Below are 47,918 nucleotides of genomic sequence, written 5' to 3' on the forward strand. Positions count from 1 at the left end.
ACCGTGCCGAAGACCATGAGGTCTTCGCCCACCAGCGCGGCGGCTTTGCCGAACAGGAAATGGTCGAGCCCCGACTGGGCTGCATTGCCGCTCTTTTGTATCACCGTCAACATTACGATGCCGACGCCAAAGAATACCGAGAGCACCAGGCCGATGGCCGTGTCTTCTTTAATGCGCGTGCGACGGGTGATGAATTCCACCGATACCAGCGAGAGCCAGCCCGTGATGAACGCGCCGACGATAAGGTAGGCGGGGTTCTTCGTGCCGGAGAGTATAAAGCCGAGGCAGATACCGGGCAGCACGGCGTGCGCGATGGCATCGCCCACGAGCGACTTTTTATGCAGGAAGGTAAAGGTTCCCACGATCGCGGAGCTGGCCGTGAGCAGGATGGAACCGATCACCACAAAGCGGATGTTGGGATCGGCCAGCGAAAGGAAGTCGATCAATGAATTCATAGCGCCGGTTTTGAAATGCCTTCGCGGTTCGGGAAGTGCTCGCGGCGGATCAGGTCGCCGACATCGCTGAGCAGCGTGAGCTTGCCGCCATAGGTTTCCTGCAGGTTCTGCTGCGTGAAGGTCGTCTCGGTAGGACCACACGCCACCAGGCGCGTGTTCAGCATAATGACCCAGTCGAAATACCGTGTAACGGACTGCAGGTCGTGGTGCACGACGATGACGGTTTTCTGCGCCTCTGTCATGGCTTGAAGCAGGCCGATGATGGCTTTCTCGGTGGCGGCGTCCACGCCGGCAAAGGGCTCGTCCATGAAGTATATATCGGCCTGTTGCGCCAGGGCGCGGGCCAGGAAGGTACGTTGCTGCTGGCCGCCGGAGAGCTGGGAGATCTGGCGGTTGGCATAGGCTTCCATGCCTACCTTGCGGAGGCAGTCGAGGGCGACATCACGGTCGGCCTGGCGCACGCGGCGGAAGAGGCCGAGCTTGCCGTAGCGGCCCATGAGCACCACGTCCATGACAGAGGCGGGAAAGTCCCAGTCGACGGATTCGCGTTGGGGTACGTAGCTGATGCGGCCGCGCACGTTGTCGATGGGCTGATCGTAGAGTCGCACGTAGCCGCTGCTGAGGGGCAGCAGGCCCATGACGGTTTTGATGAGCGTAGACTTGCCGGCGCCGTTGGGGCCGATGATGCCGATGAGCTTGCCGGCCGGGAGCTTCAGGTCGATGTTCCACAGCACCGGCTTGCGGTCAAACGCTACGGTCAGGTCGTGTACCTCCAACGCCGGAGTGGTTGTTATGTCAGGTTGCATGATGCGTATTTAGTTCAAGGCTTGTACAATAGTGTTGACGTTGGCGTGGATCATGCCGATGTAGGTACCGGCCGGTGTGCCGGCGGCGCCCATGGCATCGGAGTATAGATTGCCGCCGATCACCACCGGCCAACCTTTTTGACGGCAGCCTTCCAGGACGGCTTCAATGGACCTGGACGACACCGATGTTTCCACGAACAGGGCTTTGATCTTGTGCGATACGATAAAGTTGACAAGGTCGGTCACGTCTTTTACCCCGAACTCGGACATGGTCGAGATACCTTGCAGACCCCGTACCTGTACGTGGTAGGCATCGCCGAAGTATCCAAAGGCGTCGTGCGCCGTAATGAGCACACGCTGGGCCTCGGGCAAGGCGGCCAACGTAGCCTGCACGGCGGCGTGCAGGGAGTCCAGGCGCGCCGCATAGCGGTCGCCGTTGGTTTTATAGTAAGCCGCGTGCGCGGTGTCCTTTGCCTGCAGGGTGTGCGAGACCTGGAGCACGGCTTGTTTCCAGAGGTGCACATTAAACCAGATATGCGGGTCGTGGCTGCCCTGAAAGCCGGGCACCGTGCGCAACTGGTTTTCGGGGATACCATCCGCGACGGCGGTCACGGGCTTGATGCGGTTGAGCTTGCGCAATACTTCCACCATCTTGCCCTCCAGGTGCAGACCGTTGTAAAACACCAGGTCGGCGTCGGAGAGTTTTTGTACATCGCCTTGTGTGGCTTTATACAGGTGGGGGTCTACGCCCGGCCCCATCAGGGCAACGACGTCAGCATATTGGCCCGCGACGTGTTGCACGGCATCGTGGATCATGCCGGTAGTGGTCACGATCAGCAGCTTTTCATGCGGCCTTTTGGGCTTTTCGGTACAACTGCTTGCCAGCAGGATCGCTGCCAGCAGCCAGGTCAGGGGACGTATACTATAATAAGACGATGGGCTCATTCTGTTACCAGTAAGTTTTGCGACGCCTCGCGTGATATAAATACTTTCTTTTTGCCGTCGATCATGATCTCCAGTGAACCGTCAAACTCGATCTTTTCCAGGATCGCGACCGTCGCGCCGATGTATACTCCGATCTTGCTGAGGTATTGCAGAAAGGAGGGCGAGCCGTTGCGTACGGCGCGGATGGTGATCTTCTTTTTACCGCTGCAGTCCGACAGGGGGATCTGTCGCACCTCCACGAACTTGCCCGTCTTGTCGGGGATAGGGTGGCCGTGCGGGTCTACCGTAGGGAACTCCAGGAACTCGTCCAGCTTCTCGATGAGCAAAGCGGACTGTATATGTTCCAGTTGTTCGGCTACATCGTGTACTTCGTCCCACGAAAAGTGCAGCTTTTGCACGAGGAAAGTTTCCCACAGGCGGTGCTTGCGCACGACCATGAGGGCTTCCGCCTTTCCCTGGCGGGTGATCTTGACACCGTAGTACTTCTCGTAGGAGATCATATTTTTAGCCGAAAGCTTTTTGATCATATCCGTTACCGAGGCTGCGCGGGTGTTCATGGTTTCGGCTATTTCGCTGGTCAGCACGGCCTTGGTGCCGCTGCCGGACAGGTGGTAGATGGCTTTGAGGTAATTTTCTTCAGTATAGCTCAGCATGGCTATCAGGTTAACGTACCTGTAAAAATAAAAGTTTAGGGTTATCTAAAAAATTTTTTAGAACATATCTTGGTAAAAGGCGGTTCAGGCGGGCTGGAAGGCCGAAAAAATATTTTCCAAAGAAGCGTGACCTTCCGTGAACGGCCGCATTCTGAGTGCGAATTGAATCTAAACCAAATTCATTTGCTTATGGAAACGAAAGGGAAAGCCAATGACCCCAAGAGCTGGGATGACCTGGTATTTGAAAACCGGAACGTAGATTACGGTGCCTATACCGTACGTAAGTCTTATAATGGAAACCTGACCTCGGGATTTTTCCTCAGCGTATCGTTTGGCGGTTTGTTATTTGTCGTGCCGATAATCACCAGTATGTTCGATGACGGTAGCGACAAACGCGGGCCCGGCCCGGTGGATCCGAAAGTAAATGACACGCTTGTCTTTGTGAATGTCACTCCTCCTGAATTTAAACCACCGCAACCGCCCGCACCGCCCACGCCCCCCGTTACACCGCCAGTCGATCCGCCGGTGGCCAATATAACGCCGGTGGTATCAACCACTGCGCCGATGGAAACGACAATTCCAACCGTCGACGACGTGCTGCAGAACCCGCCTGCCCCGCCCGAGGGCGTTGATGGTGGTGTGGCCGGCGGAGTGGAGGGTGGTCAGGGCACGGTGCCTGTAGATGCCGTTCCGTCAGCCGGTGTAAATCCCAACGAGATCGTTCTGGTGCCGCAAGTGCAGGCATCATATACCGGCGGTATGGAAGCCATGTATAACTTTATCCGCCGCAAGATAAACTATCCCGCCAGCGCTCGCCGGATGGGATTAGAAGGTACCGTATATGTCAGCTTTGTGATCGGCCGCGATGGGAAAGTAACAAAGGTAGAGGTCGTCAGAGGCCTCAGCCCTGACTGTGATAAGGAAGCCGCCCGCGTCATCGCGCTGTTGCCGGGCTGGAATCCGGGCCGTCAGAACGACGTGCCGGTCATGGTGCGCATGACCTTACCCATCAAATTTGCGCTAAATAAATAATGTGTATATATCAAATACTTGTTGTGGTGAGCGGTATATAGTTTAAAGTTTAAGGTTGTCTTTGGCCGGTGATTGCATGCAGTCGCCGGCCTTTTTTATAGCTCGCGTACGAACGTATTGATCACGGCTAGAAGCTTTTCGCCTTCGTGTTCCCAGAAGACATCGTCCGGCACGGTGGTATAGAATGTTTTTTCACGCAGCTGTTGCAGGGCGTGCGCGGCGTTAAAAGATGCCGGTTGAAAGGTTACCGCGGCATCGAACCGTGCAGCATAGTCTGCCCACGGCGCATACTCGATGAGCAGGATCGGCAGGTGATACCCCAGGTACTCGTATAGCTTTGTGGGAAACGAGTGCTCGGTGGCGGGATTGGGAGGATAGGCGATGATGCCCGCGTCGGCCTGCAGGATCTCGCGTTCGATGGCGGGGTGCGGCACCAGGTGGTCGCCGCCATGCAATATAATGTAGGGCATCGTGGCCAGGCGCGCCTGCAGACGGTGCCGTTCGGCCACCAGCGCACAATAGCCGATGATGGTGCCGCGTACGGCCGGATCGTGGCGGTGGAGCGCTTCCAGCAGGTCGAGGAATGTGAAGAGGCCGGTGATCTCCGACAGGGTACCGGTGAACAGGAACTGGCGTGCAGGGGTTTGCCGGGGCGCGGGAGCTACCGCCGGGGGCCGGCGTAATTTATTTTCGATGATGGTCCTCCGGCCCCGGCCAAACGATAGCTCCTGTGCATAGCCCTTTTCGGCCAGGAGGAAATGATGTATGAACCCGGCGCCGATATGCTCGCATACGCGCACATAGCCCGCCACGAGCGGGCGCAGGATGCGCGGGAAGGCGGCAGTATATAAAATGTTGCGGTAGTAGTTTTCCCGCACGTCATATATCAGGCGGCACCGCGTTAAAAGCCGCGCCAGCACGGCCATGAAGATCAGCTCGTGTGTGCAGAACACAAACACGACGGGCCGCAACGCGACCACGCGGGCCAGGATACGCCAGGGCGCCAGCATACGGCCCAGGCTGATGCGGCGGAAGGGACGGAGCGGGTGCACAAGCACATCGTTCCGGAGGGGAGCGGGAGCGCTGCCCGGATAGCCTACGACGTGCACTTCGTAAGCGGCCGACAGGCTGCCGCCCATTTTCTCAAACATGCGCGTATCGTCCACCGGTTTCAGCACCGAGGCGAGGACTATTCTCCTTTTTTTCATTTCTTGCACGTGGATTTAAAACTAAGAAAATGGAACTGAAAGAACTCATTGAAAAAACCTGGGAAGACCGGTCGCTGCTGCAGTCACTGGAAAGCCAGGAGGCTATCCGGTCAGTAGTAGAAAAGTTGGACAAAGGCAAGCTGCGTGTGGCCGAGCCGACAGAAGACGGCAACTGGCAGGTCAATGAGTGGATCAAAAAGGCCGTGATCCTGTACTTCCCCATCCAGCAGATGAAAACCATCGAGGCCGGCCCGTTTGAATTCCACGACAAGATCGATATGAAGCGCAACTTCAAAGATCTGGGCGTGCGAGTGGTGCCGCATGCCATTGCACGGCACGGCTCGTACCTGGCCAAGGGCGTGATCATGATGCCGTCGTATGTCAACATCGGCGCCTATGTAGACGAGTGCACCATGGTCGACACCTGGGCAACGGTAGGGAGCTGCGCACAGATCGGCAAGAACGTACACCTGAGCGGCGGTGTCGGGATCGGCGGCGTGCTGGAGCCTGTACAGGCGGCGCCCGTGATCATCGAAGACAACGCCTTTATCGGCTCACGTTGCATCGTCGTGGAAGGCGTGCGTGTAGGCAAGGAGGCGGTGCTGGGGGCCAACGTGGTGCTGACGTCCAGCTCGAAGATCATCGACGTGACCGGCGCCGAGCCCGTAGAATATAAAAGCTATGTGCCCGAGCGCTCCGTGGTCATCCCGGGTTCGTATACCAAAAAATTCCCGGCAGGCGAGTTCCAGGTGCCGTGCGCGCTCATCATCGGCAAGCGCAAGGAGAGCACCGACAAGAAAACGTCGCTGAATGACGCGTTGCGGGACAATAATGTGGCCGTTTAAGCGTCTTTTTGGACAGAAGGTGTGCTTTCGTAATATTTTCGTAATAACGTTGGCACATCCTTTGAATTTCATAAAACGTTTATTTGTCAATCATGCGCCTTGCGTAAATTTGGATAACGCGATTATGAAAAAGTTGGGTCTCTGGATCACCGCCATAGCTGTCATCTTTGCCTTCACACAAGAAAGCAAAGAGCAGTATTCTGTTGTCAAAAACGAGAGCTTCATGCGGGGTGAAGTCATTCGTTTCAAAATGACGTACGGCATATTCACGGTGGGAAAAGGCAGTGCGACCATTGCCCCTACCTACTATAAAATGAATGACCGCAACTGCTTTAAAGTGGACGTGACCGGCAAGACGGTGGGCATGGTGGATTGGGTAGCGGACGTGGATGACCGGTGGGGAGCGTACATCGATACTGCGGCACTTATTCCCCATCAGTTCTACCGCCGCATCCGCGAAGGACGTTACAAAAAAGATGAATGGACGAATTTCGATCATGAAAAACGCAAGATCGAGGTCAAGACCATCAATAATAAAACCGGCCAATTTAAAGAGCCCAAATACTACGACGCCCCTGCCCAGGTGCGCGATATGATCGCCGGTTTTCTGTACCTGCGCGTACAGGATTTTTCGAAGCTCAAGGTAAAAGATACTGTGCTGATCACCGGGTTCTTCGAGGATGAGTTTTACAAAATGAAAATTGTCTACCAGGGCAAGGAAACCGTCAAGATCAAGGTGGGCAAGGTACGGGCGCTCAAGTTTAAGCCCCTGATGCCCAAAAACGAGGTCTTTGATGGTGAAAACTCCATTACTGCCTGGTTTTCAGACGATAAGAACCGCATTCCCCTCAAGATCGACGCCAAGATGTTCATTGGCAGCGCGGGGGTGGAGCTGACGGAATACTCCGGGCTCAAAAATCCCCTGAACATTGTCAAGTAACGGCCGGCGCGCCGTGCAACCTTTTTGAAATTGGCGCATCTTTGTCGTGTACTGCGCAAAAATTTCATTGGAGGCGACCACGATACACCTGCATGCCGATCTGATTGCCCGCTGCCGCGTGGGCGACCGGGACGCGCATTACCAGCTGTATAAGCTGTATGCCAAAGCCATGTACAACGTGGGCTACCGTATCATCGGCGACCGCGACGAGGCCGACGACGTCTTACAGGAAGCCTTTATCAGCGCCTTTCGCAGCTTGGACCACTACCGGGGCGAGTCTACCTTTGGCGCGTGGCTGAAACGCATAGTCGTAAACAAGGCCATCAACGCCCTGCATAAGCGCCGGTACGAAGCCATGCCCGACGACGACCGCTGGGATGTGCCCGAAGAGGCCGCGGAAGAATATGCCGACCCGCTGACGGTTGAGCGTGTAAAAACCGCCATCCACCAGCTCCCCGACGGCTACCGGTCTGTGCTGTCGCTATATTTGCTGGAAGGCTACGACCACCAGGAGATCGCCGAGATCATGAACATCTCGGAGTCCACCTCGAAGTCGCAGCTCAACCGCGCCAAGAGCAAGCTCAAAGAACTACTCGCTAAACCACCACGCTCATGATCGAAGATTTCATCCGCCAAAACCGGGAGGCGTTCGACGACCAGGAACCATCTCCCCGCAACTGGAAAAAGATCGAAGCCACGTGGCCCGCACAACGGCCGGGATGGTGGCAGTCGGTAACGCTGTGGCGCGCCGCGGCGATGCTGTTTATGGCGCTGTCGGCGTACCTGCTGTTACCGAAGGAATGGAAGCCGCACGCTCCGCCCGAACGTGTGGCGCTAAACGAATTCAAGGATGTGGAGGCGTATTATGTGAAGGAGATTTCCAATAAGGTCGCGTTGATCGATGCGTTTCAGCGAAATGAAGGGGTGGATGGGTTTACGCAGGACTTTCAGCAGTTGGAGGCGATGTATATGGTGCTGAAAGAGGAAATGCAGAAAAGGCCGAGTGACCAGGTGAAGGATGCGCTGGTGCTGAATCTTTTGGTGCGGATCGATCTGCTGAACCAGCAATTGCATATGCTGGAGAAGGAGCGGCCCGGGAAGAAGCCGGATGCAGAGATATGACGGCGCATGCTGGCGCAGGTTCCGCATCTATGCGCCCGGCGCTAAACTTTCGCCAACAAACGCTTCGAACCAGCCCTGAAAGGGCGTGATATAATAGCCCAGGCTAGAGCGTCAGCGAGGGCCTGGGTTGACAGACAACATAGACGGCAGAAGCCCTGAAGGGGCGTAACAATTTCGAGGCACGCACATGCTCGAATTGTTGCGCCCCTTCAGGGCTACGTTTTTTGTTTGTATTATAACCCAGGCCTCAGCCTGGGCTATTATATCACGCCCTTTCAGGGCTACGTTTTGTTTCTGTTATGATCGCAGGCCTTCAGTCTGGCTATTGTATCGCGCCCCTTTAAGGATGTCTCTTCGTTTAATAGGCGGATTCTGTGGCTAGCTCGAAGGGCTCTTTCGCAGAGTCTATAACCTTACCCTCCTCACATTTCAGCACACGCGCCGGGAAGCGCTTGATCAGACCGTAGCTGTGCGTGGCCATTAGTATGGCTGTGCCGCTTTTGTTGATCTGCTGGAAGATCTTCATGATGCCCTGGGATACTTCTGGGTCGAGGTTACCGGTGGGCTCGTCGGCCAGCAGGATCATGGGTTCGTTGAGGAGCGCCCGGGCGATCACCACGCGCTGTTGCTCGCCGCCGGAGAGCTGGTGGGGCATCTTCTTTTCGATCGAGCCTAAGCCTACGTGTATGAGCACTTCGTTGAGGCGGGCCTTCATCCGGGTGGTGTCGGTCCAGCCCGTGGCCTTCATGACGAACATGAGGTTCTCGGCTACGGTGCGGTCGTTGAGAAGCTGGAAGTCCTGGAAGATGATGCCGAGCTTGCGGCGGAGCAGGGGGACCTGGCTGCTTTTTATACCGCGGATGTTGAAGCCGGCGGTAATGATCTCTCCGTGTTTCAGCGGCAGGTCGGCGTACAGGGTCTTCAGCAGCGACGACTTACCCGAGCCGGTGCGGCCCACGAGGTATACAAACTCGCTCTTCTGGATCTCAAAGTTGAGGTCGGCCAATACCGCGCGGTCATCCTGGAAAATGCTGGCGTTTTGAACGTGTACGACGGGATCATTTGAAAACATAGGCAAAAAATTTAGCCGGCAGGTCAGCTACAAAGATAAGCGACATACCGGCTAAAGAAAATCGTGCCCGGACGGATTATCCGTTTACTTTCTTGTGGTCCGCCAGGAATTTCGCCAGACCGCTGTCGGTCAGGGGATGGTTCAGCAGGCTGGTGATCACGTTGAGGGGGCAGGTCACGACGTCGGCTCCGATCTCGGCGCACTGGATCAGGTGCATGGTGTGACGCACGGAGGCGGCCAGGATCTCGGTGTCGTAGGCATAGTTATCATAGATCAGGCGGATCTGCGAGATGAGCTCCAGACCGTCTTGTGAGATATCGTCGAGGCGGCCGATGAACGGCGATACATAGCTCGCACCGGCTTTGGCGGCCAGCAGGGCCTGACCGGCAGAGAATACCAGGGTACAGTTGGTGCGGATGCCTTCGGCGGTGAATTTCTTAATGGCTTTAACGCCTTCTTTGATCATCGGCACTTTCACCACGATCTTGTCGTCGATCTTGGCCAGCTCGCGGCCTTCTTTCAGGATGCCGTCCAGGTCCGTGGAAATTACCTCAGCGCTTACGTTGTTGTCAACGATATCGCAGATGGCTTTGTAGTGTGCACGGATGTTGTCGGCGCCTTTGATGTTCTCCTTGGCCATCAGCGAAGGATTGGTCGTTACGCCGTCGAGTACGCCGAGGTCATATGCTTCTTTGATCTCGTTCAGGTTACCAGTGTCGATGAAGAATTTCATAAGTAAGTTATGTTCAGTTATTAACGATGTATACGCGAAGGCGTAAAGCCGGAAGTGATTTTATGGCGGAGAACAAAAAAAAGGGCAAACCGAACATCGCACCGCTACAACCGCCTACCCTTGCTACCTTCCGGTCCTGGGGGAGTTCAGCAGGAGCGGGGCGTGCCGGCTTGCCGGGGGGCAAAGGTAGAAGATATTTTGAATTTACCATTTCAACGATGCAAAATCGCAGTTTCTTTTTTGCCGCTCAGTTTCGCAGCTGCAGTCGCCCGCGCGACACGGCCGTCCAATTGCAGAGCTGATATAACAATCGCGCACCGACGTTGGCATCCCAGTCGTCATCTTTCCCCGGGCTTACTTCGTTGAGGTCGAAGCCGATAATCTTTCGGCCCGAGCGGACCAGCCGTTGTACGAGATATACCGCTTCCTGGAATTCCAGCCCGCCGGCGACGGGTGTACCGGTGTGCGGACACAGCTTTGGATCGAGGCCGTCGATGTCGAAGCTGATGTATACATGCTCGGGCAGCTCGCGGATGATGGCCTCGCACTGTGCATCCCATGTCGTGCCCCGGTAGCGTTGCGCCTTTAAGTCCTCGTCAAAGAATGTCACGATGCGGCTCTTCGGCCGGCGGATCATCTGCAGCTCCTCGTTGCACAGATCGCGTATGCCTACCTGCACCAAACGGCTCACCGACGTCAGCTTCATGGCGTTATACATGATCGAGGCATGCGAGTAGGTAAAGCCTTCGTATGCTTTGCGCAGGTCGGCGTGGGCGTCGATCTGCAAGATGCCGAAGTGTGGATAATGATCGGCCAGCGCGCGGATAAAGCCCAGGGGGGTGCTGTGGTCGCCCCCCAGCAGGCCTACCATCTTGCCCTCTTTCAGGTAGCGCAGCACGGTGGCCTTTACATAGATGTTGAGGCTCTCGCAGGCTTCGTTGATGCGGGGTAGGAGGGGATCGACGCCTTCGGGCTCGCCGCCGCGTTCCAGGCGACGGAGGTGCTGCTCGGCCAGGTGACGGACGCGGTCGCTCTCCGTGCGGATGCCCTCGGGAATGGGCAACAGGCTGATGCCCAGTTGCCAGGCGTTGGGAATGTCTTTGACCAGCACGTCCAGCTGCGAGGAGGCATCCAGGATGGCCTGGGGGCCCTGGGCGGTGCCGGTGTGGTAAGACACGGTCACTTCCCAGGGAATGGGGACGATGATCAGCTCGGCAGTTTGCGGCGTGAACGGCAGTCCGAACAGCTGTCCCGGAATACCCGGTCCATTCGGGTCGAACGTGCGTGGATTAAATTTCATGCGACGACGGCGTACCGGGGCTGGGATCTTATTGGAAGGTGTCGACCATTTCGGGGGTCAGATAATTTTCCAACGAGCCGTTGCCCTGGCTGATGTCGCGCCAGGAGAGGAGATTGAAGCGGATTACGGCCAGCCCGGCCGGCACCATGTCGCCGATCTCCGAACCGGTCAGGAACTCGGCCAGGTAGGAAATTGTTGGATTGTGTCCCACGCACATAACGTGGTGCTGGTCGTCTTCCAGCCCGGCCACAAACGCGAAAAAAGTGCGTGTGGAGGCCTCGTAGAGCTCTTCCTGGGGAATGACCTTGTCAGTATCGACCTTCAGGGCATCGGCGATGAGCCCGGCGGTGGCATGCGCCCGGTCGGCGGTGCTGCACAAAATGCTGTCCAGCGGCGTCTGCTGCTGGTGCAGGTACCGGCCGATCAGCAGGGCCTGTTTGACCCCCGTGGAGCTCAACGTGCGTTCCAGGTCGTTTTGACCGGGATGTTTTTCGGCGGTGTGCGCATGGCGTAATAAATACAAATAGCGGGGCATAGATGATCTTTTCTGGTCTGCTAATAACGTTGCCAGGCGTCAATATTAACATGCTAAATTTGATTTTTTAAAAATTTCCTGATATTTGACCTGTTTGAAACGTTCAACTACATGTCCAAAAACCTCGTAATAGTAGAGTCTCCGGCCAAGGCAAAAACCATAGAAGGCTACCTGGGAAAGGATTTTAAGGTGGCTTCCTCCATGGGCCACGTGCGCGATTTGCCCAAAGGAGGCGACGCAATCGATGTGGAAAATGGCTTTTTACCGACTTATGAAATAAGCCCGGACAAGAAAGACGTCATCCAAAAACTAAAAAAACTCGCCGAGGACGCCGAAATGGTGTACCTCGCAAGCGATGAAGACCGTGAAGGGGAAGCCATTTCCTGGCACTTGAAAGAGGTGCTCGACCTGACCGACGCCAAAACGCGCCGGATCGTCTTCACGGAGATCACCAAAAAAGCCATACTGAATGCCCTGGAATCACCCCGGGGTATCGATATCGACCTGGTCAACGCCCAGCAGGCCCGCCGCGTGCTCGACCGCCTCGTAGGCTACGAGCTGTCGCCGATCCTCTGGAAAAAGGTTGCTACGGGTCTTTCTGCCGGCCGCGTGCAAAGTGTGGCGGTTCGTCTGATCGTTGAACGCGAGCGCGAAATCACCAACTTCAAAGCGAAATCTTCCTATCGCGTCACGGCCGAGTTTAAGCTCGATAAAGGCAAAACGCTGGTAGCCGAGCTGTCGGAGCGATTTGACACAGAAGAGGAGGCCCTCAAGTTCCTCGAGTCTTGTGTAGGTGCTAAATACGCCATCAAAGACCTCCAGACCAAGCCCTCCAGGCGCACGCCCGCGCCGCCGTTCACCACCTCGACCCTGCAGCAGGAAGCTTCGCGCAAGCTGGGCTTCTCGGTGATCCAGACCATGATGGTGGCACAGAAGCTCTACGAAGCCGGTAAGATCAGCTATATGCGTACCGACTCGGTAAACCTGTCGGACGAAGCCCGTTCCGGTGCGATGCGCCAGATCGAGTCGGCCTACGGTAAAGAATATGTGCAACCGCGCCAGTTCAAGACCAAATCGTCGTCTGCCCAGGAAGCCCACGAAGCGATCCGGCCGACCGACTTCTCGGTCATGGACCCCGGCATGGACCGCAACGGTTTGCGTCTGTACGAGCTGATCTGGAAGCGCGCGATCGCTTCACAGATGGCCGACGCGGAATTGGAAAAGACAACGGCCACGATCAGCATCTCGACCAATCCACGCACCCTGGCCGCCACCGGCGAGGTCGTGAAGTTCGACGGCTTCCTGAAAGTATACATGGAATCCGGCGACGATGAGGATGGCGAGGAAGAGAACAGCAAAGTATTGCCGCCGCTGACGATCGGCCAGATCCTGGACCTGAACGAAATGATGGCCAAGCAGACCTTCACCCGCCACGCACCCCGCTATACGGAAGCGAGCCTGGTGAAGAAGCTGGAAGAACTCGGCATCGGCCGTCCGTCGACGTACGCGCCGACCATCACCACGGTACAAAAACGCGGCTATGTCGTAAAAGAAGTACGCGAAGGCGTAGAGCGCAAATACAACGTCTTTACGCTGAAAGCGGATAAGATCAATAAGGAAGTAGAATCGGAGATCACGGGAGCGGAAAAGAACAAGCTGTTCCCTACCAATACGGCCATGGTCGTGACCGATTTCCTCGTAGAGCACTTTCCGGACGTGACCGACTTCTCGTTCACCTCCGACATCGAGCAGGAGTTCGACGAGATCGCCAGCGGCAAGCTGGACTGGAAAAAGATGATCGATACCTTCTACCAGCCTTTCCACAAGAAAGTGACGATCACCGAAAAGGTAGAGCGTTCGTCTGTCGGCAAGGCCCGCGAGCTGGGCGTCGACCCGAAGACCGGTAAGAATGTCTATGCCAAGCTGGGCAAGTTCGGCGCCTACGTGCAGATCGGCGAGAACCCCGACGACAACGGCGGCGAGAAACCCAAGTTTGCCAGCCTTCGCCCCGGCCAATTCATTGAAAACGTGACGCTGGAAGACGCGATGGAGCTCTTCAAGATGCCGCGCGAGCTCGGTAACTTCGAAGAATTACCGGTGGTGGTGAACATCGGCCGTTTCGGCCCGTACGTGCTGCACGACAAGAAATTTGTCTCGATCCCGAAGGACTACGATCCGTACAGCATCGACCTCGAAAAGTCGATCGAACTGATCGAGAACAAACGCGTGGCGGATGCCAATAAGACCATCAAGCTCTTCGACGAGAATCCGGATATTCAGGTCCTGAACGGTCGCTTTGGCCCGTACATCAAAGCCGGCAAGAAGAACGTGAAGATTCCGAAAGGGAAGGAACCGAAAGATCTGACACTGGAAGAGTGTTTGACCCTGGCAGCGGCAGCGCCCGAGAAGAAGGGACGGTTTGGCCGCGCTGTCAAGACGGCGGCCACGCCTGCGAAGACGGCAGCGCCTACGAAGGCTGTCAAGACGGCGAAAAAGGCAGCAGCCAAGAAGACGGCAACCAAGACTGCCGGGAAGACGACAAAAAAGAAGAAATAGGAGTCATTTGGACTGCTGCAGGAATGCTATGAAAAGCCCGGGTTTCCGGGCTTTTTTAGTTTCAGTTGCTGACAGGTCTGAGTCCCGCTCGCTCACACTTGCCAGATACATGCCCCCGGATCGATTCCGATACGGAGATGTTTTGAAATGGGTTTATAATAGTCCTATAAGGCTATTACAATGCTATTTCAATACTATGTCAATGCTATTTCAATACTATGATATATCCGAAGTTGCCCGCACGAAGGATACCGGAATCCCATAATTCAGGAAAAATCCCCGCTGGATCCCCCCATCGGGGCATAGGTTATTCCCCGGCAGGTGCTCACTTTTGCGTACCTTTAACGGATGAAGAAGATCGTTGTATTGACGGGTGCGGGCATTAGTGCCGAAAGTGGTATCCCCACCTTTCGCGATTCGAACGGCTTGTGGGAAGGGCACCGGGTGGAGGATGTGGCCTCGCCGGAGGGATGGCATCGCGATCCGGCCCGGGTGCTGGACTTTTATAACCAGCGTCGCAAAAAGGCACGCGAAGTGCAGCCCAACCGCGGGCACGTGATCCTGGCCGAGCTGGAGGACTATTTTGACGTGACCGTCGTGACACAGAACGTAGACGACCTGCACGAGCGTGCGGGGTCGACCCGGGTGATACACCTGCACGGCAGCTTGTTCGAGTCGCGGAGCACAAAGAATGAACGCCTGGTGTATCCGATCGAGGGTTGGGAGCTGAAACTCGGCGACCTGTGTGAGCAAGGCGCACAATTGCGGCCGAACATTGTGTGGTTTGGCGAGATGGTGCCGCTCATCGAAGTGGCCGCTCACCATGCGTCGGGCGCCGATGCGTTTTTAGTCGTGGGAACATCGATGGCGGTGTACCCGGCGGCGGGGCTGATCAGCTACGTGCCGTACGATGCGTTGAAATATGTTGTGGACCTGAAAATACCCGATGTGGGCGCGTTGCCCTACCTTAAAACGATCCAGGACAAGGCCAGTACGGGCATGGAGCAGGTGAAGAAAGAGCTGTTGGAGTGGATCGCCTAAACATCCATACGATTTTCGCTAACTTCGAAAGTTAATAGTGCTTTGATCATGAGAAAAGTCGCCTGCCTGCAGGTCATCATCATCCTGGTGACCATTACCCAGACCTTTGGCCAAAAAGTAAAATACAAAGACATCTTCGGACTGCTCGGCACCAAGCAATACGAGGCCGCCGAACCGTTTCTGAAAAAATACCTAATCGAGAACCAGGACAATCCCAATGCCTTTTTATTCATGGGCATGATCTACCAGGAAAAATCCGTCAAGGACGACCTGCTCAAGCAAACGCCCCGCGTCATAGCCTCGATGGACTCGGCCATCTATTTCTACAACAAGGCCTATCAGACCATGACCGAAAAGGAGATCAAGCGCAACGACGAATATTACCAGATGTACAACCGTCGCGACCTGCGCACAGGCGAGTTCGGTGTAAAGCTGTCGGATGTACAGTTCGACCTCGAGAAACGCATGGAAGGGCTGCGTGAGCGCATCGACAAGGTTAAGATGGTGCGGCATTACTTCGCGCTGTCAGACTCGCTCTATAAGAAGTGTAATACGCTGTACAAGGCGGTACAGGGGGCCTATCCCGGCCAACGTGAGCTATACCTGCGCGGCGACCAGCCGTTGACGTCGATGCTGAAAGCGCTGGCGATCCGCTTCGACTCGTCCACAAAAGCGTTCGAGCACTATAAGAGCAGCCTCGTGACGCTGGGCAAAACATCGTATAACCAGATCATGGCGCTGAACGAGATCACCGACCTGAAGAAGGACGGCGCGTCGCTGGCCAGCTTCTACCAGGACAACCTGCAGGTGTGGGACTACGGCCGCTTTGCCGACAATACCGTGCAGGTGATCGAGAAAGAGATCATGCCGATGCGGGAGCACCTGCTGTCGTACGATGCCGAGATCAACAAGCTGCATGAGAAGCTCGCGAAAGACACGGTATCAGTGCGCAGCGACCTGACGGCCCTGATCGATAAACTTCTGCTGGAGCAGCTCAAGAAGTTTGATGCCAATCCGCTGCCGATGGAAGTGTTCAGCCTCAAGACGGCCGACCTGGAGTATCGGTCGGTACGCATCGAGCACCGCAAGCAAACCGATACCACCAACGTCCACCTGCAACTGGAGCGCGCCCGGAAAGAAGTGAAGCTGGTAAGCCGTCTCGACAGCATCGCTGCCAAGCTGGATTCGGAGGATATCGATCGTAAGGCAGAAGATTATAACGACTTTGTCACAAAGGCGTATCAGACGCCGGCGGCGTTGAAAGCATACGTGAAGGATCGAAAAGATTTTGCCGATCGTGAAGCGCGCCGGGCCCGTGCGGCGTTGGCGCGTCGGCAAGAATCGCTGCGGTGGTTGGTGAATGGTGTCGATTCGATTCCGCTGTATGTGGGAGTAATGCGTTCGAAGTTCAAACCGGTGGCGATCGTGGAGGAGAAATACACGGCCGGGCTGGTGTACAAAGATTCGTTGAATGCCGAGGGATATTTTTATACCATCACACCGGCACGTGTGCCGGATGTGAAAGTGACGTTCCCGGTAGACAAACCGAACTTTAAATTGTCACGTCTGCCGCAGGTCAGGATGGTGACGTATTCCGATGCCGCGGGGCAGTTGTACTTCATCCTGGTGTACGCCGAGCGCGCTACGAAGGATAACAAATATCCCGCTACACTGGCCAAGATATACCGCTCGGACGGACTGGCGTGGAGCCACTCCTATACGTTGCCTTTTATACCCAAAGAGTTGGTGTTCAAACAAGAGAACGGCGAAGTGCAGCTCAAGGCAGATGCCCTGCAAAGCATGATCGACAAAAATGGCAAGATGCTGAAATAGTTAGCGGCTATAAAGAAAGGAAAGTATAAGGTCGGGAGTAAAAGGGTAGGCGTATTAAGCGCCGCCTACCAGTTTTTTCCAGTCAGAGAAACGCATATCGACGCGGATCTTCATCTTTTCGTAGTTTTCCCAGCTATCGGTTACGTGATAGATAGAGGGCAGTGTGCGGACCAGGATCTGGTCGTAGTCGTTGCGATACAGACCGCCACCGTAGTAATAGTACGTGAACATATTGCCTTCGCGGCTGAAGAGCTCATAGCCCAGGTAACCATCCCAGATCTCACTTAAGATCGTACAGGAAATTTCTCTTCGTTTGAATCGGAAGATCTGATTTGATGCTTCATCCTCGAAATACTCCGAGTAAAGATCTGAGTCGATTATCCAGCCCAGGTACATGCCGATGTGGACGTACGCCTGCTCGATGGGAAGCGAGTCAGGGAAATTTCCAAGGAAGTGACTCTTGGCATTGTCGTAGATGGTCTTCTGGATATCGGCTTTCTTTTCCATATAAATTTGGTTCTGATTTAGGCTCTTAACAAGTTTAACGCCGATTAGGCTCTGAAACAACTAATACCGGTACTTTATCTTCTAGTGAAAGAACTTGTAACCGATAAAAATTGCCGCCACGACACCTGCAAGATCGGCCAATAAGCCAACCGCAAGGGTGTAGCGTATTTTCCGAATATTAACGGATCCGTAGTAGAGTGCAATGACATAAAATGTGGTTTCCATACATCCGCGGAAAATAGAAGCAAGATTACCGACAAAAGTGTCGACACCGTACTGTCTGACTACGTCCGCCCACACCGCCCTTGCGCCACCGCCACTCAGCGGACGAATAAACGCCACCGGCAAGGCATCTACAAAATCCGTATTGAGCCCGAAAAACGCGACCATGTACTTCACACCATCGGTTAAATAGGTTAATGTACCCGACGCGCGAAACACACCAACGCCTACCATAATTGCTACCAGGAAGGGAATGATCTTGATCGCCATTTGAAATCCTTCTTTCGCGCCATCAATAAATGTGTCAAATAGGTTAATCTTCTTACGCACACCGAGGATCATAAAAAGGGAAATAACCGACATGATAATGATACCGGTTACCAGATCGGAGACACGGAGCAGCTCTTCCTGCGGTAAACGAGACGCATACCACACGGCGGTGCCGATCACCGTTATAAGTCCGGCCATATAGGCGGCGACCACACGGTCGAAGCGTATGCGCTGCCGGATGCTGAGATAGGTAAATGCCACCATGGTAGAACAGAACGTTGCAAGCAAGGCAGGAATAAAAATGCTGGTCGGGTTCACGGATTTCTGAGCAACGCGGTCGGCAATGATCGCCAGGGGTATAACGGTTAAGCCCGATATGTTCAACGCGATGAACATGATCTGCGCATTGGAGGCCGTCTCTTTATCGGGATTAAGCTCTTGCAGCTCATGCATAGCTTTTATGCCGAGAGGCGTGGCCGCGTTATCCAGACCGAGTATGGTCGCACTGAAGTTCATAATGATGGCGCCGGTCGCCGGATGGTCGCGGGGTACTTCGGGGAACAAACGCGAGAAGAAGGGGCCCACCAGCCGGGCAAAGATGGTAATGATGCCGCCACGCTCGCCGATCTTCATCAGACCCAGCCAAAGCGACATCACGCCGACAATGCCGAGAGAAAGATTTACAGCACTCATGGCGGTATCAAATGTCGACTTCAACATTTCCGGGAACACCGTCATATCGCCGGCAAAGACCAGCTTGACGAGTGCCATTACAAAGGAAATGAGAAAGAATGCGATCCAGATGTAATTCAGCGCCATAGGAAAAGATGTAAACAGAAAAGGTACTGCATGTTATTAAAAAAATACCACTACACAAACCTGCCGGCAGGGCAGGTCTACTTGTCTACCGGAGGTGTTCCAACTAATGGGCGGAAGGCTTGCCCGCCATAGCGCCTCGCGACGGCGGGAGGAGGTTGAGGATATGACAGCCCGCCAGTGCGGCGGTCTCTGTGCGCAGGCGGCTCTTGCCTAAGCTCACTTTGCGAAAGCCTGCGGCAAGCGCTTGTGTCAGCTCGGCTTGTGAGAAGTCGCCTTCGGGCCCTATCAGCAAGAGATAGGAGGGAGCGGCGGGCATGTCGATGAGATGGTCGGGATTGTCCTGGTCCACGTAGGCGATAAACCGGCCGTGCGTGTCGGTCTGACCGATCACGGTTTGAAACGGCACGAGACCGTCGATCACCGGCAGGGTCGCCTTCAGGGATTGTTTCATGGCACTGATGGCCACTTTCTCCAGGCGGTCTTTCTTGAGGTACGTGCGCTCCGTGTGCTCGCACTCCATGAGGGTGATGCGGCTTACGCCGATCTCCACGGCCTTCTCCACAAACCACTCGATGCGGTCTGCATTCTTGGTGGGCGACACGGCGATGTGGATGAACGCCGTGGGTGGCGCCGCGGCAACCTGTTGCTCGATGCGGAAAACACACTGCCGGTCGTTGGCCTGTGTGATGATGGCGTCATAAAAGAAACCTTTGCCGTCGGTGATGCGCAGGGCATCGCCCGCCTGGCGGCGGAGCACCTTCACGCAGTGCCGCGACTCGTCGGCATCGAGGTGAAGGACACCTTCGGTCAGTAAAGGTTGATAAAAGAGATTCACGCTCAGGCGTATTGTTGCACGAGGCGCTCGACCAGCTGTACGTAGTCTTGCATGGCCGTGTCGGCGCTCTTGCCTTTTATCTCGGCCCAGGCGTCGTACTTGGCAATGGCTTTAAAGTCAAAGCCGCCCGGACGATCGCCGGCTACATCGCCCTCGGTGGCTTGTTTGTATAAGGCATAGAGCTGCAGCAGCTCTTCGTTGGAGGGACGTTTGGTCAGGGATTGTGAGCGGCCCACGGCGGCTTCAAATTGTTCTTTCAGGGACGACATAGTGTGATGGGGTTGATCGTTAAACGGCGGTCCTGCCTATCGGCAGGCAGGCTGAAAATGTTGATTCGTTACCCGACAGGGGCTGCTGAGAGCTCACCCGCCAGGTAACGAATCGTTATGCTGTAGCAAAAGGGTTATCCACGGGTTCCTACGGGCACATACGCACGCTGCGTAGCGCCGGTGTAGATCTGACGCGGACGGCCGATCGGCTCTTTATTCTCACGCATTTCTTTCCACTGTGCGATCCAGCCGGGCAGGCGGCCCATGGCGAACATCACCGTGAACAGGTCTGTCGGCAGCCCGAGTGCGCGGTAGATGATGCCGGAGTAGAAGTCTACGTTCGGGTACAGCTTGCGCTCGACGAAGTACGGATCTTTGAGGGCCGCTTCTTCCAGCTTCTGGGCGATCTCCAGCACCGGGTCGTTGATACCCAGTTTGCCCAGTACGTCGTCGGCAGCTTTCTTGATGATCTTCGCGCGCGGGTCGAAGTTCTTATACACACGGTGCCCGAAGCCCATCAGGCGGAACGGGTCGTTTTTGTCTTTGGCTTTGTTGATCCACTTCTCGGTGTCGCCGCCGTCTTTCTTGATCTGTTCCAGCATGACGATCACTTCCTGGTTGGCACCGCCGTGCAACGGTCCCCACAAGGCGTTGATACCGGCCGACAGCGAAGAGTAGATGCTGGCTTTCGAAGAGCCTACGATGCGCACGGTAGAGGTAGAGCAGTTTTGCTCATGGTCGGCGTGCAGGATCAGCAGTTTGTCCAAGGCAGAGGCCACGACCGGGTCTACTTCATATTGCTCGGCCGGAAGGGCGAACATCATCTTGAGGAAGCGGGAGCAGTAGTCGAGGGAATTGTCCGGATAGTTCACCGGGTGCCCCACGGCATTCTTATACGCCCAGGCGGCGAAGGTCGGCATTTTGGCCATGGACCGTACGATGCTGAGATACACGCCGTCGACGGCGCGATTCGGATCGAGCGACTCGGGGTAGAAGGCTGTCTGCGAGCAAAACAACGATGCCAGTACGCCCATGGGATGGGCGGTGGACGGAAAGCCGTCCAGGATCTTCTTCACATCTTCGTGCACCAGGGTGTGGGTCTTGATATCGTGCGAGAAGGTGTTGTATTGTTGCTGCGTCGGCAGCTCACCAAAGATCAACAGGTAGGCTACTTCCAGGAAATTCGATTTCTCTGCCAGCTCTTCGATCGAATAACCACGGTAACGCAGAATGCCTTTGTCGCCATCCAGGAAGGTGATGGCGCTCTTGGTCGCTCCCGTATTTTTGTAACCTAAGTCAAGCGTCACCGCGCCTGTCTTTTCGAGCAGCTCGGCGATGTCGATGCCCACTTCATTTTCCGTCCCTACCACCAGGGGCAACGTGTATGACTTTCCGTCAATAATTAGTTCAGCAGTTTTTGACATGTTTTTAATGATTGTTACAGCGGTTTTAAATATACAGGCTAGATTTTTGCAAGCGAAAGGAATGCATTAAAAAAAGCGTTTTTTCTAATTATTACCCAGGATCAGGGGCAGTCCGTCCTTGGATGACCCAACGATCACCACCTTGCTGTTAGGCGATTTCGACAGCTCCAGGGTAGCTTCAATCCCTCTCATTTTCAAGAGTTTATCAGACAAGCTGCTGTTCACGATATTGTTGGCGCGCGCCTCGCCCTCGGCAGCGATACGCTTCCGCTCGGCCTCGCTCTTCTCTTTGTCCAGCCGGAACTGGTAGGCCAGTGCTTCCTGTTGCTGCTGCAGCTTGCTTTCGATGGCCACACGGATCTGGTCTGGCAGTTGGATGGACCGGATAAGTAAGGCCACCATGGTGACGTTGTTGGCATGGAGTATCTTTTCGGACTCCTCTTTTATAGTAGCTTCCACCTCAGCGCGTTTGGTTGAGTAGATCTCTTCCGCGGTAAACCGGCCCATGACCTGGCGTACGGCAGACCGTACTTCGGGTATGACCAGTACGTTGATATAGTCGAGGTTAAACTTCTCATAGATGTGTCCTACCATTTCCGGGATCGGTTTAAACCGGACGGAGATGTCTACGTGGATCGACAGCCCGCTTTTGTCGAGCACATCCATGTTCTCGTCCTGCGACGTCTCCTGAACGTTGTAGATGAACACATCGTTCCAGGGAGCCTTCATGTGAAAACCGGGTTGGATGACGTTGTCTTTGTCGAGTCCGTCCCCGAATTTGTAGAACACCACGGCCCGTTGGGTGGCGTTGACGGTAAAGAACAGGCTTGAAGAGATTCCCAGGAGTACGAAAAAGGCAATCACCCCCACGATGATCAGGGGTAGAATTCGACGATTGTTCATGGTATAGGTATAGGTTTGTGGCTGGCTGGTAAGTGCGCGTCCGGGTGGGTGGCAGTGATCAAAGCTACGAATAAAAACGTTCGTGAGGCCGAAACTTTTCCGTTTTCGCCATAGTAAACCACGATTTTATCTCCTATCTTGAAAAGGTTGAGCAGATTTTACGTTTTATCCCGCCGTTGTTTCATCCCCTTGTATAGCTTGCACCCTGAAAGTTTGCTTTGGCCTACGGAATGAATGCGAGTTGCTTTGCTTATGGTGAGCTTACGGATCTACGGAAGATGGTGCGCAGGGTAGGGTACTGTTGTCTCTTGTGGCTTGTCTGCACGACAGCCAACGCGCAAACGGCTCGCATCGAGGGCCTTGTCCGTGAATTTACACAGGCGACCGACGGCCGCGACAAGTGCGACATCCTCCATCAGCTTACCGCCGAAACCTGGGACTACAACTTCGAGACCGCCCTGGAGTACGCCAAGGACGCGCACAACTTCGCCCGCCGGATCTCCTACGGCCGAGGCATAACCCTTGCCCTAACAGACATCGGCACGTACTATTACTTTACCGGCAACTACAAGCTCTCGATGAGCTACTACCGGCGGGCATTGACGGCCTCGCCCGACAATCTGACGCAGCCCACGTACCTGGCCGAGACCTATACCCGCATGGCCAACCTGCACCGGATCTATGCCAACTTCGATTCGTGCGAGGTGTACTTTCGCAAGGCCGAAGGCTGCCTGGAAGAACGGGCCATAACGCCGGCCCACGGTGTGCTCTACCACAACCGTGGTTTGGTGCGGTACGAGCAGTCGCGGTTTGAAGAAGCACGGCAGTATTTCCGCCAGGCCCTGGAGGTGCGGCTCGCCCTGGGCGACAGCATGGCCTGCGGCGAGTCGTGGAAGACCATCGGCGTGACCCACACGGCTATGCATTCGTTTGATTCCGCATCCTACTATTTCAACAAGATCCGCACGCTGGCGCTTCGTCACAACAACCCCGAGCTGCTGATGTTCTATAACCTGCACCAGGGCGAGGTGTTCTTCGGACAAGGTGATTTTCTGCAGGCCATGCGCCTGTTCAACGCTGCGCTGGACACGCTCAACCATCATCCCTTTAAACGCTACCAGGCCATCGTGCTCAAGAATATCGGCCGCATCTTCGAGACCCAGGGCGACTACCAGAATGCGCTCGACTTTTTTTACCGGTCGCTCAAGATCGACGAGTCGGCGGAGCACCGCCAGGAGGCCGCCCGCACCTATATCCAGATGGGCTGGGTACACGCCGAGCAAAGCGACATCCCCAAGGCCTACATGCGCGCCAACGGCGCCCGCAAGATCTTCCGCGCTATCGGCGACCAGGCGGGCCTCGCGCAGTTCTATACGTTGCGCGGTTACATCGGCCGCCGCGAAGGACGCCTAACCGAAGCGTTACACGACTATGACTCGGCGCTGGCCATCCTGGTGCGGGTAAACTTGCCGGTGTTGGAGGGCACCGTCTACGACCACAAGGCGCAGATCCTGCTGCAACAAGGCGATTACGTGGAGGCCATACGGTACGAGACCCAGGTCTATACGCTGGCCTATAAATACAAGGACTACGCCGGCCTGGCCTGGCACTATAACACCATGTCCAAGATCATGCTGGCCCAAAAGGAATATGGTCAGGCCGAGCATTTTGCGCTGGCGGCGCTGGCCCAGCTAAAGACCGTGGGCTCGGCCGACCTGATGCGCGAAGTATACAGCAACCTGTCGGCGATGTACCGGGGCAGCGGGCGCTATGAAAAGGCGATGGAGTTTTACGAGGCGTATATCCGCATCAGCGACAGCCTCTATACCGGTGCCGTCGCCACGCGCCAGGCGGAGCTCAATGCGCTGTACCAGCTGGAAAAGAACGAGCAGGAGATCGGGATGCTGAATCAGCAAAACAATATGCAGCAGTCGTTGCTGGCCGCGCAGAAAAGCCGGCTGCGTTTTCAGAACACGGTGCTGATCCTGGCGGTGGTCGCCTGTGTGCTCATGGCGGTACTGGTGGTGATCTTCTTTCGCTATAACCGCAGTAAGACGAAAGCCAACGAAGAGCTGAGCCGCCTGAACCGCGAGATCTTCGATCAGAAGGAAGAGATCCAGGCCCAGTCGGAAGAGCTGAGCAACGCCAACCGGGCCCTGGTGCGCCTCAACATGGAGCTGACGGAAAAGACCGAAGAGATCCAGGCGCAGTCGGAAGAGCTGCGCGAGACCAACGAGATGATCGTAGAGATCAACCGCGACCTCGACCTGAGTGTGACCAAACGCACCGCGCAATTAAAAGAAGCCTATAAAGAGCTCGATACATTCTTCTACCGCTCGTCGCACGACTTCCGCCGTCCGCTGACCACCTTTATGGGGCTGGCCGAAGTGGCCAAGATCACCGTAAAAGACAAGACGGCCCTCGAACTGTTCGAAAAGGTAAAAGAGACGGCCCGCAGCCTCGACAAGATGCTGGTCAAGCTGCAATCCATCAGCGACGTGGGCGCGCAGGAGCTGATCTACAAAGAAGTGTTGGTGGAGGAATTGTTCCATACGGTATGCAAAGGTTTCCGGGACGAGCTCGACCAGCGCGGCATCGTTACCACGTGTGTGGTGTCGCTGCCGGAGGCATTCGTGTCGTATCCGGCCATGATCCGGATCATTCTGGAAAATCTCGTAGAGAACTCCATCCAGTTCAGCACCCCCTATAAACCCCATATCACTTTGCGGGCGTACCAGGCAGGCACCGATTGCGTCATGGAGGTCGAAGACAACGGGCAGGGTATACAAAAGGACCTGGGCGATCGCATTTTTGACATGTACTTCCGCGGCAGCGAACGCTCGAAGGGCAACGGCCTGGGATTGTATATCGTGAAGAAGGCCGTGGAGAAGCTCAAGGGCTCCATCCGTTTCGATACCGCCGTCGTGGCGGGCGCCAAGTTCATTCTGACCTTCCCGCTGCACGACGACCGGTGGCCGGTGATGCCGCGATAAAGCAGCATATAAAAAAATCGTGTGGAGAAACAGGGCCTCCCTGTGGAATAACAAATGCGGCCGAGGTTTGTTAGTGATAAATGAGTATCTTGTTCAGCCTACATCTAATTACATGAAACCAGTCACTGTTATTACCCTTCACGATCCTGTACCGACATCGAATCCGACTTACACCGCCGTTGACCGGTTTTGGTTGAAATTCATCAATGACCCACGCGATCTTCCTTTTATTTACCTCACGCTGAAGATCACCCTGACCATGGTGCCGGCCGGCATATTACTCTTCCTGCCGTTTATTACGGGGTGGGTATGGTGGGCAGTGGCGGCTGTATATTTTATACTCAACAACTTTGTGTTCAAAGGGCCTTTCGGATTGATGCTGCATTGCAGTAGTCACCGGCCGTTATTTACGAAGCGTTATGGTTTGCTGAACAAATATCTCCCGTGGGTCATCAGTCCGTTCTTCGGGCAGACGCCCGAAACGTACGCCGCGCACCACCTGGCCATGCACCATCGCGAGAACAACCTGGAGAACGACCTGAGCTCGACGATGCAATATCAGCGCGACAGCTTTCGTTCGTTCCTGCTATACTTTTCAAAATTCTTCTTTACGGTGATCCCCTCGCTGGCCTGGTACTTCAATGAACGCAGCCAGCGCGCCCTGCGCAATAAAGTCATTCGCGGCGAGCTGATCTTTTTCGGCGTCTGCGCGGGCCTTTGTTTTATCCGCTGGGAAGCGACCGTATTTGTATTCCTGGTGCCGCTGCTCATCTCGCGGATCATCATGATGGTGGGCAACTGGGCGCAGCATTCCTTTATCGATGCCGAGGACCCGGGCAACTTTTACAAGAACAGTATCACTTGCGTGAACACGCCGTACAATAAAAAATGCTGGAACGACGGTTATCACATCAGCCATCACATCAAGCCCGCCTTGCACTGGACGCTGCATCCCGAACACCTGCAGACCAATCTGAAGACGTACGCCGACAATAAAGCGTTGGTGTTTGAGGGGATCCATTTTCTGCACGTGTGGTGGTATCTCATGAACAAAGACTACCCCCGGCTGGCAAAGCGGGTGGTGAACATGCACGGCATGTTCAGCTCCGAACAGGAGGTGATCGATCTGATGAAAAGGCGGACAAGCGTTATTGTGTAAGCCTGTAATTTTTCTTGCACGGGGCGTCTATGTGAACGGTATACTGTTCATATTTGTGCAGCGTTTCGGTTCAGGAACATCGCCGGCGTGGTACAAACGCTGATTCCGGATGTGGCCTGAGGATTGTAAACAATATCCCTGAATCACCCTGCGTTTATCCTGCATGCAAAAAATAACAGACTTCTTCCTGTGGTGCTCGGGTGCCGACCGGCGCATCCTTGAAAAATGCCCTTCTGAAACGAGCAAGTACGTCGGCATCGGCGCGACGATCTTTTTTACGGGGCTGTTTGCCGCAGCCTCGGGTGGGTATGCTTTGTATACCATTTTTGACAATGTTTGGATCGCTGCTTTTTTCGCGATCCTGTGGGGTCTGATGATCTTCAACCTCGACCGCTTTATTGTGTGTAGCATGCGGAAAGAAGGCAGCGGCCGCCGCGAGTTGCTGATGGCGACGCCGCGGATCATCCTGGCCATATTGATCTCCATCGTGATCGCCAAGCCGCTGGAATTAAAGATCTTTCAGAAAGAGATCGACCCCGAGCTGATCGTGATGGAGCAGCAGAAATACCGCGAGCAGGAAGTACAGGTTACCGCACGGTTCCAGCCGTTTCGCGATAGCCTCCGTGCACAGGTACAGCTCCTGAAGGCAGAGATCGCCGCCAAGGAAGCTATCCGCAATGACCGGGCACGCCTGGCACGCGAGGAGGCCGACGGTACGGGCGGCAGCCGTAAAAAGAACCTGGGTCCGATCTATAAAGTAAAGAAGGCCGATGCCGACCGGGCCGAAGCGGAGCTTACTTCCGTGACAGCGGCCAACGAGGCGCGTATCCGCCAGTTAGAGAAAGGTATTGCCCAGCAGGACTCGTCCCTCAGCCGCGCGCTGGTGGCGTTGGAGCGCAGTAGCATGAACGGCCCCGCGGCCCGCATGGAAGCGATGGACCGGCTCACAGACGCCAGCAGCGCCATGGCCTGGGCGCACTGGTTTATCATGCTGTTATTTATTGCGATTGAAACGGCGCCGGTCTTTGTGAAGCTGATCTCGGGCAAAGGCCCTTATGACAGCATGCTGAAGGTAGAAGAGCATCAGTTCACCGTGCACGAGATCGAAGAGCTGGCGCGGATGAATACCACGGCCAAAGAACGCACGGCCAATTATCCTCAACACGAGCGCACCTTTATCGGCGGCCGGCTGGACGCCGAGCTGGAACCCTGATCTTTAAAAAGCCGCCCGCCAGAGAGGCAGCTCCGGGTTATCCCAGACTTGTTACCCCCGTGATGAGCTAGTCCTACAAAGGACCGGAATACCAGACGGGAGGGAGGAGCGGAGCTCCCGCCTGACTCACGACCAGGCCCACTTTGTCTGGCCGTTCCGAAATCGTTGTAGGCCACATAACATCCTTGTAAACAGATTATTGCGCAATATTTCGTGATGACCGGTCCCGGCCTGTGTGTGACCGGTCATCACATTATATCGAAGAATTTCGATTTTTTTTGATGTGAATCCATTGTTTATAATCCCATAAAGTCTACCTTAGCTATAGATATGACCAGTAAAGCCCCATTTTACGCTACCCAAAGCCACGAGACATCTTCGATGAAGATGTGTTGGTGTAAGCGTTTCTTGCGGGAAGCAGGAGCTTGGAAACGTGATGGTCTATAAAACAAGAAACAGACAACACATTTATAACGAGCCTTTCCTGCAACCTGGGAAGGCTCTTTTATTTTAAACGAAAACCGAACAAACAGCCCTTAGCCATGCAAAGCTTTCGCACCGAACTAGAAGATTTGAACAACCCGGTAGTGGCACAAGATATTCTCGACCTGGAGAAGAAGATCCGTCTTTTCCGCGAGGGGAAGATCGACAGCGACAAATTCCGCAGCCTCCGGCTGGCGCGCGGCATTTACGGGCAGCGGCAGCCGGGGGTGCAAATGATCCGGATCAAGCTGCCGTTGGGGCGTGTCTCCACCAAACAGCTGCGGCGCATTGCCGACATTTCGGATGAGTATGCCAGCAAGAACCTGCACGCCACGACGCGTCAGGATATCCAGATACACTTTGTAAGCCTCGACCGTACGCCCGAGCTGTGGGCGATGCTGGAAAAAGACCAGATCACCACGCGCGAGGCCTGTGGTAACACCGTGCGGAACGTGACGGCGTCCGACCTGGCGGGTGTCGACCCGAAGGAGCCGTTTGACGTATCGCCGTATGCTTACGAAACGTTCCAATATTTCCTGCGCAACCCGATCTGTCAGGAGATGGGGCGCAAATTCAAGATCTCTTTCTCGTCCAGCGATGACGATACAGCGTTCTCCTTCATCCACGACCTGGGCTTCCTGCCGCGGATCAACGAACAGGGTGAGCGCGGTTTTAAGGTCATGATCGGTGGAGGCCTGGGTGCGAATCCGTACCTGGCGCTGGTGGCCTACGAGTTCCTGCACGAAGACAAGATCATTCCTTTTACAGAATCCATCCTGCGGGTATTCGACCGTTACGGAGAGCGTACCCGTCGTATGAAAGCTCGCTTTAAGTTCCTGCTCGACGACCTCGGCCTGGAGAAGGTCATGGCGCTGGCAGAAGAAGAAAGCAAAGCGCTCAAGTCGCAGACGTATGTCATCAACCGGAACATCCTGCCGGAAGAGACTCCTTCTACGGTACAGCTGGGCGTAGCGCCCGAGCCGGCGGATGCTGCTAAATACGAGCGTTGGTATAAGACCAATGTGATCCGTCAGAAGCAGGAAGGCTTTCACGGTGTATATGTCAAGTTGCCGTTGGGCAACATGTCGTCTACCCTGGCGCGTCATTTTGCAGACATCGTCGACCAGTTTGCCGGTGCTGAAATGCGCGTGACGGTAAACCAGGGATACCTGATCCGGTTTGTACGCCCGGAGGCATTGAAGCACCTGTATGCAGCCCTCGACCCGCTCGGCCTGGCCGAGCCCGGCTTTGACAGTGTAGCCGACGTGACGGCTTGCCCGGGCACGGAATCGTGTAACCTGGCGATCTCCGACAGTACCAACATTTCGCTGGCGCTGGAGAAAGTGATCCGCGAGGAATATCCGGAGATGATCCACAACACCGACATCAAGATCAAGATCAGCGGTTGCCCGAACTCCTGCGGGCAGCACGGCCTGGCGGGCATCGGCCTGCACGGCAGCACCATCAAAGACAAAGCGGGCAAAGTGCTGCCGGCGCTGGTCGTGTTGCTGGGCGGTGGTAAGCTGAAGAATGGCGAGGGTATCATTTCCGACAAGATCATCAAGATCCCCAGCAAGCGCGGGCCGGATGCATTGCGCATCTTGCTGAATGACTATGAAACTAACAGCCAGGACGGCGAATATTATCACGATTACTTCCAGCGCATGGGCCGCAACCACTTTTACGCGTTGCTCAAGCCGCTGGGCGACCTGACGAGTGTCGTGCCCACCGACTACATCGACTGGGGTGAGGACCATAATTTTATCCTGCACACGGCCGTTGGCGAGTGCGCGGCGATCATGATCGACCTGGTCGCTACCCTGTTCTTCGAGTCGGAAGAGAAGCTGGAGTGGGCCCAGGAGGCTTTCCGCCAACAACATTACGCCGATGCCATTTACCATGGGTACAGTGCGTATATTAACACCGCCAAGGCGATGTTGCTGACACGCGATATTAAGCCCAGCACCCAGATCCAGGTGATCAATGATTTCCAGAAGCACTTTGTCGATACCCAGGCATTTGTGCTGCCGGAGACTTTCAAAGACCTGGTGCTGCGCATCAACAAGAACGAGCCGACCGCCGCCTTTGCCACCGAATACCTGGAAGCTTCAGCGAAGTTCCTGGAGGATGCACGGGTGTATCGCGAAGCAGCGGACAAAGAAGTAGTAGAGAAATAACAGGTCCTGTAGTACATGGTCATGAAGAACAGAAGCGCGCAGAAAGACCCCCGGTTGACGCTGGTAGGGGCAGGTCCGGGTGACCCGGAGCTGATCACCCTCAAGGCCATCAAGGCCCTGCAGGCGGCAGACATGGTGTTGTATGACGCGCTGGTGTCGCAGCCGATCCTGGAGCTGATCCCCGCCGGCGTGCCGGCCTTCTCGGTGGGCAAACGTGCTGGGGGACACTCGTATACCCAGGAGGAGATCAACGAGCTGATCGTGGAGTTTGCTTTTCAATATGGCCACGTGGTACGCCTGAAAGGCGGCGATCCGTTTGTGTTCGGCCGCGGTGCGGAAGAGCTCGACTTTGCCGAATCGCATGGCGTGCAGACGGCGGTGGTACCGGGCATCAGCAGTGCCCTGGCGGTACCCGCCAGCTTGCAGATACCGGTAACAGCCCGGGGCTATAGCGAGAGTGTGTGGGTGGTGACGGCCACCACGCGCACGGGTGCTTTGTCGGGCGATATCGCGCTGGCGGCACAGTCGACGGCGACGGTGGTGATCCTGATGGGCCTGGGCCGGTTGCCGGAGATCATGAAGCAGTTTGAAGCACAGGGAAAAGGAGCCGTTCCCGTGGCGGTGATCCAGAACGGCACGTTGCCGGAGCAACAAAGTGTGATCGGCACCGTAACGTCTATCGCGGCCCGGGCGGCAGAAGCCGGCATCGGTGCGCCGGCCATTATTATCGTCGGCGAGGTGGTGCGGTATGCACGCGCGCTGAAGCAAGTAGTGGTAGCAACAAAATCCATGGCCTGACGGCCTTTCACCTTAACCCGTTTTCCCGATGGAACGCAACAATCTCTTCCCGGTATTCCTCAAGCTGGAAATGCTCGATACGCTGATCGTGGGCGGTGGCCACGTAGGCCTCGAGAAGCTGACGGCGGTGCTGAAGAACAGCCCCGCGGCCCGGGTTACGCTTGTCGCACGCCACGTGCAGCAGGCGGTGCGCGACCTGGCCAAGGATCACCCCGGTGTGAAGGTTGAAGAGCGTAACTTTAAATTATGGGACCTGTGGGATAAAGACCTCGTGATCCTGGCAACCGACAACCGGCAGCTGCACGAGACGATCCGTAAATTTGCCCGTACCCGCAAGCTCCTGATCAACGTAGCCGATACCCCCGAGCTATGTGACTTTTACCTGGGCTCTGTTGTAACAAAAGGAAACCTCAAGATCGGTGTGTCTACCAATGGCAAATCGCCGACCATTTCTAAGCGCATTCGCGAGTACCTCGAAGAGGCGCTGCCCGACGATACCAATGACCTGCTCGACAACATGAGCAAGATCCGCGAGCAGCTCACGGGCGACTTCAACCACAAAGTGAAAGTATTGAACGAGATCACCACGACCTGGCTGGATAACAAGCAGGCTACGCCCGCGTCGTAGTCGGCGTTATTCGAGGATGATGCTCTTATTCCGGTAAACAAACACGCTGTCGTTAAACACGAGTTTTAACGAACGTGCCAGCACGATCTTTTCTACGTCGCGGCCTGCCTGGGTCATTTCCCATGCGCTGTGCGTATGGGCTACCGGTATTACGCTCTGGGCAATGATCGGTCCTTCGTCGAGGTTGTCGTTTACGAAGTGGGCGGTGGCACCGATGATCTTTACACCGCGGTCGTACGCCTGCTGATAGGGATTGGCGCCGACGAAAGCGGGAAGGAACGAGTGGTGTATGTTGATGATGCGGTTGGTAAAGCGCCCGATAAAAGCCGGGGAGAGGATGCGCATATACTTGGCCAGCACCAGGAACTCGGGGTTATACTGTTGGATGACGTCCAGTACTTCGGCTTCGTGCGCGGCGCGGTCCTTGCCTTCTGCGGGTATATAGTGAAACGGTACGTCGAACTTGCGGGTAAGGTCTTCCAGGTTCTGGTGGTTGCTGATCACGCAGTGGATGCGCGCGTTGAGCTCCTGAAAGGTGTGCCGGATGAGCAGGTCGCTGAGGCAGTGATGCTCTTTGGTGGCCAGAATGACGATGTCGCGTTTGCGTCGTGCCGTGAGGTTGATATACGCATCGGCCGGTAATACTTCGCGCAGCTCCTGTAAGAACCTGTTTTCTTCCACGACCCCCGAGAACTCGGTGCGCATGAAGAAGTGGTTATACGTGCGCTCGACAAACTCGCCGTTGCCCAGGATGTTGAGCTGGTGACGGTAGATGATCTGGGTGATGGCGTAGATCAGTCCGGGGCGGTCGGGGCAATGGATCAGTAATATTCCGGCGTCCATAACGTTAGGGCTTGATACCTGTATATAGGATCTCTCCCGGCACCAGGCCATAAGCCTTTTGTTTCTCGCGGGAGAGGGTGTTTACAAAATCGTCTTCGATGGCGCGCAGGCCGGCACGCTCGATGCGGCGCGGATAATCGCGGCCGTATTTGCGCACGTGGTCGTCCTGGCCAAAGAGCCGTTCGCGCTCGCGCGGGTCGGTAATGGTCGTGTCTTCGACCGTCACATCGCCCAGGGGGCCGAACAACGGCACTTGCAGGATGGAGAAACCACCCGGTTTCAGCACCCGGCAGATCTCGCGCATGGCCTGGATGTCGTCTTGTACATGTTCCAGCACGTGGTTGCAGAGGACGGCGTCAAACGAGTTTTCGGGAAAGGGAATGGCATGGATGTCCATTTTCACCTTGGCCAGCGGCGACTCGATGTCGCCGGTGATGTAGCGGTCGCCGTGCAGTTTTTCAAAGCGGGGAATAAAACACGCCTCGGGGGCGATGTGCAGTACCCGGAGGGGGGCCGTGAAAAAGGTCGTCTTCTCTTGTAAATACAGCCAGATGAGGCGGTGGCGCTCCAGCGACAGGCATTGCGGGCACAGGGCGTTGGGGCGGGGTTTGATGCGGCCGTAGGGCAAAAACGTGCGGTACGAGGTGTTGCAGACCGGGCAGGTGACGGCCGAGCCGCGGTAGAACAAACCGACCACCTTCAGGCCAAAACCGCCTACCCGTTGCAGATACTTGCGGGGAACGAAGCGGATCAGCCAGGAAATAACTTTTTTCATGCGGCCGCAAGATAGGATAAGTCGGGAGCTGAATTTTTACGAGAACTAAAACTTTTTGGCGGGAAGCCCCATCTTTACAGCAGGAATGCGGAAGGCCGCTGCCGCGGGAACGCGGCGGGCTCCGCCGCCACCTGAACCGGAACGAGACGACATGGCCGAAACTTCACCAGCGATTGCCACCATGCATACTGACGACCTGATAGTCCGGGCGCGACAAGGAGATCAGCATGCCCAGGGCAGGCTGGTGCAACTGTGGTATAAACGCATCTATAACTTCAACTACAAGTTCTTCCTGGACCACGACCTGGCCATGGAGGTTTCGCAGAAGACGTTTATTTCCATGTGTAAGAACCTGGCCGGACTACAAGACATTGCCCGCTTTAAATCCTGGCTATACAAGATCGCCGTGAACTACTGCCGCGAGGAGGCCCGGCGCAACAAGGGCAACCGATCGCTCTCGTTCGATGTGGTCTGGAACCGCGACGCCGAAGATTCACCCGTGTGGGAGTCTACGCTGCAACGGTTTGCCAACCCGGAGAGCCAGTACCGCCACACCGAGCTGTCGGACATTTTGCAGCAGGCATTGTGCGAGCTGAGCGAAGAGCAGCGCGAGGTGGTGATCATGAAAGAGTACGAAGGTTTAAAATTCCGCGAGATCGCCGAGGTGCTCAACATTTCAGAGAACACGGTGAAATCACGGATGTACTATGGGTTGGATGGATTGAAGAAGATTCTGGAGCGGAAAAAGATTACAAAAGACACGATTGGCTATGAGTTATAAACCCGATCAGCATGCCTGGATGGCATACCTCTACGACGAGCTGGAAGGTGCCGAGAAAGCTCGCATGGAAGACTATATCCGGACGAACCCGGAGGCCCGCCAGGAGCTGGATCACTACCGGCACCTGCGCCAGCTGATGGGCACGGTAGAAGATAAGGAAGTGATCGCACCGCCCATTGTGCTGGGCGATAGCGCGCCGCGCATCGTGTGGAATACGCCTGCGCTGCGTGTGGTCGCCGGCATTGCGGCCTCGGTGCTTATTCTGATGCTGGCAGGGCGGCTTACCGGCCTGCAAGCCGGCTTTTCAGGAAACGAGTTCCGCATCAGCTTTGGCCCGCCGACGTCGGTCCCCGCCGTGGTGCCCGCACCGGCCGCAACGGCTCCGGCGCTTTCGGCCAACGACGTGCAGCAGATGATCGACGCGTCGCTCACCCGGAACACGCAAACCCTGCAGGCCGGCTGGCAGGAGAATCAGCACGCGCTGGATGCCTCCATCCGCCGGAGCCTGGCCAGCAACTCGGGCCGCATCAACGCGTTAGTGAAGGAAGCCTCTACCGCCTCGCAGCAGCAGGTCCAGGATTTTATTGCCCAGATGCAAACCGAGAATCAGCGTGTGGTGAAAGATTATTTTCAGCTTTCCGCCACGCAGCAAAAAGACTATATCGAAAACCTGCTGGTGGACTTTTCGAAATACCTGCAACAGCAACGCGCCAGCGACCTGCAGGTGGTACAAAGCCGCCTCTACGCGCTGGAGCAGAACACGGGTGTCTTCCAGCAGGAGACCGAACAGATCCTTTCCAGCATCATTACCTCGGTCGGTGGCCCCAACAGCCCGGGCGGCCAGCCGGTAGCGGTGCAAGCAAAATATTAAACGTACGACCAAGAATATCCGAAGTATCATGAAGTCACAACCTCTCAACCGTACCCGTTCCTGGTTTTCCCATGGCCTCAGGGCCTGTGCCGTGCTGGCCCTGGTGCTGGGTGTCGCCGGCGCCTCGGCGCAAAAGGTATCACACGCCAACGACGCAAAGCCGATGGACGAAAACCAGCTGCGCCGCGAAGTCGAGCTGGCCCAGAACATTCTGGCCACGCTCATCAAACAGCAGTTCGATGAACGCACGTACGTGCCATTGGAGCTGTCGGTCAGCTATCAATCGGGGTACGGTCTGACGTTCGCCATGCCTTCGAGCTATGTGTTGCCCATCGTGCTGATGGGCGGAGGAGCGACCGGTCTCTACTCCGAGCAGGCAACCACGGTAGGGTCGCGCAACTACGGTGCACAGACGCTGACCACCGAGCCCCGCGATCCGCGCGAAGTTATGAAACTGGAAAATGCCAGGACGAAGCAGCGCCGTTCGGAGCTGGACAGTGCCCGGCAGGCCTATACGCAGCGTATCATCGACGCGGCCAAGCTTTTCATGGCGGACTTTGGCGACATGCTGACGCAGCTGCCCGCGTCGGAAAAGATCATTGTCACCAATCAGGGCAATCAGCCCCGCACGCTGGCCGGGCAATATTTTGGTTCCCAGCCGGTGGCCTATGTATCGGTGGAGGCTACGAAGGGCGACATGGTATTGCACAAACAAGGTAAGGGTACCCGCCAGCAAGCGCTGGATAAGATCAAGGTGATCAACGCAGAAGTGGTTCGCACGGTCGAGCCCGACCTGGAGCTGTTGTCGAGCATCTTTACGCGGCTGTACCGCGTGGACCTGGCCAAGACGTTCTTTGTCGAACAACAGGTATACTTCGACCGGCTGCGCGACTTTGGCGTGGTGTACTATATGCAGACGCTGAGCACGACGCAAACCAGCTATACCAGCTTCGACTTGCCTACCCTGGGCCTGGAAGATGTAGACCTGGCCACCCGCAATAAAAAAGTGACGGAGCTATACCCGCGCTTTGAGCAGGAGCTGAAAGAAAATATCCTGGAATATGGCCGCACGGTGAAGGCGCTGGGGAACGACGAGTCGTTGATTTTTAAGGTGAATATCACCCCGTGTCCCGATTGCGGTATACCTGCATCCCTGGAAATGTCGATTAAGGGAAACGTTTTAAAGGATTACCAGGCGGGAAAGATCACAAAAGATGTAGCTCTGGGGAAATTTGTAATGAAAAAAGGAAGTATTCAATAACATAACCCGCCGGTTTTTACGTTTTCTCTCCATCGGGCGACGGTTGACGGACTATCCAACGTAACCGCCGCCTCGCGCTGGGACTATGCACGGAAATGACTAACTTTCCTCCGTAACAGTAAAGGTACCCCAGTTGCAGCTTTAAAGACCGTTATTGTTTGTTACGTAGTTGTTATAACCGTCGCAAGATCCATGGACAAAAAAATATTGATCGCCGGAGGTATCGCTGCCGCCGTACTGGCCGCAGGTTTCCTGTTTTTCCGCAAGTCGGCCCAACACGGAGCCGATGTGATCGTGAACGTCAAACAGGGTACCTTCCGTATCGAGATCGAAACGACCGGCGAGCTCGAAGCCAAAAACTCTGTCAAGATCCTGGGGCCCACGCGCCTGCGCGATTTTAATATCTGGAACATTACGGTCCAGGATATAATCGAAGAAGGTACCGTATTGAAAAAAGGAGACTGGGTAGCCACGCTGGACCGCTCGGAATTTCAGAAACGTTTTGGGGAAAAGCAGATCGAGCTGGAGAAGGCCAACTCGCAATATGTTCAACAGCAACTCGACACCGCCCTTACCCTGCAACAGGCCCGCGATGAGCTGGTAAACCTGCGGTATGATCGTGAAGAACGGCAGATCGTGCTGAACCAATCCAAGTATGAGCCGCCGGCCACGATCAAACAGAACGAGATCAGCCTGGACAAGGCTGAGCGGGCGTATATCCAGGCGCAGGAGAACTATAAGATCAAGCGCCAGCAGAGCGTGGAGAAGATGCGGCAGATGGGCGCCGAGATGCGCAAGCTGCAAAACGAATTCAACGATATGATGACCATGATGCAGGCTTTCGAGGTGATCGCCCCGGAAGACGGTATGGTGATCTATGAGAAAGGATGGGACGGTAAGCCGATCCGCGCCGGTTCGCAGATCAACATGTGGGAGCCGTCGGTGGCGAAACTGCCGGACCTGTCTACCATGATGTCAAAAACGTATGTCAACGAAGTGGATGTACGCAAGGTAAAAGCCGGTCAGCCGGTAGAGATCGGATTGGATGCCTATCCTGACAAGAGGCTGCGGGGTACGGTGACGCGTGTCGCCAACGTGGGGGAACAACGCCCGAACTCGGACGCGCGGGTCTTTGAAGTAAATGTGGAGATCGACGGCAGCGACCCGGCCTTGCGGCCGGCGATGACGACGAGCAACCGCATCGTGGCGCACGTGCTGGACAGCGTACTTTATATACCGCTGGAATGCCTGCATAGCCAGGCCGATACGATCACTTTTGTCTTTACCCGCGACGGTATGCGTACGGTAAAGCAAGAAGTGATGATCGGCGCGACAAACTCCAACGACGCGGTGGTACTGAGCGGGCTCGCGCGTAACGCCCCGGTGTTTTTGTCGGTGCCTACCGGTATGGAAGAAGAGTCGATCACGCTGTTGAAGGAAATGGAAGGTAAACGCCGCCGGAATCCGGGCACGCTGGATCGCCGCCAGGCGGGTGTACCATCAGGGCCGTCGACTGATCGTCAGTAAATAACCTTAACCCTTTGTGTATGTTTTCGATTCCGCCCAGGGTTCTTGCTAACCTGTATGTCGCGTTTGGCGCGGTGCGGACCAACAAGGTCCGGTCGCTGCTGACGGCGTTGGGGATCATCTTTGGCGTGGCGGCTGTTATCGCCATGCTGGCGATCGGCAACGGTGCGCAGCAGGAGATCCTGGCGCAGATCAAGCTGGTGGGTGTAAACAACATCGTTATACGCCCCATCATCGAGCAGAAAGAAGAAAAGGTCGAAGCCGCGCACGGCAAGCAGGAAAAGCGCAAGTTCTCGCCCGGCCTGACCGTGCGCGACGTGCACAATATCCAGGAGACCATACCGGGCATCACGCAGCTGAGTCCCGAGATCATACTCGACACCCATGTGATCCGCGACGGTGTACGTCGCTCGGCCAAGCTGGTGGGCGTAGAGCCGGCGTACTTCACCGTATACAACCTGGAGATAGGCGAAGGCAAGATGTTCAATGCAGAGGAGCGCATAAACGGTGCGGCGGTATGTGTGGTGGGATACTCCATCAAAGCCCGGTTCTTTCCGACCGAGAATGCCCTGGGTAAACGCATCAAGGTGGGCGACCAATGGCTGACCATCGTGGGCGTGCTGCGCGAGCGTTCGGTGTCGGAGGCAAGCCTGCGTAAGCTGGGCATCCGCGATTTTAACATGGATATCTATGCGCCGTTGCAGTCGGTCCTGATACGTTTTAAGAACCGCGACCGGGTGACGCCCAGCATGCAGCAGCGCGACATGTTCCGCAGCGCCGGCATGGTCGCGGCCACGGCGGATGACGAAGACGAGGCGACGCGTCTGGAACGGAAGAATTATCACCAGCTCGATCGCCTGGTGGTGCAGGTAGAGGATACGCGGTTGTTGGCGCCTACAGCCGATATACTGGCGCGCATGCTGAAGCGCCGGCATTACGAGGTGGTGGACTATGAGGTGGAGATCCCGGAGCTGCTGCTGAAACAACAGCAGCGTACGCACGATATTTTTAACTATGTGTTGGGGGCTATTGCCGGTATATCGTTGCTGGTGGGAGGGATCGGTATCATGAACATCATGTTGGCGTCGGTGTTGGAGCGCATCAAGGAGATCGGCCTGCGACTATCCATTGGAGCCAAGAAGAGTGATGTGATCCAGCAGTTTTTGTTTGAAGCTATTATGATCAGTGTGGCGGGGGGGATCCTGGGTGTTATACTGGGCATCACACTGGCCTATATGGTTGCCGAGTTTGCAGACATCCCAACCGTTATTAGTTTTGCTTCTATTATATTGTCCTTTGGTGTGGCGGCTACGGTAGGATTGATCTTTGGTATCGCCCCGGCGCGCAAGGCTGCAAACCAGGATCCCATTGCCTCCTTACGCTATGAATAAACAAACGTTTTGCCTCGTCGTCCTGTTGTTCGGAATTATACTTCCCGGCGCCTACGCCCAAAACGCCTATACCCTGGACGAGATCATCGCGCGGTCCAAGGCGCAGTCGCCGCTGGCCAAACAGGCCGACACGCGTCGTGAGACCAGCTATTGGACCTACCGGGTATATCGTACAAGCTTTAACCCGCAACTGGCGCTGGATGGGAGTTTGCCCGCGTATTATAAGAAAGTATCGCAGATCATCCAGGAGGATGGTACGTACAAGTATATTCCCGTGGAGCAAACGAATAACTCTGTCCGGCTGGGATTATTCCAGCCCATTCCCTGGACGGGCGGTACCATTTCGGCCAACACGAGCCTGGGGTACTTCAAGGACTACCACCTCGATGTAGATCCGGAGCAGTGGACGGGCAACGTCTTTAACGTGAGCCTGGACCAACCGTTGTTCAGCTTTAACAGAATGCGGTGGGACCGCAAGACCGAGCCGCTGCGGTACGAGGAATCGCGGCGTGAGTACGTGGAGCAGATGGAGCTGATCTCGAGCCAGGCCGTGGAGATGTTCTTTAATGTATTGCAGTCGCAAATAGGCTTGCAGATCGCCCAGTTCAACCTGGCGAATAACGACACGATCTATAAGATCGAGCAGGGCCGGTATAATATCGGTACCACCTCGCAGGACAAGCTGTTGCAGGTAGAGCTGCAGTTGCTGCGTTCGCGGCAGGATGTAGCCCAGGCAAGCCTGGACCTGGAAACGGCGCGACTGCAGCTGCGTTCGTATATGGGCCTGCGGGAGAACGAACCCTACGACCTGTTGTTGCCCGAGATCATTCCGCAGTTTGCCGTGTCGATCGAAGACGCGTTGACCTACGCGCGTAAAAACAGGTCGGCGTATATCGCCTTACAGCGACGGCGTATCGAAGCCGAGCGGGATGTGGCCGAGGCGCGCGCGCAACGTTTTAAAACGACCCTTAGCGCGCAGTATGGGCTCAATAACAACGGCACGGTGCTGAGCGATATATACGTGCGACCCGAGCAGATGCAGCAGTTCAACCTCACGCTCAACGTACCGATCCTGGATTGGGGGCGTAACAAAGCGGTGATGCGCACGGCCATGGCCAATAAGAAACTCAATGACTACGTCATCGAGCAGGACGAAGTGGACTTCGAGCAAACGGTGATCACCAAGGTGCGGCAGTTTGAGATGCTGCGTTTGCAGATCGAGATCACCCACAAGTCGGATGAAGTGGCGGCGCAGCGCTACAACGTAGCGCAGAACCGGTACCTCATCGGCAAGATCGATATTACCAATCTCAACATCGCCCTGACGGAAAAGGACGACGCCAAACGCAGCTATCTGCAAGCCCTGAAATCGTTCTGGATGGCGTACTATGAATTGCGCGGATTAACGCTGTACGACTTTTATAAGAAGGAGTTGTTGTTTAAAGAGGATCAAGCGCAGTGATGCGTGCTCAGTCGGAGACCGCTGCCATACGAGGCACCGGTCTCGCCCGAGGCGGGCTAAGACCGGCCAGAATGCGAAAAAACAACGCGGATATGTTCGCTCCCGCGCTCACACCCGCGCTGTTTTTAGATGCCGGTATAATTGAACGGCGTGATCTGCTTTAATACGGTCTTGACGGCGGGTTTGATCTCGAGGCTGTCGATGAATTGTGCGAGGCTTTCCTGTGTTACCTTTTCGTTTTTGCGGGTCAATGCTTTGAGCGCTTCGTAAGGGTTGGGATATCCTTCGCGGCGCAGCACGGTTTGGATCGCCTCGGCTACCACGGCCCAGTTTTCATTCAGGTCGCGGTCGATGGCGGCCTGGTTGAGCTGTACCTTGCCCAATCCTTTGAGGATGGATTGGAAGGCGAGGTAGGTGTGGGCCAGCGGCACACCGACGTTGCGGAGTACCGTAGAGTCCGTCAGGTCGCGCTGCAGGCGCGAGATGGGAAGTTTTGCCGAGAGGTATTCAAAGATGGCGTTGGCAAAGCCCAGGTTTCCTTCGGCGTTTTCGAAGTCGATGGGGTTTACTTTGTGCGGCATGGCCGACGAACCCACTTCACCTTCTTTGATCTTTTGTTTGAAATACTCCATGGAGATATACTGCCAGGTGTCGCGGCAGAAGTCGACCAGGATGGTGTTGATGCGTTTGAGGTTATCAAACAGCGCGGCCATGTTGTCGTAGTGCTCGATCTGCGTGGTCGGGTAGCTGCGTACAAGGCCGAGGTGGTGACAGAACTCGTCGGCAAATTTGTTCCAGTCTACGCCGGGATAGGCTACGGCGTGGGCGTTGAAGTTACCGGTGGCGCCACCGAACTTGGCTGCGTGCGGTACGGTTTTGAGCTGGGCGATCTGTTTTTCCAGGCGCACGGCAAATACCAGGATCTCTTTACCCAGGCGTGTGGGCGACGCCGGCTGACCGTGCGTAAAGGCCAGCATCGGGATGTCCTGCCATTCTTTGGCCAGGGCATACAGCCGGTTTTGAACCATCGTCAGGACCGGTATGTATTCGCGCTCGAGAAAGTCTTTTATCAACAGGGGCACGGCCGTGTTGTTGACGTCCTGCGAGGTGAGGCCGAAATGTATGAACTCCCGGAAATCCTGCAGCTTTAAGATCTCGAATTGTTTTTTGATAAAATACTCCACGGCTTTTACGTCGTGGTTGGTAGATTTTTCAATCTCTTTGATATCGATGGCGTGCAGCTCCGTAAAGTTTTTGTAGATCTTGCGGATGTCCGACAGCATGTGCACGGGAAAGTCATCCAACTCGCTAATGGACCCGGAGAGAGAAATGAGGTATTCAATCTCTACCTGTACGCGGTAACGCATGAGGCCGAACTCGGAGAAGTAGGGGGCGAGGGGTTTTACGGTTTCGAAGTAGCGTCCATCGACGGGAGAGATGGCGGTGAGCGGATTTAATTGCACGGTTCAATAATTAAGTCCCAAAATTAAGCTTTTCCTCCTTATTTTTGCGCTGGCGCCGTGAATAAGCCCTTTAATACAGGCAGGCACGGTTTTAACCCGGGTATGACCCGATCCCCCATTTTACCAGAAAGCGACAGACCATGGCATTCAGTTTTTTTAAGAAGGATAAGAAGGAAGAGCCGAAAACCGTAAAGAAAGAAGAGCATCATGCCGGGCCTCGTTATTACGATCTTCGCATCAAGAATATCGTCCAGGAAACGCGCGACGCGATCACGATTGTGTTCGAACAACCTGCGGGCCAGCCGATCGTTTACAAATCGGGGCAGTTTTTGACGCTTATTGCACCGGTGAACGGCAAGGAGGTACGTCGTGCCTATTCGTTGTGCTCGTCGCCGTTTGTGGACCAGGACCTGGCCGTGACGGTAAAACGCGTGGACCTGGGCCTGATGTCGAACTGGCTGCCCGACAACCTGCGGGTGGGCCAGACACTGCGCATCATGGAGCCCATGGGCCAGTTTACGACCGAGTTTGATGCCCAACGCAAACGCCACCTGGTGATGTTTGCCGGTGGCTCGGGCATTACGCCCATGATGTCGATCGTCAAGAGCACCTTGACCCAGGAGCCCGAAAGCATCGTGTCACTGATCTATTGCAACCGCGACCTGGAGAGCATCATTTTCCGGCAGGAATTGGAGCGCTGGGAAGAACGTTATGAAGGCCGTTTACACGTCGTGCACGTGCTGGATACCGCGCCGATGAACTGGACCGGTTACTCAGGCCTGCTGAACCGCGAAATGCTGGTGAAGCTCTTTGAGCGCATCCCTTCGTGGAGCGCCGATAAGACCACCTACCTGATGTGTGGCCCCGAGGGTATGATGCGGAATGTCGAGGCCTTGTTACACGACCATGCCATTGCCAGAGATAAGATCTTCAAAGAAAGCTTTGTACAAGGGGTACTGGATAAACAAGCCGAGGCGCCGCCGGCGGCCGGAAGTGAAGAAGCCAAGACGCGCGAGGTAACGATACGCTACGATAACCAGGAGTATAAGGTCACGGTTGCCCCGCAAGACACCATTCTGCAGTCGGCCCTCGATCAGGGCATCGACCTGCCGTATTCCTGCCAGAGCGGCCTGTGCACGGCCTGCCGGGGCAAAGCCCTGTCCGGCAAAGTGAAGCTCGATGAAGAAGAGGGGCTGTCGCAGTCGGAGCGGGCCGAAGGCTATGTGCTGACGTGCGTGGGACACCCGATGTCGGACGACGTCGTGATCGAGATAGGCTAATCACAATACGGCATCGCCGTTCCATCTTTTGCCAGTTGTACCAGCAGGTCGATCTGCTGCCGGAGGATTCTGTCTTCAGAAAAGTCCGCGGGCAGCGCTGCCGGTGCGAAGAACTTTACCTCCTGTACGTCAAACGCCTGATGTACCGCACCCCCTGTGATCTGGCAGAGAAACACCATTTTATAGACATAGTGCGCCTGTGGCGGATGGGGGTGCATCTTCTTATCGAACACAGCCAGCAGCCTGACCGGTATCACTTCGAAGCCGGTCTCTTCCCGGAATTCTTTTACCACCGTTTCCTTGGGTGTATAGCCAATGTCGGCCCAGCCGCCCGGCAGTGACCACCGGCCGTCGGCGCTCTCTTTCACCAGCAGTACGTCGCCTTCGGGCGACAGGGCCAGCCCGCGGATATCGACCTTGGCGGTGGGATAGTCGCGAACGGGCGGGAACGCTTCGCGCAAGGCGGGCAGGGGTGTGTTGGTGAGCGCGTGCATCAGCTCCAGGGCAATGGACTGAAGCTCTTCGTATCGTTCTTTATCGTAGGGGTTGTGACCGCTGTAGAGCAGGCCCACGTCGGCAATGCTCTGAACGCGTTTGGCCAGGGTTAAAAGAGTATCGTGTACCATCGCCTCAGGTATACGCACGGTGGGGCCAAAGGTTTATCAGAGCGTAATGGCCAGCTGGATCTTGACCTCGTTACGTGTCGGGCCTTTGATGGCATCGAGGCCTGTGCCGATCTCGTCGCGATCGGTGTAGCGCGTGTGCGCATAGCGCAGCCAGGCGCGCAGGTGACGCGTGAAAGCATATTCGATCAGCAAGACGTTGCGCACGCCTTGCCCGTCGTACAGCGGCACGGCGGCGGCCAGCCAGACGTCGTTCTCATAGAGGTACTGGCGGTTGTCATAATCGTCGGTATCGAACAGGGCGTAGCGGGCGGTTACTGTGAGCGGCCCGTGGTCGACGCGTACGTCCTGGGCCAGGGCCACGCCTTGCGTCGTGCGACCGGCGAAGGAATAACGACTGCCCTGGATGCGGGTCTTGAGGCGCAGCGTGCGCGTGACGGCATAGTCGCAGGCAACGATATAGTTTCTTTTTGCGCCGGCGGATGTGATGTATAGGTTGGTGTCCGGCGCTGCGAGGTTGCGGACGTTCACTTCTTCGCGGAACTGGGCAAAAATAGTGGTTGTCTTTGCTGGTTGATAGGTAACGCGTGCAAACCACTCGTGGCCGTTGGCGGGCGTATAGCTGCGGTAACGGAGGGATGGGAATCGAAAGAGATCGAGGTATCCCGCGGCGGATACACGGCGGTTGAACCGGTATTTCCAGCCGGTATAGAGCCCGCTTTCGTTGCGGGGCGAGGGGGTTTGGCCAAAGGCATTGCTCTGTAATGTATAATGGTCGCGGGCGTAGCGGCGATGCAGGATGGCGACGTCCAATGCAGGTGTGAGACTGACGAGCAGGCCCGCGATGTGTGCCATCCCGCCGGGGAAGGAACGGGCCACTTCGGCGAAGAAGGCCAGGTGGGTATAGGTGTAGCGCAGGTGGAGGCTGACGTTTTGGTAGTGCGAGCCGGTGAAATACGACTGATTATAAAGTGTAGGCACACGGGTAATGGGCAGGCTGAAGCGCGTATAGGTATATAACGCGCCCGCGTCGAGCAGGCCGTGCTGGTAGCGTACGGAGGTGCCGGCGGTAGCTTGCTGCAGGGTGTACCGGGTGGCCAGCTCGCGTGTGTTGCGATGCAGGCCCGTAGTGGGAAGCGAGGTAGTGGCGGTGTCGGTCAGGTTGCCGTCGCGCGGGGCGCGGCTGAGGAATGTGGTGGCGGTAGTATGCGGGCGTATCATTACGGTGGCCGCGAGGCCTCGCAGGAAGCCTGTTTCCTGTGCGGCGGTATAAGGTCGGATGCCTTCGGCATTGCGTTGTATGGCGGTGACGGTCTCTGCGCCACGGCCGAGGTTGAGCCCACCACCCAGTACGAGGCCCTGCCCGAAGTGGAGACGATAGTCGCCGAGCACAAGCTGCTGTAAGCGGCCCCGGCGTTGCCACTGAAGATAGCCCGACAGGTGATCGGGGCCGTATTGCCTGTTTCCAGGCTGCCAGCGGAACGACTCGCCGGGGTCGTTCTCTGCGACCAGGCCGGCGGCGAAGTTACCTGTACGGACGGTGCGTACGCGCAAGGAGCGGCGTGCGGCGTTGCCGTGAAATTGCTGGTCGGGGGCGGTGTCGCGGCGCAAGCCGCGGCGGCTCTCCCCTACCTGCTCGTAGCGCATCAGTATATACGTTTCCCGCTGGCGCAGGGCCTCGCGCGGTGTAAGGGGCGGAGCGGCGGCGGGATGGGCGACGTGGAGCATGCGGGCCACGCGGTAGAGGGTCGGGAGATCAAAACCGGGAACGGCTTGCAGCTCATAGATGGAAAGGAAGTCGCCGTGCCGGGTACGATAGGTCAGCAGGTCGGTCACTTGCCGGGGCGAAAGAATGCCATAGGCCAGCAGATCGTCGGCGGTGACGATGTTGAGGTCTGTGGGAAGTGATAATACCTGCACGATGTTGTCTTCCATGGCCCCCGCCGCCTCGTCGGTGTTGGGTAGGCCCGCGAGGTCTTCCGCCAGTTGTTCAGCGGTAACCCCGGCGTATGGGAATTCCTGCGTCCTGGCCTTTGTCACGACCAGGATCAGGATCAATACGGTAAGCGCGACGGGTCTCATGGCGTCGTGGCTTGAACCAGGCAATAGCCCACGGTCGCCTGGTGGCGCATGCCCAGACCGGGAAGGTGCTGAAAGGCATAGTCGAGCAGGAAGCGTTGTCGCCGGTAACCCACGCCGGCAAAATGGGCGTTGGGAGAGAGGTTAAAGCCCACCCGGAAGATGAAGGTTTTCTGCACGGTATATTCCAGGCCCGTCTTCCAGGTGGTGGAATAACCCAGGTCCTGGGTGGCCTCGGCGGCCCAGCAAACATTTTCGGAAAGGGTGACGCCGGCTCCCAGCGTGAGTCGTGTGGGGAGCCGTTCGTTGTTTTCCCGATCGACGACGGGTTGAAGGATGTTGCTGATACAGGCGCCGATGCGGAGTGTTGGGGTTAATTGGGTGATGCCTCCGGCGCTTAGGCTGATCAGCCCGCGCGTGGCCAGGCCGTCGGCCTGGTACTGTATATATTGGATGCGGCCGCCGAGCGACGCGATACCGAGCGTGTTGGCAAAGGCGGCGGTGAGGAGATGCTCGTTATACAGGTTATCACCGAAGCGATAGATGCCGGCGCCCACGGCGCCGATGGATGTGGGGACGGCGACGACGGCCGCGATACGGTTGAAGGGGCTGAAGCCGGCGAAGGCATCGTAGGTGCATGCGGCGACAGGCTGTCGTTGGTTGGCAAGGCCCGCGGGGTTATTGAGTGTAGACCAGGCGTCGGAGAGGCAGCTGGCGGCATATCCCAGGGCTTGCGCACGGGCGCCGAGGTCGGTGGCAGCGCTTTGGGCGTAGACATGGTTGCACCATGCTACGAGGATGAGTAGCAACGGTTTTTTCACAACGGGAGTTGGTTAAAACGATTGGGATGAAGATAGGTGTTTTCCTTCTATTGTTGTTTTACCTGAGTTTGGATTTGGTGAAATAGTTGGGTTATTTCTAAGGTATTGCGTCTGTTGGTGTAGGGTGGGATTATTCGATGCTGATCTCTTTGGCGAGGCCCATGGCGTTGAAGCGGATGACGAGGGCGAGGGCGCCGGGAGTGGTGGCGTGCGGGCAGTCCGTTGATGGCTGCAGGTCGTAGTAGTAGAATTTCTGGTTGCGTTTATAGAGCTCGTTGCGGTCGGGGGCGCCGAAAACCGATACGATCTGCATTTCGCTCAGGCCGAGGAAGTTCTTTTTTTGCTCCTGCAGCGTGGCGACGCCGGCGGCGCGTATGCCCTGGCAGGCGTGGCGGTCGGCTTTCCAGGCGGCGGCATCGAGGCCTTCGAGGACAGGTACCGGGCGGCCGCAGGCGACAACGACAAGGACGACCAGGAGGAGCAGGGAGCGGAAAAGGATGCGGTTCATGAGACAAAGGTAATGCCGGCAATGGTACCGGGGGCCGGTATAAAAATAAAAAAAGCGATAGTCCATAACCATCGCTTCTCTGTACTGCCGGAAGAACAGATTAACTGTTGAAGAGACTTTTCTGTGTGTCTTCGTTCTTGTTCTCTACAGCTTCCTTGGCGTCGGCGACTTTCTCCTGGATCGCCTCTACGGTGTTGGTAGCCGTTTCGACAATAGCATCTTTTACCTCGACGGCCTTGGCGGCAGCGGCGCTGGTAATGGCGGCGGCGGTCTCTGTCACATTCTTCGTGAGGTCCTTTGCCTTCGTTGCTACCTTGCTCAGAAAGGTCGGCTTTTTAGCGGCTTTCCTGGGAGCTGATTTTTTCGGGGCGGCTTTCTTGGCAGAAGTGGTTACTTTCTTCGCTGCCTTTTTTGCCGGGGCCGATGTTTTCTTTGCCGTCTTCTTGGCAGCCTTTGG

The 47,918-nt window shown here is 56.0% G+C and carries 44 protein-coding genes and 1 other RNA gene (1 of these 45 only partly in view); 21 read left to right on the plus strand and 24 right to left on the minus strand.

The genetic code is table 11. The annotated features are described in order from the left end of the window. The 4 genes in view from KK078_RS18255 to KK078_RS18270 are tightly spaced (at most 9 nt apart) and all read right to left on the minus strand, a layout consistent with a single transcriptional unit that may run on beyond the window. Window positions 1–455 carry the start of a metal ABC transporter permease gene (locus tag KK078_RS18255; RefSeq protein ID WP_254091745.1) on the minus strand. It extends 844 nt beyond the left edge of the window, so the window shows 455 of its 1,299 coding nt (coding positions 1–455); it begins with the start codon at window positions 453–455; the stop codon falls past the left edge of the window. Then, window positions 452–1,261, minus strand: a complete 810-nt coding sequence (locus KK078_RS18260) for a metal ABC transporter ATP-binding protein (protein WP_254091746.1) — start codon at window positions 1,259–1,261, stop codon at window positions 452–454. Before KK078_RS18260 ends, KK078_RS18255 begins: the two co-directional genes overlap by 4 nt. A gap of 9 nt (window positions 1,262–1,270) precedes the next feature. Beyond that, complete coding sequence (locus KK078_RS18265) at window positions 1,271–2,206, minus strand: metal ABC transporter solute-binding protein, Zn/Mn family (RefSeq protein WP_254091747.1); 936 nt, start codon at window positions 2,204–2,206, stop codon at window positions 1,271–1,273. After that, complete coding sequence (locus KK078_RS18270; RefSeq protein ID WP_254091748.1) at window positions 2,203–2,859, minus strand: metal-dependent transcriptional regulator; 657 nt, start codon at window positions 2,857–2,859, stop codon at window positions 2,203–2,205. The genes KK078_RS18265 and KK078_RS18270 overlap by 4 nt, the downstream gene beginning before the upstream one ends. Before the next feature lie 189 nt (window positions 2,860–3,048). Between KK078_RS18270 and KK078_RS18275 the strand changes: the two genes are divergently transcribed. Continuing rightward, window positions 3,049–3,891 (plus strand): energy transducer TonB, encoded by an 843-nt coding sequence (locus KK078_RS18275; RefSeq protein ID WP_254091749.1) that lies wholly within the window; start codon window positions 3,049–3,051, stop codon window positions 3,889–3,891. Between the two features lie 95 nt (window positions 3,892–3,986). On the opposite strand, the gene KK078_RS18280 is transcribed toward KK078_RS18275, so the two are convergent. Beyond that, on the minus strand, window positions 3,987–5,099 hold the full coding sequence (locus KK078_RS18280) for a glycosyltransferase family protein (protein ID WP_254091750.1): 1,113 nt from the start codon (window positions 5,097–5,099) through the stop codon (window positions 3,987–3,989). A gap of 29 nt (window positions 5,100–5,128) precedes the next feature. On the opposite strand from KK078_RS18280, the gene KK078_RS18285 reads away from it, so the two are divergent. From KK078_RS18285 to KK078_RS18300, 4 genes are all read left to right on the plus strand, one after another. Further along, window positions 5,129–5,944: a 2,3,4,5-tetrahydropyridine-2,6-dicarboxylate N-succinyltransferase gene (locus KK078_RS18285; RefSeq protein WP_254091751.1), complete on the plus strand. Its 816-nt coding sequence runs from the start codon at window positions 5,129–5,131 to the stop codon at window positions 5,942–5,944. Between the two features lie 124 nt (window positions 5,945–6,068). Beyond that, a complete protein-coding gene (locus KK078_RS18290) occupies window positions 6,069–6,884 on the plus strand; it encodes a DUF3108 domain-containing protein (RefSeq protein WP_254091752.1) in 816 nt (271 codons plus the stop codon). Between the two features lie 46 nt (window positions 6,885–6,930). Then, window positions 6,931–7,500 carry an RNA polymerase sigma factor gene (locus tag KK078_RS18295; RefSeq protein ID WP_254091753.1) on the plus strand — a complete coding sequence of 190 codons (570 nt, stop codon included), beginning with the start codon at window positions 6,931–6,933 and terminating at the stop codon, window positions 7,498–7,500. Next, on the plus strand, window positions 7,497–8,006 hold the full coding sequence (locus tag KK078_RS18300) for a hypothetical protein (RefSeq protein ID WP_254091754.1): 510 nt from the start codon (window positions 7,497–7,499) through the stop codon (window positions 8,004–8,006). The genes KK078_RS18295 and KK078_RS18300 overlap by 4 nt, the downstream gene beginning before the upstream one ends. A 358-nt stretch (window positions 8,007–8,364) precedes the next feature. On the opposite strand, the gene KK078_RS18305 is transcribed toward KK078_RS18300, so the two are convergent. The 5 genes from KK078_RS18305 to KK078_RS18325 all read right to left on the minus strand — a co-directional run bounded on the left by KK078_RS18305 (window position 8,365) and on the right by KK078_RS18325 (window position 11,646). After that, window positions 8,365–9,078: a cell division ATP-binding protein FtsE gene (locus KK078_RS18305; RefSeq protein WP_254091755.1), complete on the minus strand. Its 714-nt coding sequence runs from the start codon at window positions 9,076–9,078 to the stop codon at window positions 8,365–8,367. Window positions 9,079–9,154: 76 nt separating this feature from the next. Then, on the minus strand, window positions 9,155–9,811 hold the full coding sequence (gene fsa, locus KK078_RS18310; RefSeq protein WP_254091756.1) for a fructose-6-phosphate aldolase: 657 nt from the start codon (window positions 9,809–9,811) through the stop codon (window positions 9,155–9,157). An 80-nt stretch (window positions 9,812–9,891) separates the two neighbouring features. Then, an RNA gene (ffs, locus tag KK078_RS18315) (signal recognition particle sRNA small type) lies at window positions 9,892–9,986 on the minus strand. A gap of 72 nt (window positions 9,987–10,058) precedes the next feature. After that, complete coding sequence (locus KK078_RS18320) at window positions 10,059–11,111, minus strand: agmatinase family protein (RefSeq protein WP_254091757.1); 1,053 nt, start codon at window positions 11,109–11,111, stop codon at window positions 10,059–10,061. Between the two features lie 28 nt (window positions 11,112–11,139). Then, a complete protein-coding gene (locus KK078_RS18325; protein WP_254091758.1) occupies window positions 11,140–11,646 on the minus strand; it encodes a SixA phosphatase family protein in 507 nt (168 codons plus the stop codon). Between the two features lie 111 nt (window positions 11,647–11,757). Between KK078_RS18325 and topA the strand changes: the two genes are divergently transcribed. The 3 genes from topA to KK078_RS18340 all read left to right on the plus strand — a co-directional run bounded on the left by topA (window position 11,758) and on the right by KK078_RS18340 (window position 17,076). Further along, on the plus strand, window positions 11,758–14,202 hold the full coding sequence (topA, locus tag KK078_RS18330) for a type I DNA topoisomerase (protein WP_254091759.1): 2,445 nt from the start codon (window positions 11,758–11,760) through the stop codon (window positions 14,200–14,202). Window positions 14,203–14,550: 348 nt separating this feature from the next. After that, window positions 14,551–15,243: an SIR2 family NAD-dependent protein deacylase gene (locus KK078_RS18335; RefSeq protein WP_254091760.1), complete on the plus strand. Its 693-nt coding sequence runs from the start codon at window positions 14,551–14,553 to the stop codon at window positions 15,241–15,243. Between the two features lie 48 nt (window positions 15,244–15,291). Further along, entirely contained in the window at window positions 15,292–17,076 is a 1,785-nt protein-coding gene (locus tag KK078_RS18340) for a hypothetical protein (protein ID WP_254091761.1), read from the plus strand. A gap of 54 nt (window positions 17,077–17,130) precedes the next feature. On the opposite strand, the gene KK078_RS18345 is transcribed toward KK078_RS18340, so the two are convergent. The 6 genes from KK078_RS18345 to KK078_RS18370 all read right to left on the minus strand — a co-directional run bounded on the left by KK078_RS18345 (window position 17,131) and on the right by KK078_RS18370 (window position 22,325). Further along, window positions 17,131–17,583, minus strand: coding sequence for a DUF7832 domain-containing protein (locus KK078_RS18345; RefSeq protein WP_254091762.1), 453 nt, complete (start codon window positions 17,581–17,583; stop codon window positions 17,131–17,133). An 81-nt stretch (window positions 17,584–17,664) separates the two neighbouring features. Next, the gene (locus KK078_RS18350) at window positions 17,665–18,894 is read right to left on the minus strand and encodes a nucleoside recognition domain-containing protein (protein ID WP_254091763.1); all 1,230 of its coding nucleotides are present in this window, start codon (window positions 18,892–18,894) and stop codon (window positions 17,665–17,667) included. A 103-nt stretch (window positions 18,895–18,997) separates the two neighbouring features. Next, a complete protein-coding gene (locus tag KK078_RS18355) occupies window positions 18,998–19,729 on the minus strand; it encodes a 16S rRNA (uracil(1498)-N(3))-methyltransferase (RefSeq protein WP_254091764.1) in 732 nt (243 codons plus the stop codon). A gap of 2 nt (window positions 19,730–19,731) precedes the next feature. Then, window positions 19,732–19,998 (minus strand): acyl-CoA-binding protein, encoded by a 267-nt coding sequence (locus KK078_RS18360; protein ID WP_254091765.1) that lies wholly within the window; start codon window positions 19,996–19,998, stop codon window positions 19,732–19,734. A 134-nt stretch (window positions 19,999–20,132) separates the two neighbouring features. Then, the gene (locus KK078_RS18365) at window positions 20,133–21,422 is read right to left on the minus strand and encodes a citrate synthase (RefSeq protein ID WP_254091766.1); all 1,290 of its coding nucleotides are present in this window, start codon (window positions 21,420–21,422) and stop codon (window positions 20,133–20,135) included. A gap of 84 nt (window positions 21,423–21,506) precedes the next feature. Further along, entirely contained in the window at window positions 21,507–22,325 is an 819-nt protein-coding gene (locus KK078_RS18370; RefSeq protein WP_254091767.1) for a prohibitin family protein, read from the minus strand. A gap of 278 nt (window positions 22,326–22,603) precedes the next feature. Here KK078_RS18370 and KK078_RS18375 point away from each other — a divergent pair, with 278 nt between their 5' ends. The 6 genes from KK078_RS18375 to KK078_RS18400 all read left to right on the plus strand — a co-directional run bounded on the left by KK078_RS18375 (window position 22,604) and on the right by KK078_RS18400 (window position 31,776). After that, window positions 22,604–25,318, plus strand: coding sequence for a tetratricopeptide repeat protein (locus KK078_RS18375; protein ID WP_254091768.1), 2,715 nt, complete (start codon window positions 22,604–22,606; stop codon window positions 25,316–25,318). Between the two features lie 112 nt (window positions 25,319–25,430). Continuing rightward, window positions 25,431–26,477, plus strand: a complete 1,047-nt coding sequence (locus KK078_RS18380) for a fatty acid desaturase family protein (protein ID WP_254091769.1) — start codon at window positions 25,431–25,433, stop codon at window positions 26,475–26,477. Between the two features lie 163 nt (window positions 26,478–26,640). Next, window positions 26,641–27,690: a DUF4407 domain-containing protein gene (locus KK078_RS18385; RefSeq protein WP_254091770.1), complete on the plus strand. Its 1,050-nt coding sequence runs from the start codon at window positions 26,641–26,643 to the stop codon at window positions 27,688–27,690. A gap of 542 nt (window positions 27,691–28,232) precedes the next feature. Then, a complete protein-coding gene (locus KK078_RS18390) occupies window positions 28,233–30,350 on the plus strand; it encodes a nitrite reductase (protein ID WP_254091771.1) in 2,118 nt (705 codons plus the stop codon). Between the two features lie 21 nt (window positions 30,351–30,371). After that, window positions 30,372–31,148 carry a uroporphyrinogen-III C-methyltransferase gene (gene cobA / locus KK078_RS18395; protein ID WP_254091772.1) on the plus strand — a complete coding sequence of 259 codons (777 nt, stop codon included), beginning with the start codon at window positions 30,372–30,374 and terminating at the stop codon, window positions 31,146–31,148. A 28-nt stretch (window positions 31,149–31,176) separates the two neighbouring features. Next, window positions 31,177–31,776, plus strand: coding sequence for a precorrin-2 dehydrogenase/sirohydrochlorin ferrochelatase family protein (locus KK078_RS18400; RefSeq protein ID WP_254091773.1), 600 nt, complete (start codon window positions 31,177–31,179; stop codon window positions 31,774–31,776). Window positions 31,777–31,782: 6 nt separating this feature from the next. On the opposite strand, the gene purU is transcribed toward KK078_RS18400, so the two are convergent. Next, complete coding sequence (gene purU, locus KK078_RS18405; protein ID WP_254091774.1) at window positions 31,783–32,619, minus strand: formyltetrahydrofolate deformylase; 837 nt, start codon at window positions 32,617–32,619, stop codon at window positions 31,783–31,785. 4 nt (window positions 32,620–32,623) lie between these two features. Then, entirely contained in the window at window positions 32,624–33,394 is a 771-nt protein-coding gene (locus KK078_RS18410; protein ID WP_254091775.1) for a class I SAM-dependent methyltransferase, read from the minus strand. 151 nt (window positions 33,395–33,545) lie between these two features. On the opposite strand from KK078_RS18410, the gene KK078_RS18415 reads away from it, so the two are divergent. The 6 genes from KK078_RS18415 (at window position 33,546) to KK078_RS18440 (ending at window position 40,687) form a co-directional block, all read left to right on the plus strand. After that, window positions 33,546–34,175, plus strand: coding sequence for an RNA polymerase sigma factor (locus tag KK078_RS18415; protein ID WP_254091776.1), 630 nt, complete (start codon window positions 33,546–33,548; stop codon window positions 34,173–34,175). Further along, on the plus strand, window positions 34,165–35,046 hold the full coding sequence (locus KK078_RS18420; protein WP_254091777.1) for an anti-sigma factor family protein: 882 nt from the start codon (window positions 34,165–34,167) through the stop codon (window positions 35,044–35,046). The genes KK078_RS18415 and KK078_RS18420 overlap by 11 nt, the downstream gene beginning before the upstream one ends. A 28-nt stretch (window positions 35,047–35,074) precedes the next feature. Further along, window positions 35,075–36,307, plus strand: coding sequence for a hypothetical protein (locus tag KK078_RS18425; protein WP_254091778.1), 1,233 nt, complete (start codon window positions 35,075–35,077; stop codon window positions 36,305–36,307). A gap of 192 nt (window positions 36,308–36,499) precedes the next feature. Then, on the plus strand, window positions 36,500–37,834 hold the full coding sequence (locus KK078_RS18430; protein ID WP_254091779.1) for an efflux RND transporter periplasmic adaptor subunit: 1,335 nt from the start codon (window positions 36,500–36,502) through the stop codon (window positions 37,832–37,834). Between the two features lie 20 nt (window positions 37,835–37,854). Continuing rightward, window positions 37,855–39,225 carry an ABC transporter permease gene (locus tag KK078_RS18435; RefSeq protein ID WP_254091780.1) on the plus strand — a complete coding sequence of 457 codons (1,371 nt, stop codon included), beginning with the start codon at window positions 37,855–37,857 and terminating at the stop codon, window positions 39,223–39,225. Then, a complete protein-coding gene (locus KK078_RS18440) occupies window positions 39,218–40,687 on the plus strand; it encodes a TolC family protein (RefSeq protein ID WP_254091781.1) in 1,470 nt (489 codons plus the stop codon). The genes KK078_RS18435 and KK078_RS18440 overlap by 8 nt, the downstream gene beginning before the upstream one ends. A gap of 125 nt (window positions 40,688–40,812) precedes the next feature. On the opposite strand, the gene purB is transcribed toward KK078_RS18440, so the two are convergent. Continuing rightward, complete coding sequence (gene purB, locus KK078_RS18445; RefSeq protein ID WP_254091782.1) at window positions 40,813–42,150, minus strand: adenylosuccinate lyase; 1,338 nt, start codon at window positions 42,148–42,150, stop codon at window positions 40,813–40,815. A 140-nt stretch (window positions 42,151–42,290) separates the two neighbouring features. On the opposite strand from purB, the gene KK078_RS18450 reads away from it, so the two are divergent. Then, complete coding sequence (locus tag KK078_RS18450; RefSeq protein WP_254091783.1) at window positions 42,291–43,430, plus strand: ferredoxin--NADP reductase; 1,140 nt, start codon at window positions 42,291–42,293, stop codon at window positions 43,428–43,430. Here the strand turns inward: KK078_RS18450 and KK078_RS18455 are convergent. The 5 genes from KK078_RS18455 to KK078_RS18475 form a co-directional block, all read right to left on the minus strand. Continuing rightward, window positions 43,427–44,056 (minus strand): NUDIX hydrolase, encoded by a 630-nt coding sequence (locus KK078_RS18455; RefSeq protein ID WP_254091784.1) that lies wholly within the window; start codon window positions 44,054–44,056, stop codon window positions 43,427–43,429. The two genes, KK078_RS18450 and KK078_RS18455, sit on opposite strands and share 4 nt — an antisense overlap. A 36-nt stretch (window positions 44,057–44,092) precedes the next feature. Beyond that, a complete protein-coding gene (locus KK078_RS18460) occupies window positions 44,093–46,135 on the minus strand; it encodes a ComEA family DNA-binding protein (RefSeq protein WP_254091785.1) in 2,043 nt (680 codons plus the stop codon). Beyond that, window positions 46,132–46,953: a PorV/PorQ family protein gene (locus KK078_RS18465; protein WP_254091786.1), complete on the minus strand. Its 822-nt coding sequence runs from the start codon at window positions 46,951–46,953 to the stop codon at window positions 46,132–46,134. Before KK078_RS18465 ends, KK078_RS18460 begins: the two co-directional genes overlap by 4 nt. A gap of 130 nt (window positions 46,954–47,083) precedes the next feature. Continuing rightward, window positions 47,084–47,461, minus strand: a complete 378-nt coding sequence (locus tag KK078_RS18470; RefSeq protein WP_254091787.1) for a hypothetical protein — start codon at window positions 47,459–47,461, stop codon at window positions 47,084–47,086. A gap of 100 nt (window positions 47,462–47,561) precedes the next feature. Further along, on the minus strand, window positions 47,562–47,918 hold a 357-nt coding region (locus KK078_RS18475), incomplete at its 5' end, for a hypothetical protein (protein ID WP_254091788.1).

Origin of the sequence: Dawidia soli (assembly GCF_018598185.1) — a bacterium.
Classification (GTDB): domain Bacteria; phylum Bacteroidota; class Bacteroidia; order Cytophagales; family Cyclobacteriaceae; genus Ohtaekwangia; species Ohtaekwangia soli.

Coding starts and splice junctions, on each gene's coding strand:
- KK078_RS18340 (WP_254091761.1), top strand. CDS start 15,292: ATGAGAAAAGTCGCCTGCCTGCAGGTCATCATCATCCTGGTGACCATT.
- KK078_RS18260 (WP_254091746.1), bottom strand. CDS start 1,261: ATGCAACCTGACATAACAACCACTCCGGCGTTGGAGGTACACGACCTG.
- KK078_RS18275 (WP_254091749.1), top strand. CDS start 3,049: ATGGAAACGAAAGGGAAAGCCAATGACCCCAAGAGCTGGGATGACCTG.
- KK078_RS18300 (WP_254091754.1), top strand. CDS start 7,497: ATGATCGAAGATTTCATCCGCCAAAACCGGGAGGCGTTCGACGACCAG.
- KK078_RS18345 (WP_254091762.1), bottom strand. CDS start 17,583: ATGGAAAAGAAAGCCGATATCCAGAAGACCATCTACGACAATGCCAAG.
- KK078_RS18435 (WP_254091780.1), top strand. CDS start 37,855: ATGTTTTCGATTCCGCCCAGGGTTCTTGCTAACCTGTATGTCGCGTTT.
- KK078_RS18290 (WP_254091752.1), top strand. CDS start 6,069: ATGAAAAAGTTGGGTCTCTGGATCACCGCCATAGCTGTCATCTTTGCC.
- KK078_RS18380 (WP_254091769.1), top strand. CDS start 25,431: ATGAAACCAGTCACTGTTATTACCCTTCACGATCCTGTACCGACATCG.
- KK078_RS18390 (WP_254091771.1), top strand. CDS start 28,233: ATGCAAAGCTTTCGCACCGAACTAGAAGATTTGAACAACCCGGTAGTG.
- KK078_RS18440 (WP_254091781.1), top strand. CDS start 39,218: ATGAATAAACAAACGTTTTGCCTCGTCGTCCTGTTGTTCGGAATTATA.
- KK078_RS18365 (WP_254091766.1), bottom strand. CDS start 21,422: ATGTCAAAAACTGCTGAACTAATTATTGACGGAAAGTCATACACGTTG.
- KK078_RS18410 (WP_254091775.1), bottom strand. CDS start 33,394: ATGAAAAAAGTTATTTCCTGGCTGATCCGCTTCGTTCCCCGCAAGTAT.
- KK078_RS18350 (WP_254091763.1), bottom strand. CDS start 18,894: ATGGCGCTGAATTACATCTGGATCGCATTCTTTCTCATTTCCTTTGTA.
- KK078_RS18400 (WP_254091773.1), top strand. CDS start 31,177: ATGGAACGCAACAATCTCTTCCCGGTATTCCTCAAGCTGGAAATGCTC.
- KK078_RS18415 (WP_254091776.1), top strand. CDS start 33,546: ATGGCCGAAACTTCACCAGCGATTGCCACCATGCATACTGACGACCTG.
- KK078_RS18280 (WP_254091750.1), bottom strand. CDS start 5,099: ATGAAAAAAAGGAGAATAGTCCTCGCCTCGGTGCTGAAACCGGTGGAC.
- KK078_RS18325 (WP_254091758.1), bottom strand. CDS start 11,646: ATGCCCCGCTATTTGTATTTATTACGCCATGCGCACACCGCCGAAAAA.
- KK078_RS18335 (WP_254091760.1), top strand. CDS start 14,551: ATGAAGAAGATCGTTGTATTGACGGGTGCGGGCATTAGTGCCGAAAGT.
- KK078_RS18375 (WP_254091768.1), top strand. CDS start 22,604: ATGGTGCGCAGGGTAGGGTACTGTTGTCTCTTGTGGCTTGTCTGCACG.
- KK078_RS18455 (WP_254091784.1), bottom strand. CDS start 44,056: ATGGTACACGATACTCTTTTAACCCTGGCCAAACGCGTTCAGAGCATT.
- KK078_RS18430 (WP_254091779.1), top strand. CDS start 36,500: ATGGACAAAAAAATATTGATCGCCGGAGGTATCGCTGCCGCCGTACTG.
- fsa (WP_254091756.1), bottom strand. CDS start 9,811: ATGAAATTCTTCATCGACACTGGTAACCTGAACGAGATCAAAGAAGCA.
- KK078_RS18420 (WP_254091777.1), top strand. CDS start 34,165: ATGAGTTATAAACCCGATCAGCATGCCTGGATGGCATACCTCTACGAC.
- KK078_RS18370 (WP_254091767.1), bottom strand. CDS start 22,325: ATGAACAATCGTCGAATTCTACCCCTGATCATCGTGGGGGTGATTGCC.
- KK078_RS18385 (WP_254091770.1), top strand. CDS start 26,641: ATGCAAAAAATAACAGACTTCTTCCTGTGGTGCTCGGGTGCCGACCGG.
- KK078_RS18460 (WP_254091785.1), bottom strand. CDS start 46,135: ATGAGACCCGTCGCGCTTACCGTATTGATCCTGATCCTGGTCGTGACA.
- KK078_RS18305 (WP_254091755.1), bottom strand. CDS start 9,078: ATGTTTTCAAATGATCCCGTCGTACACGTTCAAAACGCCAGCATTTTC.
- KK078_RS18450 (WP_254091783.1), top strand. CDS start 42,291: ATGGCATTCAGTTTTTTTAAGAAGGATAAGAAGGAAGAGCCGAAAACC.
- KK078_RS18270 (WP_254091748.1), bottom strand. CDS start 2,859: ATGCTGAGCTATACTGAAGAAAATTACCTCAAAGCCATCTACCACCTG.
- KK078_RS18470 (WP_254091787.1), bottom strand. CDS start 47,461: ATGAACCGCATCCTTTTCCGCTCCCTGCTCCTCCTGGTCGTCCTTGTC.
- KK078_RS18360 (WP_254091765.1), bottom strand. CDS start 19,998: ATGTCGTCCCTGAAAGAACAATTTGAAGCCGCCGTGGGCCGCTCACAA.
- KK078_RS18425 (WP_254091778.1), top strand. CDS start 35,075: ATGAAGTCACAACCTCTCAACCGTACCCGTTCCTGGTTTTCCCATGGC.
- KK078_RS18265 (WP_254091747.1), bottom strand. CDS start 2,206: ATGAGCCCATCGTCTTATTATAGTATACGTCCCCTGACCTGGCTGCTG.
- purU (WP_254091774.1), bottom strand. CDS start 32,619: ATGGACGCCGGAATATTACTGATCCATTGCCCCGACCGCCCCGGACTG.
- topA (WP_254091759.1), top strand. CDS start 11,758: ATGTCCAAAAACCTCGTAATAGTAGAGTCTCCGGCCAAGGCAAAAACC.
- KK078_RS18320 (WP_254091757.1), bottom strand. CDS start 11,111: ATGAAATTTAATCCACGCACGTTCGACCCGAATGGACCGGGTATTCCG.
- KK078_RS18285 (WP_254091751.1), top strand. CDS start 5,129: ATGGAACTGAAAGAACTCATTGAAAAAACCTGGGAAGACCGGTCGCTG.
- cobA (WP_254091772.1), top strand. CDS start 30,372: ATGAAGAACAGAAGCGCGCAGAAAGACCCCCGGTTGACGCTGGTAGGG.